The following is a 56,369-nucleotide window of genomic DNA, read 5'->3' as shown; positions in this document are numbered from 1 at the left end:
TGCTGCTGACGGCGGTGGTGCAGGGCGGGGTGGCCTGGCCGTGGCTGTCGGGTCCGTCGCTCGCCCTGTTCGGTGCGGGACTGGCGCTGGTGGCGGTCGTGGTGGTCGTGGAGCGCCGGGCGGCCGAGCCGATCATCCCGGGCTGGGTGTGGCGGCGCCGGACGATCGCGGCGGTGAACCTGGCGCTGGGCGCACTGGGCTTGCTGATGGTGGCGCCGACGGTGTTCCTGCCGACGTACGCCCAGTCGGTCCTCGGACTGGCCCCGATGACGGCCGGGTTCGTGCTGTCGGTGTGGACGTTGAGCTGGCCGCTGTCGGCGGCGTGCAGCCAGCACGTCTACCGCAGGATCGGCTTCCGCAACACGGCGATGCTGGGCATCGGGACGGCGTCGCTGATCCTGCTCGCCTTCCCCTTCCTGCCCTACCCCGGGCAGGCGTGGCAGCCGACCCTGCTGATGCTGCTGCTGGGGGCGGCCCTCGGGCTGTTCCAACTGCCGCTGATCGTGGGCGTGCAGTCAACGGTCGGCTGGTCGGAGCGGGGCACGACGACCGCGTCGGTGCTGTTCTGCCGGCAGACGGGCCAGACGCTGGGCGCGGCGCTCTTCGGCGCCGTCGCGAACGGCGTACTCGCCTCCCGGCTCGGCGGCGCGGGCGACCTGGACTCGGTGACCCGCGCCCTGGACTCCGGCGGCACGGCACCGGAGGCCACCAGACGCGCCATCGCCGACGCGGTGCACGCCGTCTACCTGGGCGCGTCCTGCGCGGCGGCACTGGCCTTCCTGGTCCTGTTGCTGCTGGCGCCGAGGCGGTTCCCGGTACTTGAGGAGAACTGATCCCACCGCTTGTACGGTGGCCCGAACTCCCGCTGTCCCGAAGGAGATTCCGCGATGCCCAGGCTCACGCGCACACTCGCGGCCACGGCCCTGACGGTCGCGGTCGCCGGGTACGTGGCGACCGAGTACCTCAACGCGAGCACCCCCTCCGCCGGCCCCTCCAGCCCCTACGCCCCGGAGCCGTCGTCGACCCGCGAGCCGCTGTCCCCGGAATGCACCCCGGCGTCACCGGCCACCGCGCTTCCCACGACGCTCCCCACAGCGCCGCCGACCGCTCCGGTCGAGGACCACCTGTGCGTCGGATGGCACGCCACGGTCGAGAAGCGGTGAAGGCGGCTTCCGGACCGCCCGCTCGGCCGGCGCTACCGCAGCGTGACGCGCGCGGCGACCGGCAGATGGTCGCTGCCGGTCGCGGGCAGCGTGCGGATGTGACCGACCGTCGCCGAGCGGGCCATGACCTGGTCGATCCGGGCCAGGGGCAGTCCGGCCGGGAAGCTGAAGGCGAAGCCCCGCTCCGCCACGTTCATCCGTGAGGTCAGCGGCGCGAGTCCACGGTCGTCGACCGTGCCGTTGAGGTCGCCCAGCAGGATCACCGTCCGCTGCGGTTCGGCGGCGATGGCCGCGCCCAGCAGGCCGGCGCTCTCGTCCCGCCGGGCCGACGCGAGCCCGCTCGCCCGGACGCGGACCGAGGGCAGGTGCGCGACGTACGCCGCGACGTCGCCGTGCGGCGTGCGCACCAGGGTCCGCAGCCCGCGGCTCCAGTCCTCGGCGATCCCACGGGGTCTGATGTCCACCGTCCGGACAGCGCCGAGCGGATGCCTCGACCAGAGCCCGACGGTGCCCCGCACGGCGTGATACGGGAAGTCCTCGCCGAGCGCCTTCTCATACGCCGGGAGCGCCCCGGGCACCAGTTCCTCCAGCGCGACGAGGTCCGGCTCGACGTCGGCCAGGGCGCGGGCGGTGCCCGTCGGGTCGGCGTTCTGGTCGCTGACGTTGTGCTGCACCACGACCAGCTCGCGGGCGCCGGGCTGTGGGGCGGGCAGCAGCAGCCCGCCGAAGAGGTACGTCCAGGCCGCCACCGGCAGCAGCAGCGCCAGCAGCGCGACGGCGGAGCGGCGCAGCAGGGCGAGACCGAGCAACGGCACGACCACCGCGCCGAGCCAGGGGAGGAAGGCCTCCAGCAGACTCCCCGCGCGTCCCAGCGAATTGGGCACGGCCCGGTGGAACGCCAGCAACAAGCCCGTCAGCACGGCGCACGCGGTGAGCACACGCCCGCGGACCGCCCACCGCGCCCCCCACCGGCTCGCCGCCGCCCGCACCGTCGCTGTCACGCCTGCCAAGACGATCCGCCGGGCCGATCAGTTTCGCCGGCCGTCACCTGTGCTCAAAAGTCTGAGTTAACGCCGGTAACACACCAGGTCAGACACGGTTTGATGGAGAAAGCGCATACCGACCACTCAGTTTGGTGAAACCCTCGCCTATCTCGGTACCGCCGAGTAACGTGCGTTGCTCGCCCGCCCCCCACCTCCCTGCGGTCCGCCGCAACCGGACCCGAGCCACGCAAGGAGCCACGGGATGTCCCCGTCCTTCGACCCGTCACCGCCGTACCAGTACGGCCCGGGCGACACGTCACCGTCGTACGGCACGTCACCGTCGTACGGCACGTCACCGTCGTACGACACCTACCCCTGGCAGACCCCCACCCCGCCGGGGCCGCCACCCCCACGGCACCGAACCCCCGACCACCCACCCCTCGGACACCACAGCGACCTGCGGATCCTGCGCACGGCCTACCGCTGGCAGCGGCGCGTGGCGACGCTCACCGCGCTCGGCTACTTCACCCTGTTCCTGATCCTGTCCGCCGCCGCGCCCGGGTTCATGTCGAGCACGGTCACCGACGGACTGCCCGCCGGGCTGCTGCTCGCCCTGATCCAACTGCCCGTCACCTGGCTGGCGATAGGCCTGTACGAGCACACCGCCCGTCGTTACGTCGACCCGCTCGCGGACCGCATCCGCAAGTTGGCCGAAGTAGACGCCAAGCGGGAGACGGGGAACCGGGGGCTGCGGCGATGACCGACTTCAGCGGAGACGCACAGGCGATGTCCCTGGTCGCCTTCTGTGCCGTGGCCACCATCACGCTGCTGCTGTGCGTGATGACCGGCCCGGACCGGGACGACCTCGACGAGTTCTACACGGGCTACAGCTCCCTGTCCCCGATGCGCAACGGCCTCGCCATCGCGGGCGACTACATCAGCGCCGCGACCGTACTGGGCACCACCGGCGTCGTCGCCCTGTGCGGTTACGACGGTGTCGTGCTGGCGCTGAGCACGGCCCTGTCGCTGATGCTGCTGATGTTCCTGCTGGCCGAACCCCTGCGCAACGCGGGCCGGTTCACCATGGGCGACGCGCTGGCGCGCCGTATGCCCGGGCGGGGCGTGCGGATCGCGGCGTGCGCGGTGACGCTGGCCGCGCTGGTGCCGCTGATGCTGGTGCAGCTGGCCGGCACCGGACAACTGCTGGCCTTCATCCTCGGGTTCTCCAGCGACAGCCTCAAGACGGGGTGCATCATCGGCCTCGGCGTCCTGATGATCAGCTACGCCGCGATCGGCGGGATGAAGGGCACCGCGCTCATCCAGATCCTGAAGATGGTGATGCTGCTCGGCTCGGGCGCCGTGGTCGCCCTGCTGGTGCTGGCGCGGTTCGACTGGGACCCGGGCGCGCTGTTCGCCGCCGCGGCCCGGCAGAGCGGGGTCGGCTCGGCGTTCCTGGAGTCGGGTCTGCAGTTCGCGGGCGGCCCGCATCCGCGCCTCGACATGATCAGCTCCCAGCTCGCCGTCGTCCTCGGCGGTGCGGTGCTGCCGCACATCACCATGCGCATGTACACGGCGGCCGGCGCCCGTCAGGTCCGGCGCTCGATGTCCTGGGCGGTTTCGAGCGTGGCCCTGTTCGTGCTGGTCATCACGGTCGTCGGCTTCGGCGCGACGGCACTGATCGGGCGGGCGGTGATCGCCGGGGCGGACCCGCAGGGCAACACCGCGTATCTGCTGGGCTCCCGGGCGGCGTTCGGCGCCGAGGTCTCCACCGCGGAGACCCTGCTCTTCACCGCGGTCACCACGGCCATCTTCCTCACGGTGCTCGCCTCGGTCGCCGGCATGATCCTGGCCTGCGCGAACTCCCTCGCCCACGACGTGTTCGCCACGCGGCTGCGGGAGTTGTCGGGCCGCCGCGAGATGACGGTGGCACGGCTGTCGGCGCTGGCGGTGGGGGTTCCGGCGATCGTGCTGGCGACGATGGTCCAGCACCGCAGTCTCCAGCCGCTGGTGACCCTGTCCTTCACGTTGGGCGCCTCGGCCATCGCCCCGGCCCTCGTCTACAGCCTCTTCTGGCGCCGGTACACCCGGTCGGGCCTGCTGTGGACGCTGATCGGCGGTTCGGTGGTGGTGCTGGTGCTGATGCCGGGGACGAATCTGGTCTCCGGGTCACCGGTCTCGGCGTTCCCCGAAGCCGACTTCAACTGGTTCCCGTTCACGACCCCCGGCCTGGTGTCGGTACCGGCCGGCTTCGCCTTCGGATGGCTGGGGACGGTCCTGTCGGGGCGGGGTGAGTCGGAGGAACAGCGACGGCAGTACGAGGCCGTCGAGGGGTGGATTCTCGCGGGGGCGGTGCGCAGGGGGGACTGAGGCGCGCGCCTGGCGCCCGGAGTCGGGGGCGGGGTGGGTCGGAGGGCGGGGTGCTCGCCGGTCCGGCGGCCCTGCCCCGGTTCACTCCATCGCCGCCTGGCGCTCCAGGGTCGACAGACTGTTGCGCATCTGGTCCATCTGCAGGCGCACCTCGTCCCACATCTCCCCGTGCTCGCGCAGCACCCGCTCCGTCTCCCGGGAGATCCGCTCGGTCCGCTGCCGTGCCTGCTCCAGGAGCTCCGCCGCCCGCGCGGCCGCCTCCTCCTGCAACCGCTCGGCCGAGGCCCGCGCGTCGGCGAGCTCCTGCTGCGCCTCGGCCAGCGAGGCCTCGGCCCGCGCCGTCCGCTCCGCCTCCGCCTTCTCCAGCGCGGCCAGCCGCCGCTGGGCCTCCCGCTCGGCCTCCGCCGACCGCTCGGCGTGCTCCTTGGCCTGCCGCGCGACCAGGGCGGCGGTCTGCTGCCGCACCTGACGCAACGGGCCGAGCACCTCGCCGCGCTCCTCCTTCACATCGCGCCGGGCGGCGATACGGGTCTCGCCCGCCTCGGCGCGCGCCGCGAGCAGCCGCTGCCGGGCCCACTCCTCGGACGCGGCGGTCACGGCGTCGGCGTGCGACTGCGCCGCGTCCCGCAGCTCGTCCGCGTACGTCTGCGCCTCCTCCATCAGTCGCTGCGTCTCCTGCCGCGCCCCCTCCCGCACGGCCGCGGCCTCCTCCTCCGCCAGCTCGAACAGCCGCCGCGCCCGCTCCCCGAGCTCCTCGTACGTCTGCGGGGCGAGCCCCGCGACCACGTCCCGCAGCCGCCGCGCCTCGTCGTCCATCTCCCGGGCGAGCACGGTGAGCCGGGCGGCCCGCTCCCAGGCGGCGTCACGGTCCCGGAAGAGGGCGTCGATGTAGGCGTCGACCTGTTCGGGACGGTAGCCACGCCCTCGTACGACCACGAAGTCGTAGAGCGGGACCGGTGCGCTACTCATCCTGGAACCCCTCTCCGCCGAACGGATGCGAAATGATGATTTAGCGCACATCTTGATGTATCGGGCGGAAGCGTTCATAACGCGACACTCCGCGCAGCCGACACCGCACAGGGGCACGGAGGCACGCAGGCACGCCGAGCGGCGCACACGAAGACCAGCGGCGCACGGAAGGTCGATCGGCGCGCAAAACGGCCAAGAGCGCATACGAAAGGGCCGGCTCCCGGTAGTACCACCGGAAGCCGGCCCTCTCACGCCCGCACGCCGCACTCGGCGACAGCCCGCGGCAACCGGGTGACATCACCCGGTTGCCGTCATCTCACGACAAACAGCCGAACGGCCGTCACAGCAGCCCGTCCCACATCTGCTCCAGCAGCACCGACCACCAGCTCTCCGGCGACCCCAGCGCCGCCGGGTCGAGCGCGGCCAGCTGAGCCTGGAAGTCGACGGTCCAACGCCCCGCCTGCTCCTGGTTCAGACCGAAGCGAAGCCGCCACATCCGGCCCAGCAGCGCCAGACAGCGCTGGAACTCGGGCAGTCCGGTGTTCACGAACTGCGGCGGTACGGGCGCACCGCCCGGCCCCGCCTCCACCGGCACGGCGACGATGTGCGCCGTCCCGTACTGCACACACAGCGCCTTGCCGAAGTCGCTGCCCATGACGAGATACGAGCCCGCGTCCGACGCCGGCTGCACCCCGCGCTCCTGCGCCAGCTCCGCCAGTGTCGGCACCGGCCGCCCCGGCTGGGCCTGCGCCCAGAAGAAAGGGCCCATGTCCATCGGCAGGCCGCCCACCATCAGGCTGTGCGCCACGACCGGCGGCACACCCTGCCGGGACACGGCGGCCTGCTCGAACCGGAACAGCCCCGGCCCGAACGCCGCCGCCAGCTCCTGCGCCACACCCTCCGGCGGAATCGGCGGCACCGCCTGCACCTGCGGCAACGGCGCCCGCATCGGAGCCGGCCGGGCGGGCCCGTCGGCCACCTGGTGCAACTCGCCCTGGTGCGCGAGCAACTGCTGCATGCCCTGCTGCCGGCTCGCGTGATCCGTGCCGTACGGCGCGATCGACGTGATCCGCGCCTGCGGCCACTGCTCCCGGATCATCCGCGCGCAGTACGCGCCCGGCAGCTCGCACGACTCCAGCTCCGTGTGCAGCTCCAGCACCTGGTCCGGCGGCACGTTCATGCCCCGCAGCTCATGGAAGATCTGCCACTCCGGGTGCGGCGTACCCGGCGCCGAACGCCGGATCAGCTGCTGCTCCGACCCGTCCTGCGCGCGGTAGCGGAGCACGGCCTGGTAGCCGGGGCCGACGGTCGGCTGCCCGGTGGGCTGCTGGGGATAGCCGTACGCCGGTGGCTGACCGGGCTGACCGGGCTGACCGGGCGCGGGGTGGCCCGGCTGACCGGGCGGCGGGATCGCACCCGGGGGCATGGGGGGCTGGGGAGCGCCGGGACCGCCGGGACCGCCGGGGCCGCCGGGACCGCCGGGAGGAGTACCGGGGCCGCCCGGAGGCATTCCCGGAACCCCGGGCGGCTGGGGCGCACCGGGAGCGGGCGGCGGCGGAGGCACGCCGGGGCCGCCCACCGGGGGCCCCGCCAGCATGGTCTCCGCATGGTGAACGGCACCCCGGGCACCGCCCGAGGAACCCGGGCCACCGGGAGCACCCGGAGCGCCGGGCGTCCCGGGGGGACCCGGAGGCTGCGGCGCGCCAGGGCCACCGGCACTCTGCGCACCAGGAACGCCGGGAGGGCCCGGAGGCTGCGGCGCACCCGGCATGCCCGGAGCACCCGGGGTGCCGGGCGGGCTGGGGACACCGGGCGGATTCGGCACACCAGGGGCACCCGGCGCACCAGGAGGCCCGGGAGGCTGCGGCGCGCCCCCCATCTGGCTCGGGTCGGCCAGCACGGTCGCGGCATGGTGCACCCCACCCGGGGGCGTACCACCCGGCGTACCGGGCGGGTTGGGGGCGCCCGGAGGATTCGGCGCACCAGGCGCACCAGGCGCACCGGGAGCACCCGGAGCACCGGGCGGCGGCGGAACCCCCGGCCCCGCCACACCCTCGGGCCCCTCAGGCCCGAGCGCCGACACGAGCTGCGTCGGAACGTACCCGCCTCCCGGAGCGCCCGGCGTACCCGGAGCACCCGGAGCACCCGGCGCCGACGGCGGCGCAGGAGGCGCGGGAGTCGCACCCCCCGCCCCCGGAACCCCAGGAACCCCCGGCGGAGGCGGCGGCACCGCCCCGTTCCGCGGACGCGGCGGCGCCGCCTTGCTCGTCGCGGCGTCGGCGATGTCCTCGGCGTTGGGCGGGAGCGGCCGCCCCGGCGTCTCGGGGCCGCCCTGCGGATAGCCGTACGAAGGGGCGGGCGGCGGCGTGGCACCCGGCGGAGGCATGTCAGCCGCACCAGGAGCACCAGGAGCACCAGGAGCACCAGGAGCACCAGGAGCACCCTGCGGGTAGCCGTACGAAGGCGCCCCCGGAGGCACGGGGGGCGCGGGCGGCGTGTTCGGTTCGTCGAGCGCCGGCTCGATCGCCGTCGACGGAAGCTGGCTGCCACCCGACATCAGCGCGGTCTTGGCGTCCGGCGGAGCGGCGTCTTCGCCGCTCAACGGCGGCGCGAACACCGTCTCCGGCAGCGGCACGGAACGGTCCTCACCGGGGCCGGGGTTGGTGTCCGTACCGGCCCAAGGGGTCGCCCCGTCGGGCACCCCCGGCACACTCGGCACCGGCGGAGCAGCCGCCGAAGCCCCGGCCGCACCCTCATCGGCACCCTGCCCGGACCCGGACTCCGAGCCCGACCCTCCGTCCCTGCCCTGGATCCCCAGCTTGTCCGCCGCCTCCTGCAACCACTCCGGCGGCGTCAGCAGGAACGACGTCTGGTTCAGGTCCACCCGGGCCGGAGCGGCCGGCGCCGGCTCGGCGACCGCGTCCCCACGGCCGTACTCCTCCTCGTACCGGCGGATCACCTCACCCACCGGCAGCGACGGCCACAGCGTGGCCTCCCCGCTGTCGCGGGCGATCACCAACCGCTGCGCGCCGCCGTCCGAACGCGGCCCGTCCGCACGGTCCTCGGCCCACACCACGAACCCGAGGCCGAACTCCCGCACCCGCACCTCACGATGCTGGTACGACGGCACCTCGCCGTTGATCCACTCTTCCGCACGCTCCTGCGCCTGCGCGAACGTCACCATCGCGAAGCTCACTCCCCCACAGCCGCGGCGGTCACGGGCACCGCACGCGCGAACCCACCGTCCACCATCAGATTCGCCACCGTCTCCAACTCCGGCGGAGACCCCGCCAGCCGGGACAGAAACGCGTCGAAGTCCTCACCGCACGGCACCAGCAGCCGCTCCACCCGCTCCGCCGGCGGCCACGAGGGATCCACGTCCCGCGCGTCGTCGTACGCGCAGAACCACACCGAACCCAGCCGCTCGCCCTTCACCTTCACGGCCAGCAACCCGCCCTGCACGAACCCGACACCCAGGTAGTCCTTGGTCAGATGGTCCCGCAGGCACTTGTTGACGTACACCAGGTCGTTGACGGCCGCCTCGTCCCGCACCGTGAACAGCGGCTGGTCCACCAGCAGCCCCAACTCCGCGTCCAGCGCCGTCCCCACCGGGGCACAACCGCCCGCGGCCTTCAGGAACGACCGGTACGCGCCCGGCAGCCGGTACCCGAGATCCTCCTCGACTCCCAGCGCCTGCGCCTCCGTCACCGCCACACCCGACTTCGGCAGCCGGAAGTGAGCGGGCCGCGTCTCCTGCAACGGCCGCGTCCCTCGCTTGTCGTGCTCCACCGCCGACGTGGCGATGCCACCGTGATGCCGCAGCAGCGCCTTCACCTCGACCGGAACCAGCTCCAGCCGCCGGGAGCCCACCACGTGGTGCCACGTCCAGCCGTGCGGCGTCGCCACCGCCGGGATCGTGTCCCACAGCTCGTGCCCCGACGCGGCCAGCGCCGCGTTCGCCGACACGTAGTCCGTCAGCCGCAACTCGTCGACACCGAAACCCTCCGGCGGCTCCGCGATCTCCGCCGCCGCCCGCGCGTACGGCGAGAAATCGGGGTAACCCCGCCCGTCAACCCGTACCCCTCTCGGGTGACGGGTCGCCCGCACCGGATCCGGGAAATGCACGACCTGCCCGGCGTAGGCCGCGTTCGGCGGCGCGGCTTGCTGCCCGAGCCGACCTGTCGTCATGGCGGTTGCCCCCTGCGGCGTTCTGATACGCGCCACCATGACCACTCTCGGTCACAACGCCACGTATCGACTGTCTCGTCTGCGTCCACGCGTCACCGCATGGAAAGCGGTGCCGACAGCCTATGCGGTACGACGACACCGGTCACCGGCGCCGGTCGTCACCCCCTCCGCTTCCGTGACCAGCCGTCACCCCGCCGTGACAGCCCGCCCAAACCCGGGCGTGTCGCGACGCCCCAGCTTCCGCACCTGCCACGGCATTTGGCACTCTGTGACGTCCGAGAGCATGCCCGGGGGATGCTCGGGAGGGGATGATGAACGTGAACGCGACGCAGACAGGCGCCCACGCGCCCAGGTCCGGCGACCCCCGCATCGGCTGGAGCGCCACCGAAACCCCGCACGCGCCCGCCCTCCTGCACCGCCGCGACGGCATACTCCCCACCGTCGCCGCCGCCCTCTCGGTCCGCGGCGCCACCCTCACCGGCACCGCCGCCCGCGGCGACCAGCCCCCGCAGCTGCACCACCTCGTCCAGGACTTCCTCGACACCCTCACCAGCTCCGAGCGGGACCGCTTCACCGGCCGCTGCGCCGAGACGATCCTCATCTCGCGCCACATCGCCACCGCCGACGCCGCCCGCAGCAAACGCTCCGCGCGCAAACCCATGACCAACGGCGAGGCGCGCAAAGCCCTCAAGCAGGCCAAGCTCACCGCCCGCCGCATCCGCGAGGACGGCGACCCCCTGCACGGCAGCTTCGCCACGCCCTGCCGTGCCTGCACCGCCCTCAGCGCCCACTTCGGCGTCCGCATCGTCGACCCGACGACCACCGACGGCTAGCCCGTCCCTCTCACCTCACCCGGCACATCCGTAGGCACCGACGAACGAAGGGCAGATGCACACCGACCGCACCACCAGCACCCGCTTCCCCGTCCCCGTGGACGCCGCCCTGCGCGCCGCCGGCTGGCAACCCGGCCGCTGGGACATCAAGCAGGCCGAGATCTGGGCCGACACCCTGCGCGAACACACCTCACCGGCGGGTCACACCCACGCCGTCTTCCCCGCCGCCGTGGAGGCCTGGGCGGAGTTCGGCGGCCTGCACATCACCCCCGCCGGTCCCGGCCGCCAGGTCGCCCCCGCGGCCCTGCACTTCGACCCGCTCCACGGCCTGCACATGGCCCGCACCCTCGGCGACCTCGGCCGCGCCCTCGACACCGAGGTCTGCCCCCTGGGCGCCGAGACCGACACCCAGGCGCTCCTCGCCATCGACACCGAAGGCCGCGTCTACGCCCTCGACCACACCGGCGACTGGTACCTCGGCCCCGACATCGACCAGGCCCTCGCCGCCCTCGTCGCCGGCATAGAACCGGCACGCCTCACGGCCGGCTGAGCCTACGCCGCCGGAATCACCGCCGACACCCGGAAACCCCCCGCGTCCGTCGGCCCGGACACGAACACCCCGCCCAGCGCGGCCACGCGCTCCTTCATCCCCACCAGACCGTTGCCCCCCGACGGCAGCCGCGCCGACGACGCCGACGACGGCTCCGGCGGCGGCTCGTTCTCCACCTGCATCGCGATCTCCGACACCCGGTGCGCGAGCCGCACGTACGTCTTCGCCCCCGCCGCGTGCTTGTGGACGTTGGTCAACGCCTCCTGCACCACCCGGAACGCGGTCTGCTCGATCGCCGGCGCATACGACCGCGTCTCCCCCTCCACCGACAGGTCCACGGCCATCCCCGCGGCCGCCGACTGCCCGATCAACGCGTCCAGCTCCGAAAGGCAGGGCCCGTCGGCAGCCCCGTCGTCCCCGCCGTCCCGCTCCCGGTCCGCCGCCGCGGCCGCGGCGACCCCCACGGCGGCCAACGGCACCACGGCCCCCGGCGACCGGTCCGCCGCGCGCACGTCCCCACTGCGCAGCACCCCGAGCATCTCCCGCAACTCGGTCAACGCCTGCCGCCCCATGTCCCCGACCAGCGCGGCGTTCCGCACCGCCTTGTCGGGATCCTTACGGGCCACGGCCTGCAACGCGGCGGAGTGCACCACCATCAGACTCACCCGGTGCGCGACGACGTCGTGCATCTCCCGGGCGATACGGGTGCGCTCCTCGTTCCGCGCCCACTCGGCGCGCTCCTCGGCCCGCTCGGCCAGCAACTGAAGCTCCCGCTCCAGGCTGTCCGCCCGCTCCCGCAGACTCTCCATCAACCGCCGCCGGGCCCCGACATACAGCCCGAGCAGCAGAGGAGGCGCGGTCACCCCGAGAGCCGTCGTGATCGAGGCGAACGGCACCACCCAGTCCCCGACGGTCAGGCTCCCCCGCCCGACGTCCTGCCGCAGCCACACGAACGTCACGATCAACGCGCCGACGAACGACATCCCCGCCAGCGAGGCGATGATCCGCCGGGGCAGTTCGGACGCGGCGAGCGTGTACAGCCCGACGACGCCCATCAGGAAGCCCATCTGGGCCGGCATCACCGCGATCGACACCAGCACGACGGCGATCGGCCACCGGCGCCGCAACACCAGCACCGAGCCCGCCAGAACCCCGAACACCACCCCCGCGGCCTGCGGGATCCCCGCGTCCCCCGCGAACCGGACCCCCTCGAAACCGCACTCCACCGCGGACGCCACGCCCAGACTCACGTCCAGCACGGCACTGCGCACCCTGCCCCACCACCACGGCCCCGCTCTCGGTGGCGGCGCCTCTGCGTGGGCTTCCCCCGTCGTGGTCATGCCTCCAGCCTACGGGCGCCCGGTCCCCGTTTTCCGGTGACTTTCGTGGACCCGATCCCGTCTCCGGTAAGGTCTGACTCGCTGTCCCCCGTGGTGTAACTGGCAGCACACTGGTTTTTGGTACCAGCAGGACAAGGTTCGAATCCTTGCGGGGGAGCCACAGCACCCAAGACCTCGGAGCGGGCCCTGACAGCCAAGTCAGGGCCCGCTCTCATGTCCCCCACGAAACACCCCGGTATCCTGCGGATGTCACCCCACCCCCTCCACAGCCGAAGGGCATCCCGTGAGCGCCATTCGCCCGGCAGCCGTCGTCGTTCTCGCAGCGGGTGAGGGCACCCGTATGAAGTCGGCCACACCCAAGGTCCTGCACGAGCTCTGCGGACGCAGCCTCGTGGGTCATGTGCTGGCCGCCGCACGTGAGTTGCGGCCCGAGAACCTGGTCGTGGTCGTGGGGCACGCGCGGGAGAAGGTGTCCGCGCACCTCGGTGAGATCGACCCCGGCGTACGCACCGCCGTGCAGGCGGAGCAGAACGGTACGGGTCATGCCGTACGGATGGCTCTGGAGGAGCTCGGCGGGGCCGTGGACGGGACCGTCGTGGTCGTCTGTGGTGACACTCCCCTGCTCACCGGCGAGACCCTGACCCGCCTCGCCGCCACGCACTCCGCGGACGGCAACGCGGTGACCGTGCTGACGGCCGAGGTGCCGGACGCGACGGGGTACGGGCGGATCGTGCGGGACGGGGCGTCCGGCGCGGTGACGGCGATCGTCGAGCACAAGGACGCCTCCGAGTCGCAGCTTGCGATCCGTGAGATCAACTCCGGGGTCTTCGCCTTCGACGGACAACTGCTCGCCGACGCCCTGGGGAAGGTGCGGACGGACAACAGCCAGGGCGAGGAGTATCTGACCGACGTCCTCGGGATCCTGCGCGAGGCCGGTCATCGGGTCGGTGCCTCCGTCGCCGCCGACCACCGCGAGATCGCCGGCATCAACAACCGTGTGCAGCTCGCCGAGGCGCGTCGCATCCTGAACGACCGGCTGCTGACGGCCGCCATGCTGGCCGGCGTCACGGTGGTCGACCCGGCGACGACGTGGGTCGACGTGACCGTCACGTTCGACCAGGACGCCGTCGTCAACCCCGGGACCCAGCTCCAGGGCTCGACGCATCTCGGTGAGGGTGCGGAGGTCGGTCCGAACAGCCGGCTGAAGGACACCCGGGTCGGCGCCGGGGCGCGGGTCGACAACACCGTCGCGGACGGCGCCGTGGTCGGGGCCCAGGCGACCGTGGGGCCGTACGCCTACCTGCGGCCCGGTACCCGTCTCGGGGCGAAGGGCAAGATCGGGACGTACGTCGAGACGAAGAACGCCTCGATCGGCGAGGGGACGAAGGTGCCTCACCTCTCGTACGTCGGTGACGCGACGATCGGCGACTTCTCGAACATCGGCGCCGCGAGTGTCTTCGTGAACTACGACGGACAGGACAAACACCACACGACGGTCGGTTCTCACTGCCGTACCGGTTCGGACAACATGTTTGTGGCTCCTGTCACGATCGGGGACGGCGCGTACACCGCCGCGGGCTCGGTGATCACGAAGGACGTGCCGCCCGGTTCGCTGGCCGTGGCCCGCGGTCAGCAGCGGAATATCGAGGGTTGGGTGGCTCGCAAGCGTCCGGGCAGCGCGGCGGCGAAGGCGGCCGAGGCGGCGTCACGGCAGGTCGAGAGCGAGGACTGACCGGAAACGGGTGCGCCAAACACGGCGTACCGTGATAAGTGCACACCCTGTTGAGACACCTCTGAGGAGACAGCTGTGACCGGGATCAAGACGACCGGCGAGAAGAAGTTGATGTTCTTCTCCGGCCGCGCCCACCCCGAGCTTGCCGAGGAGGTCGCCCAGCAGTTGGGTGTCGGGGTCGTCCCGACCAAGGCCTTCGACTTCGCCAACGGCGAGATCTACGTCCGTTATCAGGAGTCGGCGCGCGGTGCGGACTGCTTCGTGATCCAGAGCCACACGGCTCCGATCAACCAGTGGATCATGGAGCAGCTGATCATGATCGACGCGCTGAAGCGTGCGTCGGCCCGCTCCATCACGGTGATCGTGCCGTTCTACGGTTACGCGCGGCAGGACAAGAAGCACCGTGGGCGTGAACCGATCTCGGCGCGTCTGATCGCGGACCTGATGAAGACCTCGGGCGCGGACCGGATCCTGACCGTGGATCTGCACACGGACCAGATCCAGGGCTTCTTCGACGGCCCGGTCGACCACCTCTTCGCGCTTCCGCTGCTCGCGGACTACGTGGGCCGCAAGGTCGAGCGGGAGAAGCTGACCGTGGTGTCTCCGGACGCCGGGCGGGTGCGGGTCGCGGACCGTTGGTGTGACCGGCTCGGTGCTCCCCTCGCCATCGTGCACAAGCGGCGGGACAAGGACGTCGCCAACCAGGTGACCGTCCACGAGGTCGTGGGTGAGGTCAAGGGCCGGGTGTGTGTCCTGGTCGACGACATGATCGACACGGGCGGGACCATCTGCGCGGCCGCCGACGCGCTGTTCGCGCACGGCGCGGAGGACGTCATCGTCACCGCGACGCATGGTGTGCTGTCGGGTCCCGCGGCGGACCGGCTGAAGAACTCCCGGGTGAGCGAGTTCGTGTTCACGAACACGCTGCCGACGCCGGGTGAGCTGAGTCGCGACCTGGACAAGCTGACGGTGCTGTCGATCGCGCCGACGGTCGCGAACGCGGTGCGCGAGGTGTTCGAGGACGGTTCGGTGACGAGCCTCTTCGACGAGCAGTAGGAATCCGCGGTAAAGATCCTTTTGGGTGCGGCCTCCCTGTCCGAGTAGACTGCTTCAGTTGCTCGGCGAGGGAGGCCGCACCTGTTGGTTCAGGTGTCGGCTGTCCGTTATCGACGCGCTCTTCGTAGCAGGCCGTTCGTGGCCGGGTGACCACGTCCGTCTCTAGTTTCTACGAGGAGTGATCCGTATGTCCGAGGTCAAGATCTCCGCTGAGACCCGTACCGAGTTCGGTAAGGGTGCCGCCCGTCGTATCCGTCGTGACAGCAAGGTTCCCGGTGTGCTGTACGGCCACGGCTCGGACCCGCTGCACCTCACGCTTCCCGGTCACGACCTGCTGCTGGCGCTGCGTACGCCGAACGTCCTGATCGCGCTGGACATCGACGGCAAGTCGAACGAGCTGGCGATCCCGAAGGCCGTGCAGCGTGACCCGCTGAAGGGCTTCCTGGAGCACGTGGACCTGCTGCTGGTCAAGCGCGGCGAGAAGGTCACGGTCGAGGTCCCGGTGCACACCGAGGGCGAGCTGGCGGCGGGTGGCAACCTGCTGGAGCACGTGCTGAACGCGCTGCCGGTCGAGGCCGAGGCCACGCACATCCCCGAGTCGGTCACGGTCTCCATCGAGGGCCTGGAGGCCGGCGCCTCCGTCCTGGCGAAGGACATCACGCTGCCGAAGGGCACCACGCTGGCCGTCGAGGAGGACGCCGTCGTCCTCCAGGTGCTGGCCGCGCAGGCCGAGGAGGCCCCGGAGGGCGAGGCCGCCGAGGGCGAGGAAGTCGCCGAGGCCTGATCCTCGCTGTCATCGGTTGGTCGGCCGCTGTTCCCGTGCGGGGCAGCGGCCGACGCCTGTCACTCAGGCTTGCCTCACAATGTTCGCGGCGGTCATCCCCGCGGACCGGCGTTTGTCCTGGGGGTCCGGGGGCCCGCGGCGGAGCCGCTGATGTCGCAGCTCCGGGAAAGCACAGCAAGGAGACGTGGACGTGACTACCGGCGCCAATGACCCGTGGCTGATCGTGGGCCTCGGCAATCCCGGGCCCGAGTACGCCATGAACCGGCACAACGTCGGGTTCATGGTGGCCGATCTGCTGGCCGACCGGGTCGGGGGGAGGTTCAAGCGGGCCGGCCGGGCTCAGGCGCAGGTGGTGGAGGGCCGTATCGGTCCGCCGGGGCCGTTGAACCGGCGGGTGATCCTCGCGAAGCCGATGTCGTACATGAACCTCTCGGGCGGGCCGGTGAACGCCCTGCGCGATTTCTACAAGGTGCCGCTCGCGAACATCGTCGCGATCCATGACGAGCTGGACATCGACTACGGCACTCTGCGGCTGAAGCTCGGCGGCGGCGACAACGGGCACAACGGCCTGAAGTCGATGACGAAAGCGATGAGCGCCGACTACCACCGGGTGCGGTTCGGCATCGGGCGCCCTCCCGGTCGTATGCAGGTCGCGGACTTCGTGCTGAAGGACTTCTCGGCCGCGGAGCGCAAGGAGTTGGACTACTTCGTGGACCGGGCCGCGGACGCGGTGGAGTGTCTGGTGATCGAGGGGTTGGAGCGGGCGCAAAGCACGTACAACTCGTGACTTGTCCGGCCGGTCGGCCGGACCGAGGTTGACCGGGCGCAGGGGCATGGCCAAGGATCGCGGCCATGCCTTCTGCCGTTGTCTCCAGTCAGGGCGCTTTCACGGCGCTGCGGTTCGGGCGGTTCGCGGCGATGGGCACGGTCGCGGTGCTGATCCTGATCGCGGGTGTGTGGGCGTCGTGGGGCAGTGCGCAGCACGTGATGCTCACGAAGGGCCGGGAGAGCGGCACGATCAAGGTGACGCGGTGTGGCGCGGACACGTGCAGTGGGCCGTACGCGCCGATTTCGGCGGGGTCGCGGGCGCGTGGGTCGGTGACCATCGACAAGACCGTGGCCGTGCGCGAGGGGCAGACGTACACGGTCGTGGTGAAGCCGGGCAGTGACGACGTCGTGCGGTCGGGGCCGGCGGGTGTGCTGTACGCGTGGGTTCCGCTGGGTGGTGCGCTGTTGCTGGCCGCGGTCGTCGTCGCAGGTGGGCTGCGGCGGACGCGGGCGGCGTGGGTGCTGGCGGGGTCGGGGATCGCGTTGCTGACCGCGGCGTTCGTGACGGTCTGAGGTGCTGGCCGTTCTCCATATCTGTGGAGGATCTGAGTGTTGTCTGTTCGTGATTGACCCGGGGTCAGTGCGGGCTGGATGCTGAGCCGCCCCCTCCACATCTTCCCGTTCCTTCTCGAAGATGGACTACTGCCTCATGCGTACCCTCAACCGCGTCGGCGCTCTGTCCGCCGTCGCCGCGGCCGCGTTGCTCTCCGCGCCGGCCGCCGCCCACGCCACCGCTCCCGGTGACAACGGCACCGTCAAGATCCACGACGCCACCACCGGCGAGGAACTGCGCAGGAACGAACCGCACGTGTGCGAGTTCTACCTGGACGCGTTCGGTTTCGACAGCGTGCAGCAGGTCTCCTGGCACATCGAGGCCTGGGCGCCCACGGCCGCCGTGAAGGGCGAGACCGTGAAGTCCGGTGCGATCACGCTGGACGGCGAGGGTCATGGCCGTACGGCGGACATGACGCTCCCCGACGGGCACTACAAGCTGTTCTGGAACTTCGAGGGCGAGAAGGGGTCCGCGAAGCACAAGGTGTTCTGGACGGACTGCGAGGACGAGGAGGAGGGCGGCGGTACGGCGACGCCGTCGGCTTCGGCTTCGCCTTCCGAGACGCCGGGTGGGTCCACCGAGGAGCCTTCCGCGAGCCCGTCGGCGCCGGGCGAGGCGGTCGCGTCGCCGTCGCCGCAGGGCGGTGGTGAGGGCGACCTCGCCGAGACCGGGAACGGCGCGCCGGTGGGCCTGCTGTCCGCGGCGGCCGCCGCGCTGCTCGGCGCGGGCGGCTACCTGGTGTTCCGGCGTCGTAGGGCCTGACCGCCGAGGTCGTGAGACGACCGGTGCCCCCGTGCTCGTACGAGCACGGGGGCACCGTCGTCGGGCCGGTGGGTCAGCCGGTGTTGCGCAGGCCGGCCGCCACGCCGTTCACGGTGAGCAGCAGGGCGCGGGAGAGCAGCGGGTCGGCTGTCTCTCCGGCGGCCACGGCGTCACGCTGGCGCTTGAGGAGGGCGACCTGGAGGTAGGAGATCGGGTCCAGGTAGGCGTCGCGGATGGCGAAGGTCTGCTTGAGGACCGGCTGGGCGTCGAGGAGTTCCCGCTCGCCGGTGACCTTGAGGACCTCGGCGACGGTCAGATCGTGTTCGGCGCGGATGGTGTCGAAGACGTGCTTCAGCTCGTCCGGCACCAGCGTGTCGACGTAGTGGGCGGCGATCCGCAGGTCGGTCTTGGCGAGCGTCATCTCGACGTTGGAGATGAAGTTGCGGAAGAAGTGCCACTGTTCGTGCATCTCGTCGAGCACGGTGTCGAGGCCGGCCTCGCGCAGCGCCTTCAGGCCCGAGCCGACGCCGAACCAGCCGGGGACGATCTGCCGGGACTGGGTCCAGCCGAAGACCCAGGGGATGGCGCGCAGTCCGTCGAGCGAGACGCCCGACCCGGGGCGGCGGGAGGGCCGCGAGCCCAGGTGCAGGTCGGCGAGCTGGTCGACCGGCGTGGAGGCGAGGAAGTACGTCGGCAGATCGGGGTCCTCGACGAGACGCCGATAGGCGGCGTGGGCGGCGTCGGAGACGACGTCCATCGCGGCGTCCCAGCGGGCGAGCGCCTCGCCCGACTGGCGCGGGGCGGTGTGCAGCGCGGAGGCCTGCAGCGTCGCCGCGACCGTCAGTTCCAGGTTCTCCCTGGCCAGCGACGGCACGAGGTACTTGTCGGAGATGACCTCGCCCTGCTCGGTGACCTTGATCTCGCCCTCCAGGGTGCCCCAGGGCTGGGCGAGGATCGCGTCGTGGGAGGGGCCGCCGCCGCGGCCGACGGTGCCGCCGCGGCCGTGGAAGAGGCGCAGCCGGACGCCGTAGCGGTGGGCGACGTCGCGCAGTCGGCGCTGGGCGCGGTGGATCTCCCACTGGCTGGTGGTGATGCCGCCGAACTTGGAGGAGTCGGAGTAGCCCAGCATGACCTCCTGGACGTCGCCCCGCAGCGCGACGAGGCGCCGGTAGGACGGGTCGGAGAGCATGTCCTCCAGGATGGTGTCGGCGGCCTTCAGCTCGTCCGTGGTCTCCAGGAGCGGGACGATGCCGATCTTGGCCCAGCCGGCGTGCAGGTCGATGAGGCCGGCCTCGCGGGCGAGGACGGCGGCGGCGAACACGTCGTCGGCGCCCTGGCACATGGAGATGATGTACGACTCGATGACCTCGGGTCCGAAGACGGCGAGGGCCCGCTTGACGGTCTGGAAGACGCCGAGGGTCTTCTCGCCGGCCGCGTCCACGGGCGCCGGGCTGGGCGCGAGGGGCCGGCGCGAGCGGAGCTCCTTGGCGAGCAGCTTGGAGCGGTAGTCGCGGGGCATGTCGGCGTAGCGCCAGGACTCCTCGCCGAGCCGGTCGAAGAGCTGGCCGAGGGCGTGGTGGTGGGCGTCGGCGTGCTCGCGGACGTCCATGGTGGCCAGCTGGAGGCCGAACGCGGACAGGGTGCGGATGATCCGGTCCATGCGGCCGTCGGCGAACAGCCCACCCCGGTGCTCGCGCAGGGACGTCTGGATCAGCGTGAGGTCCTGGAGCAGCTCGCCGGTGCCGAGGTAGTCGCGGCCGGCCTCGTGCGGGATGCCCTTGGCGAGGCGGAGCTTGGTGTTCTCCAGCTTCTGCCGGATGCAGGTGGCCTTGAGCCGGTAGGGCTCCTCGGCGTTGAGGCGCTTGTAGCGGGGGCTGATCTCGGGGAGGGCGTCGAGGTCGGCCTGGAGGGAGTCGAGGAGCTCCTGGGTGGCGCCGGTGTAGCGGATGGAGTTCGACAGGAAGCCGCGCAGCTCGTCGATCATCTCCAGGGCGTCGTTGATGCCGTGCTCGTGCTGGAGGATGAGGACGTCCCAGGTCACCTGGGGGGTGACGTTGGGGTTGCCGTCGCGGTCGCCGCCGATCCACGTGCCGAAGGTGAGGGGGCGGGTGGCGTCGGGCAGCTTGTAGCCGACGCGCTCGAGCTCCGCGGTCAGGTCCTCCAGGACGTCGCCGACGGCGCCGGCGTGCAGTTCGTCGAGGTAGTAGATGGCGTTGCGGGCCTCGTCGGCGGGCTCGGGGCGTACGACGCGGAGCTCGTCGGTCTGCCATACGAGGTCGATGTTCTCCGCCAGTCGGGTGTCATGGCGGCGGCGGTCGCCTTCGAGGACCGGAGTCTCCAGGAGGGCGGCGACACGCCGGAGCTTGTTGAGGACCGAACGGCGGGCGGCCTCGGTGGGGTGCGCGGTGAAGACGGGGCGCACGTTCAGGTGCTGGATCGTCTGGCGCAGGTGCTCGGGGTCGGCGTCCTTGAGGCGGTCGGCCGTACGGGCGAGGAGGCCGCCCTCGGCGGCGCGGCGGGCGCGCAGCTCACGGCCCCGGTGGACCTGTTCGGTGACGTTGGCCAGGTGGAAGTAGGTGGAGAAGGCGCGGACCAGCTTGGCCGCGGTGTCCAGCTCCGTGCCGCGCAGCAGCTCGGCGGCGGCTTCGCCGTCCTCTCGGGTGAGGCGGCGGACCTTCTCGACGAGCTCCAGCAGCTCGGGGCCCTCCTGGCGGACGAGGGTCTCACCGAGGAGGTCACCCAGTCGGCGGATGTCGGCGCGCAGTTCGCTGCTGGTCGTCGTGGTCTGGTCGTCGGCACTGCTCACAGGTGCGGCTCCTTGCAGTGTTGAAGCTCGTCCGGGAGGGAACCCGGCGCCTGGGGCCGCGCGGCTGGGCCGCATACGGCTCCTGACATCCGGGAAGAAATCAGAGCGGACCGCGCTGTCCGACCGACTCCAAGGATAGGTGTCCATGCGGACGCGCAGTCTCTCGGGCTCTTGCCGCAGGGCGACGCACTGCCATACTTACGACGCCGTAGGTTACGGAACCGTAGGGACCGATGTAACGGAACCTGGGAACAGTTCCCGCGACCCCGGCACCTGCCACAACCCTCGACCCCACAGGGGACGCCCATGACCACGAGCTCCGATGTGATCGAAGACGCCCCGAAGGCGAACGACGACACCCGACTTCCCTCAGCCACGCTCGGCGGCGAGAAGAAGGGGTCGCTCGAGCAGTTCGCGCTTCTCCTCTTCATCGTCGTGCCGTTCCTGGCGCTCGCCGCCGCGGTGCCGCTGGCGTGGGGCTGGGGCGTGAGCTGGCTGGACCTCGGTCTGCTGGTCTTCTTCTACTTCTTCGCCTGCCACGGCGTCACGATCGGCTACCACCGGTACTTCACCCACGGTTCCTTCAAGGCGAACCGTCCGCTGCGGATCGCGCTCGCCGTCGCGGGGTCGATGGCGGTGGAGGGCCCGCTGGTGCGCTGGGTCGCCGACCACCGCAAGCACCACAAGTTCTCCGACGCGGAGGGTGACCCGCATTCGCCGTGGCGTTACGGCGAGACCGTCCCGGCCCTGATGAAGGGCCTGTGGTGGGCGCACATCGGCTGGATGTTCGACGAGGAGCGCACCCCGCAGGACAAGTACGCGCCGGACCTGATCAAGGACCGGGCGATCCGCGGGATCTCCCGCCAGTTCATCTGGTGGACGGTGCTGTCGCTGGCCCTGCCGGCGCTGATCGGCGGTCTGGTGACGATGTCCTGGTGGGGCGCGTTCACCGGCTTCTTCTGGGGATCCCTGGTGCGGGTGGCGCTGCTGCACCACGTGACCTGGTCGATCAACTCGATCTGCCACGCGGTCGGCAAGCGGCCGTTCAAGTCGCGTGACCGCTCGGGCAACGTGTGGTGGCTGGCCGTGCTCTCCTGCGGCGAGTCCTGGCACAACCTGCACCACGCCGACCCCACCTCCGCGCGGCACGGTGTGGAGCGGGGCCAGATCGACTCCTCGGCCCGGTTCATCCGCTGGTTCGAGATGCTGGGCTGGGCGTACGACGTGCGCTGGCCGTCACGCTCGCGTATCGATTCGCGCCGGAACACCGGGGAAGGCGGCTCCCGGCGCCGGAAGGAGCCTGCCAAGGCGGCATGATTGACGCCGTGGCGACCGACTCCAGCAGTACCCCCAGCAACGACAAGCCCCGGCGGACGCGTCGTACCCGGATGACGGGGGCGGAGCGGCGCCAGCAGTTGCTGGAGATCGGTCGCACGCTGTTCGCCGCGAAGGGGTTCGAGGGCACGTCGGTGGAGGAGATCGCGGCGAAGGCCGGGGTGTCCAAGCCGGTGGTGTACGAGCACTTCGGCGGCAAGGAGGGGCTGTACGCGGTGGTGGTGGACCGCGAGATGCGGCGCCTGCTGGACATGGTGACGAGCAGCCTGACCGCCGGCCACCCCCGTGAGCTGTGCGAACAGGCGGCGTTCGCGCTCCTGGACTACATCGAGGAGTACACGGACGGTTTCCGCATCCTGGTCCGTGACTCGCCCATCCCCCAGTCGACGGGTTCCTTCGCCTCGCTGATCTCGGACATCGCGACCCAGGTGGAGGACATCCTGGGCCGCGAGTTCAAGAGCCGCGGCTTCGACCCCAAGCTCGCCCCGCTCTACGCCCAGGCCCTGGTCGGGATGGTCGCCCTGACCGGCCAGTGGTGGCTGGACGTCCGCCGTCCGAAGAAGGCGGAGGTGGCGGCGCATCTGGTGAACCTGGCCTGGCACGGGCTGGACGGGCTGGAGGCGAAGCCGCGCCTGATAGGGCACCGCAAGAGCTGACGCACCGGGCGCCGCCCGCTGTGCCCGTACCCCGCGGGGGCGCCCTCAGTGCCTGGCCCTCAGTGCTTGAAGGTGTCCTTCCCCTTCTCCTTCGCCTGCCGGGCGTCGCCCTTCATCTGGTCGGTCTTGCCCTCGGCGGTCATCCGCTCGTTGCCGGCCATCCGGCCCATGGCTTCCTTGGCCTTGCCCTTGACCTGTTCCTTCTTCGCGCGGGTCTTCTCTTCCTTCGCCACGTTCCTCACTCCTCGCGAGGTCGACGTCGGGGTCATCGATCGGGTGACCCTGCGCCGGGGCACTCAAACAGCGACCACGAGGGGGAACCCAGGTGATCGAGGATCTCGAACACGCGTTGGCGGTCGCCGACTACCGGCGACGCAAGGCCGAGGGCACGCTCGGAGAGGGCATCCCGCACGAGGAGGTCAGGCGCCTGCTGGGGCTGAGTCGCCCGAGCACGGCCTGTCAGCCGATGGGCTCCAGGAACTCCAGTCGGTTCCCCACGGGGTCGTAGGAGTAGAACCGCCGATGCCCCGGCAGGTGCTCGTCCCAGGTGACGACCGCTCCCCGGGCCGCCAGCCGGGCGGCGTACGTCTCGATCCCGGTGACGCGCAACCCGGGGTGGGCCTTCTTGGCAGGCCGGAAGTCCTTCTCGATGCCGAGGTGCAGTTGCACACGGCCCGCCTGGAACCAGCAGCCCCCGCGCGCGGCGAGCGCGGGCGGCTTGGGGATCTCCGTCATTCCGAGGACGCCCGCGTAGTACGCCCGCAGCCGCCCCTCCGTGCCGGGCGGGGCCGTGAGCTGGACGTGGTCGACGGCGGTGATCATCACGCTCCCCTGCGGGCCACGGCGAAGATGCGGCGGAACGGGAACGGCGTGCCGTGCGCCCCGGTCGGGTAGGCCGCGCGCAGGGCCGCCCGGTAGTCGTCGAGGAAGGCGTCCCGCGCCTCGGGTTCGTCGGCGAGGGCGGTGAGGACCGGTCGCAGGCCGGTGCCCTTCACCCAGTCCAGGACCGGGTCGTCGCCGGTCAGGAGGTGGACGTACGTCGTCTCCCAGACGTCCGCGACGCAGCCGAGGTCGGTGAGGCGGGCGAGGTAGTCCCGCGGGGCCAGGACGGCGTCGTCGTGGCGCAGGGTGTCGGTGAGGCCGTGGCGGTGGGCGAGGTCGCGCATCAGGCGGTGGCTGGGGGCGTCGAAGTTGCCGGGGACCTGGAAGGCGAAGGTGCCGCCTGGCCGCAGGCCGGCCACCCAGGCGCCGAAACGCTCCACATGGTCCGGCACCCACTGCAGCGTGGCATTGCTGACGATCAGGTCGTACGGCTCGTCGGGCGTCCAGGTCCGTACGTCGGCGTGGGCGAAGTCGAGGCGGCCGCCGCCCGGGGTGGGGCCCTCGTGCTCGACGTGGGCCTTGTCGAGCATCTCGGCGGAGTTGTCGTAGCCGGTGATGCGGGCGCCGGGCCAGCGTTCGGCGAGCAGGGCGGTGACGTTGCCGGGTCCGCAGCCGAGGTCGGCGACGCGGGGGTGGTCGCCGGGGAGGTCGGGGATCTGGGCGAGGAGGTCGACGAAGGGGCGGGCCCGGTGGCCGGCGTGACGCAGGTACTGGGCGGGGTCCCAGGTGGGGGCGGCGGCGGACATGGGGAGGCCTCCTGACGCTCGGTCGGTCGTTCTCCAGCCTGCCCTTCCAGATATCTTGACGTCAAGAGACTTCATGTCGACACAACCACTACACTGATCGTCATGGAGGACGAGGTCGATCGGCTGGTCGCAGCGTGGCGCCGGGAGCGCCCGGACCTCGACGTGGAACCGCTCGAGGTACTCAGCCGGGTCAGCAGACTGGCCCGGCATCTGGACCGCGCACGGCGGCTGGCCTTCTCCGAGCACAGCCTGGAGCCCTGGGAGTTCGACGTACTGACCGCGCTCCGCCGCGCGGGAACGCCGTACCAGCTCTCCCCCGGCCAGCTCCTCACCCAGACCCTGGTCACCTCGGGCACGATGACGAACCGCATCGACCGCCTGGCCAAGAAGGGCCTGGTGGAACGCCTCCCCGACCCCAGCGACCGACGCGGAGTCCTGGTCCGCCTCACCCCCGAGGGCCGCGACCGGGCGGATCAGGCGCTCGCGGGTCTGCTCGACCAGGAGCGCGCGATCCTCGCGGAACTCTCCCGGGCCCAGCGCGGCGAACTGGCGGGCCTGCTGCGGCAGCTGACGGCGCCGTTCGACAACATCCCCGGGTAGGGCGTCGGCAGGGGCCTCACCGAGTTCCGCCGTGCCGGCGTGGTGGCAGGTCCGGGCTGCCGGCGGACTGGCCGCCCTGCTGGGCCGCATCCGCCGGACAGGCCGAGCAGCGACGGGCCCCGGCGACCGCGGAGCGCGCACTCGGCCTCCGGGACACCTCCCCGCACCCCAGCGCCCGGCGCGATGCCGTCGCCCGTGTCCCAGCGGGGGCTTCACGCGAGACGCGTCATCGACCCGGCCGCAGTTCGCCTCGCGAACCGGCCGCACTGCCGGTCTCCGACAGGCTCTCCCGGCCCGGCTCGGCCCCTGCACGGCGCGCCGTGCTCCGGCCTCGCGGCCCCCGATGCGGCCTCGACGACACCGCCGAGGTCTTCGCCGACCTGCCGCGGCAGCCGGCCGACAACACCCCGGCGCGGCTGCTCGCCCCGCCCCCGAAGCCAGGTCCAGGTCCAGGTCCAGCCGCCCTACGCCAACTGACCGCCCCGTTCGACCACATCCCCGGTCAGATCCACCGGCCCCACCCCCGCCCGGCGCGCGAGCGCGACCGCGGCGAGGGTCGAGTGGACGCCCAGTTTGCCGAGGACGTTCTGCATGTGGGTGCGGACGGTGTGGGGGGAGAGGTAGAGGCGTTCGGCGACGGCCTTGCGGCCGAGGCCGGCGACCATGCAGCGCAGGACTTCGCGCTCGCGCGGGGTCAGCGACTCCACCAGCCGCTCGCTCTCGGTCCGGTGCTTGCGCGCGGCCGTCAGCTCGCGCAGGACGCCCGTGAGCAGGGCGGGCGGCAGATGGGTCTCGTCGCGCAGCACCCCGCGGATGACGGTGAGCAGCCGGGACAGCGAGCAGTCCTTGGCCACCCACCCGGAGGCCCCGGCCTGGAGGGCGAGCGCGGCCCGGCGCGGATCGTCCTTCTCGGCGAGGACGACGATCCGTACCGCGGGCTGCGCGGTACGGACCCCGGCGACGAGCGAGATGCCGTCGACGAGCCCGTCCTCGCCGACCTCCTGGACCGGCACGGCGGGGCGGATGCCCTGGACGTTGCCGCCCAGGTCGGCGTCGACGAGGAGCACGTCGAACCGACGCCCCTCGGCGGCCGCCCGCTCCAGGCTGCGCAGCGCCGCCGGACCGCTGCCGGCGGCGGAGACGTCGACGTCGGGCTCGGCCGCCAGCGCGGCGGCGAGCGACTCGGCGAAGATGCGATGGTCGTCGACGACCAGGACTCGGATGCGAACCACGAAACCCCCTTCCCCAAGCTCCCGAAGAGCAGGGGATACCCCATCGTCATGAGGACGACACCGGGAGACGAACACCGTCGCGGGCACGACGCCCGAAGCGCGGATGGCCGCACGACCGCCGCCGTGCGGAAACCGATACCCCCACTTCGGGCGTCGAACCCGACCTGTCTCGCCCCCTGATCAGCACCGGCCCCCACCGGTGCCGTTCATCAGAGTACGGCCGGGCGGCAGGAGCGGAAGGTAATTCGCAGAACTGGTTCGCCGACGCGTTTATGGTGAGCCGCATGTTTCGTCTGGAGACAGAAGTCGACAAATCACGGCACGATCTGCTCCGTCGGCGGCTGCGGGACACCAACACCGCGGCCTCCCCGATCCTGCGCGCCCTGCGCGGAACCCCAGGTGAACGCGAACGTCCGCTCCAGGTCTGGGCGCTGGACGACACCGGCGCCGTGGCGGGCGGGCTCGTCGGGCACACCTGGACCACCTGGCTCCATGTCACGTACCTCTGGGTCGACGAACGGCACCGCGGCGCCCGCCTCGGTTCGCGACTGCTCGCGCACGCCGAGCGCACGGCCCGCGACGAACGGGGCTGCACCGCCGTACGCCTGGAGACGTGGGACTTCCAGGCGCCGGAGTTCTACAAGAAGCAGGGGTACGACGTGGTGTGCGTGATCCCGGACTATCCGCCGGGGATCACGGAGTACACACTGACCAAACATCTGGGTCCCGGCTCCGGCGATGATCCGTCACCCTATGGACGGCCAGGTGGAGTTGGGATTTCATGACTGCATGACGAGCAGAGAGCGGTGGACCATGGCTCTCTGGCTGGCCGGGATCGCCGTGGCCGTCTGGGCGGTGATCCGGTTCGGACTGGAGCCAGTGACGGCGGCCCTGGGGATCGGCGGGACGCTGCTCATCGCCTCACCGGCCAGATCCCTCGTCCAGCGCACCTGGGCGTGGAACGCGGAGCGCAGCGAGGGTGCCCAGCTCGACGCCGCGGCGGCCGCGTTGAACCACGCTATCGAGCGGCACTGGACGACCGAGGCAGGCCGCCGCAAGCAGCATCTCGCCGTGGACCGCATCCCCGTGCTGTGGGACACCGTCCGCGAACCCCGCTCCCGCCCGCCCGCGGGCACGGCCGACGGCCCGGCGGCCCGCCAGGGCTCGCTCGACGCCCTGATCGACGACTACCTCGCCCACCCCTCCCGCCTGGTCGTCGTCGGTGACGCGGGCTCCGGCAAGACGGGCCTGTGTGTCGATCTGACCCTCGCGCTGTGCCGCCGGGGCGACCCGCGCCGCGTCCCCGTACTGCTCCAACTGTCCGCCTGGGACCCGGAGACGAGCTTCCAGGACTGGATCGTGAGCCGACTCACCGAGGACTACGGCTTCCTCGGCGACACCACGAAGTACGGCAGCGGCGCGGCCAGGGAACTCCTCGTCCACCGCCGGCTGCTGCCGCTCCTCGACGGCCTCGACGAACTGCCTCCCGAGGCGCGGGGCCAGGTGCTGCGCGCGCTGCGGGAGAACACCCACCTGCCCACGGACACCGTCCTGACCTGCCGTACCGAGGAGTTCCACGCGACGACGGCCGAGGAGCCGCTGCCGGACACCCGTGTCGTACGGCTGCTGCCGGTCGCGGCCGAGGACACCGTCACCTATCTGGAGTCCCACTTCCCCGACGACCTGGAGCGCTGGGAACCGGTCCTGACCAGCCTGCGCACCGATCCGACGGGACCGCTGGCCACGGCCCTGTCCCGGCCGTTGATGCTGTTCCTGACCCGCGCCACCTACCAGCCCCGCGGCAGCACCCCGGCGGACCTGCTGGACTCCGGACGGTTCGGCACGAGCGAGGCGGTCGAGGCGTATCTGCTCGACATGTTCGTCCCCGTCGTCTTCGAGTCACCGCCCGTCGGGGCGGACGACGGCAATCCGGGCCGGCCCGCCCGCTACTGGCCGGCGCCCGCGGCCCTCGGGTACCTCCGGTTTCTCGCGTCCCGGCTGGACTCCCGGCGCCGCGACGGCGAGCACGGTGCCGTGGACCTGAGCTGGTGGGAACTGCGCGGGCTGGCCGGGGTGCCCCGCTACCCGTTCGTCGTGGTCCCCGGTGTGATCGGCACGGTGAGCTGCTGTCTCCTCGGCCTGCTGCTGTTCGGCCTCTTCGGGCGGCCCGCGTTCGGCGCCCTCTTCGGCGCGGGCGTCGGCGTCGTCTTCAGCCCGCTGCTCGGTCTGCTGCGCACCGAGCCACCCCGGCGCTTCGTGCCCCGCCGCACCGCACAGCAGCCCCGTCTGGTGCTGCGCCCCCTGCTGCTCGACCTCGGCTTCGGCCTGATCGGGCTGGTCACCGGCGGGCTGATCGCCGGACTGCTGTACTCCGTGACGTACGGGATCGCGGCCGGGCTCGCCTTCGGTGTCGTCTTCGCGACCGCGCGCCGGTTCACCCGCCCCACCGAGCCGAAGCACGCGATCACCCCCCGAAGGTCACTGCGGGACGACCGTGACGCGGTGCTCTACGCGTGGCTGTTCGGCTCCCTGGCGGGCGCCGCCGTGGGCGGTTTCCTCGCCACGGCCGGGATCCACAAGGCGCGCTACGACCTGGTGTTCTCGGCGTCCCCCGCGACGACGGGCGTGGTCGGCGCCCTGGTCGGCGCGCTGCTCGCCGGGGCCGGGCTCGGCATGGTCGTGCTGTCGACCAGCGCCTGGGGCCACTTCAACACGGCCCGGTGGTGGCTGGCCTGGCACCGCCGTACGCCCTGGCACCTGGTCACCTTCCTCGACGACGCGTACCGGCTGGGCGTGCTGCGCTCCACGGGCGCGCACTACCAGTTCCGGCACGCCAGCCTCCAGCACCACCTGGCCGCGGCCCGTCCGGCGGGTTCCCCGGCGCCGCGGGGGTCAGCCGATCAGTCGGCCGCCGGCTGACGAGTCGGCCGGAGCGGCGGGCAACCCGTCCGGGGACGCCGTGTGGAGCAGGGGTTCGCCCAGGACCCAGAAGGTGGTGCGGCTCGGCCAGTACCCGCCCTTCCGGCCGGGCGGGGTCTCGGCGTGGTACGCGGCGGCGGGGAAGCGGACCTTGCCGAAGGGCAACTGCCGGGCGGCGACGACCAGTTCGACGTCCGTGAGGTCCGCGTGCGCCGCCGCCAGCGCCTCGTACTGCCGACCGGGCAGCGCGAACCGGAACTCGACGGTCACCTTCGACGACCGGCCCGACTTCCGCTCCGCCGCCTGCCGGGCGAGGAGTTCACGCACATGGTCGCGGGACGCCAGCTCGTAGCTCGACTCGCCCCAGCCGTCCTGCCCCGGCCCCTGCCGGTGCCGCACCGTGCAGCGCACGACCTCGAACCAGGTGTCCCGCAGGGTCGCGGTCTGTCCCGCGAGCCACCGCTGCTCGTACTGGCGCTGCCGCTTCTCGGTCCTGCCCAGCGCGAACACCCGGGCCAGCAGCCACAGCGTCAGTGCCGCGGCGGTCCACGTCAGGTAGGGCCGCGCCCCGGGTCCGACCGCGAACTGCGCGGCGGCCCAGAGCACCAGGATCAGGGCGAAACCCCGCCGCGTCGCCCGTTGCGCCTCGGCGAAGCCGGGCGTGCGCAGCCGTACGAGCAGTGCTCTGGCCAGGGCCGCCGGTCGTGAGCCCGGCGGATAAAGCGGCACTTGCAGGTCAGGCCGTGGCACGGCGCCCCGACGGCCGCCGGGCAGGCCTGACGGTTCGACTGCTCCTGGTGAAGTCTCCACATCCGACCGTCCATTCCGGACCGGTTGTTCCCCCGTTCAGACCGTACCCGAACGCCGCGCGACGTCACCCCCCTGTCGGACGCGCGAGGGGCGCACGGCGCGCATCCGGATGGACTACGCGCGCTGGGCCACGGTAAGGCTTCACGGCATGGGGGAGGCCAGGAGCGACACACGACGTGATGCGGTGGCGGTCCTGCGGTGTGCGGTCACGGCGCGGGGATGGGGTTCGCTCGTCCGGTTCCTGTGCGTCGACTCCCGGCAGTTGGGGCCCGCCTACGACCGCGCGGTGCTCCCGCTCGTCCACCGCACGGTGCCGGACGCCGAGGAGCGGAGCCGGATCCACGCGACGCTGCTCAGCACCGGCGTGAAGGTGGGCTTCGCCCTGTGGGGATACGCGTCCATGGCCCGCGTGCCCTTCGACGCCGAACTGGCCGTCCTGGGCAGCTCGTTCACCCGCCTCTACGACGACCTCGTCGACCACGGCGACCGCGAGGGCCTGGACCGGGACCTGGCGTCCCTGTTCGCGGGCCAGCCCTTCGCCCCGCACAGCCGCCTGGAGGAACTGCTGCTCCTGCTGCACGACGCCATCGCCGTACGCCTGCCCCATCCGCCCGACGACCCGGTCCATCCCCTCCTGCGGGAACTGCACACCTTCCAGCTGCGCTCCCGGGCCCAGCGCGACCCGCGTCTGCCCCTGCCGGAGGTCCTGGAGATCACCAGGGGAAAGGGCGGCCTCGGCATGGTCGCCCTGCTGTCCCTGCTCCGCCCCGGCATGTCAGCGGCGGAACGCGCCCTGCTCACCGAGCTGGGGTACGTCTTCCAACTCCTCGACGACCTGCACGACCTGCCCCTCGACCGCGCCGACGGCCTCACCACCAGCGCCGGCCTGCACGCCTTCTCCCTCAGCGACCTGGCCACCCGGATCCGGCACCTGCGCGCCCGCTTCCGCGCCCACTACGGAACGGCGGCCCCCCTGACCGCCCATCTGGCCCTGACCCTCGTCGGCGCCCTTCTGGCCCTCCACCGCCGCCCGGCCCGCCCCGACCGCCCCTACCGCCGCCCGAGGGCGGGTGCACTCCCCCTGCTCCTCTCCCGCGCGGGAAACATCCGCCCGGGCACGCGAACGGGGCCGCTCCCCTAGGAACGGCCCCGACCTTCACACCTCGCTCAGCCGACCCGCCGAGCCCCCGCCGCCGGTACCGCCTCGAAGACCCTCGGTGCCGTGAACCCGGCTGCCGCGAAAGCCTCTTCGACCGCCTTGGTGACGGTCTCGACGTCGGCCGCCTCGGCCAGCACGATCGCGGAGCCGCCGAAGCCGCCGCCGGTCATGCGGGCGCCCAGGGCGCCGGCCGTGTTCGCCGACTCCACGACGAGGTCCAGCTCGGGGCAGGAGACCTGGAAGTCGTCCCGCAGGGAGGCGTGGCCCTCGGTCAGGACCGGGCCGATCGCCCTGGTCTCGCCGGACTCCAGCAGGGCGACGACCCGCTCGACGCGCTCGTCCTCGGTGACGACGTGGCGCACCAGGCGGCGCACCTCCTCCTCGTCGCCGAGCCGCTCCAGCGCGGCGCCCAGGTCGTCGTAGGCGACGTCCCGCAGGGCGTCCACGCCGAGCAGCGCCGCGCCCTTCTCGCAGCCCGCGCGGCGCTTGCCGTACTCGCCCTCGCTGTGGGAGTGCTTGACCTGGGTGTCGACGACCAGCAGGCGCAGGCCCAGGGCCGCGAGGTCGAAGGGGATCTGCTTCTGGGAGAGGTCCCGGGTGTCGAGGAACAGGGCGTGGCCGGCCTCGCAGCACGCCGACGCCGTCTGGTCCATGATCCCGACCGGGGCGCCGACGTACACGTTCTCGGCGCGCTGGCACAGCCGGGCCAGCTGCCAGCCCTTCTGGCCGAGGTCGTACAGGTCGTTGAGCGCGAGCGCGACCACGACCTCCAGGGCCGCCGACGACGACAGGCCCGCGCCCGCCGGGACCGTCGAGGACAGATGGATGTCGGCGCCGGTCACCGCGTGCCCGGCCGCGCGCAGGGCCCAGACCACACCCGACGGGTACGCCGTCCAGTTCCGGTCCGACTCGGGTTCGAGCTCCTCGACGCGCAGCTCGACCACCCCGCCCTCGACGTCCGCCGAGTGCAGGCGCAGGACGCCGTCCTCGCGTCGTGAGACCGCCGCGAGCGCGGTGTGCGGCAGTGCGAACGGCATGACGAAGCCGTCGTTGTAGTCGGTGTGCTCGCCGATGAGGTTGACCCGGCCCGGCGCGGCCCACACCCCCTCCGGCTCGGCCCCGTACAGCTCCTTGAACCGCTCGGCGACCGCGGCTGCCGTGTCGACGCTCATCCCCTGACCCTGACCTTTCAGTACGTTCTACTTGCCGCGCCGCTGCGCGAACTCCCACGCGTCGGCGACGATCCCCGCGAGGTCCGCGCGGGACGGGTTCCAGCCGAGCCGCTCGCGGGCGGTGTCGGCGGAGGCGACCAGGACGGCGGGGTCGCCGCCGCGGCGCGGGGCCACGACCTCGGGGATCGGGTGCCCGGTGACCTGTCGGACGGTCTCGATGACCTGGCGGACGGAGAAGCCGTTGCCGTTGCCGAGGTTGCAGATGAGGTGCTCGCCGGGCCGGGCGGCCTTCAGCGCGAGCAGGTGGGCCTCGGCGAGGTCGGCGACGTGGATGTAGTCGCGCACGCAGGTGCCGTCGGGCGTCGGGTAGTCGTCGCCGTAGACGGAGATCGCGTCGCGCCTGCCCTGGGCGACCTGGAGGACGAGCGGGATGAGGTGCGACTCGGGGTCGTGGCGCTCACCGCAGTCGCCGTAGGCACCGGCGACGTTGAAGTAGCGGAGCGACACGGCGCCGAGCCCGTGGGCCGCCGCCTCGCCGGTGATCATGTGGTCGACGGCGAGCTTGGAGGCGCCGTACGGGTTCGTGGGCCGCGTCGGGGCCGACTCGACGATGGGCACCTCCTCGGGCTCGCCGTAGGTGGCGGCGGTGGAGGAGAAGACGAGCTTGCGCACGCCGGCGTCCCGCATCGCGCCGAGCAGCGCCATGGTGCCGCCGACGTTGTTGTCCCAGTACTTCTCGGGCTTCACGACCGACTCGCCGACCTGCGAGAACGCGGCGAAGTGCAGCACGGCGTCGAAGGAGGGGTCGAGCCACTTGGCGGCGTCGCGGATGTCGCCCTCGATGAAGGAAGCCCCGGCCGGCACGCCCTCGCGGAAGCCGGTGGAGAGGTTGTCGAGCACGACGACCTCGTCACCCGCCTCCAGCAGATGCCGGGCGACCACGCTGCCCACATAGCCGGCGCCACCGGTGACCAGGTACTTCCCACTCATGAACTCGCTACCTCTCGCAGTCGCTCGGCCGCGCGCTCCGGCGGCACGTCGTTGATGAACACGTTCATGCCGGACTCGGAACCCGCGAGAAACTTCAGCTTGCCGGAAGTGCGGCGAATAGTGAAAAGCTCGAGGTGAAGCGCGAAATCCTCCCGCACGACGCCCTCGAAGTCCTCCAGCTGCCCGAACGGCGCCTGGTGCCAGGCGGCGATGTACGGCGTCGGAGGCTCGCCTTCCCCGAAGATCCGGTCGAAGCGCCTCAAGAGTTCCAGATAAACCTTGGGGAACTCTGAGCGCGCCTCCTCGTCGAGCGCGAGCAGATCGGGCACCCGGTTCCTCGGGTACAGGTGCACCTCGTACGGCCAGTGCGCGGCGTACGGCACGAAGGCCACCCAGTGTTCACTCTCCAGGACGACCCGCTCGCCGGCGAGCTCACGCTCCAGCACGGCGTCGAAGAGGTTCTCCCCGCCGGTGGCGTCCTTGTGCGCGGCGACGGAGCGCAGCATCAGGGCGGTGCGCGGCGTGGTGAACGGGTAGGCGTAGATCTGCCCGTGCGGATGCCCCAGGGTCACCCCGATCTCGGCACCGCGGTTCTCGAAGCAGAACACCTGCTCCACGGAGGGCAGAGATGACAGCTCGGAGGTCCGGTCGGTCCACGCGTCGAGCACGAGCCGCGCCTGTTCCTCGGTCAGGTCGGCGAAGGACGCGTTGTGGTCGGAGGTGAAGCAGACGACCTCGCAGCGCCCGGAGTCACCGGCGAGCGAGGGAAAGCGGTTCTGGAAGACGACGACGTCGTACGACGAGTCCGGGATCTCGCTCAGCCGCTCCCCGTCGGAGGGGCACAGCGGGCACTCGTCGGCCGGGGGGTGGTAGGTCCGCCCCTGCCGGTGCGAGGCGATGGCGACACAGTCGCCGAGCAACTCGTCCCGGCGGACCTCGGACGTCGTGACGGTCCGGTCCAGCGGACGACGGTCGACGGCGTCCCGCACCGTGTCGTCGCGCAGGTCGTAGTAGACGAGCTCACGACCGTCGGCCAGCTGGGTCGAGGTCTTCTTCACGGCGGACTCCATTCGAGCCACTCAGATCTTTGCGAGACTCCTCCGAGCCTCCATCAAACATAACCAAACACAGAAAAACACAACCCACCACGATCGTCAACATCACAATCAAACAAAGGGCGCCACTCGACATGTTCAATTACTGAACGCAACAGCGTAGGTTCCGCTCTGTATCGGTTCGCGCAACGAAGCGAGTACTTATGCAAACCCCCACACAAACCCCCACCCACCTCGCCGCCGAGCTACGGCTCCCCACGAACTGGCTCGACTACACGCTGCTGGGCATCTACTTCGTCGTGGTCCTCGGCATCGGCTTCGCCGCCCGCCGCTCGGTGAAGACCAGCCTCGACTTCTTCCTCTCCGGCCGCTCCCTGCCCGCCTGGGTCACGGGCCTCGCCTTCATCTCCGCCAACCTGGCGGCGACCGAGATCCTCGGCATGGCGGCGAACAGCGCGCAGTACGGCGCGTACACGGTGCACTGGTACTGGATCGGCGCCATCCCGGCCATGGTCTTCCTGGGCCTGGTGATGATGCCCTTCTACTACGGCAGCAAGGTCCGCTCGGTACCGGAGTTCCTGCTCCTCCGCTTCGACAAATCGGCACACCTGCTCAGTTCGATCCTGTTCGCCTTCGCGGCGATCCTGATCGCGGGTGTGAACCTCTACGCCCTCGCGATCGTCGTCGAGGCCCTGCTGGGCTGGCCCCAGTGGGTGGCGATCGTCGTGGCGGGCTTCTTCGTCCTGGCGTACATCACCCTCGGCGGCCTGTCCTCGGCGATCTACAACGAGGTCCTGCAGTTCTTCGTGATCCTGGCGGCCCTGATCCCGATCACCATCCTGGCCCTGAAGAAGGTCGGCGGCTGGGACGGCCTGACGGACAAGCTGACGCAGTCCCACGGCGACGACTTCGTCACCGCGTGGGGCGGCACCGGCATCGGCGAGGCGAACCCGCTCGGCGCGAACTGGCTGACCATCGTCCTCGGCCTCGGCTTCGTCCTCTCCTTCGGCTACTGGACGACGAACTTCGCGGAGGTCCAGCGCGCCCTGTCCGCGAAGAACCTCTCAGCGGCCCAGCGCACCCCGCTGATCGCGGCGTTCCCCAAGATCTTCATCGTGTTCCTGGTGATGATCCCCGGCCTCGCCGCCGCCGCCCTGGTCCCCGGCTTCGGCACCGAGGAGTCCGGCTACCAGTACAACGACGCCATCCCCTACCTCATGGAGGGCCTGCTCCCCAACGGCGTCCTCGGTATCGCGGTGACCGGTCTCCTGGCGGCCTTCATGGCCGGCATGGCGGCGAACGTCTCGTCCTTCAACACCGTGTTCACCACGGACATCTGGGCGAAGTACGTGGTGACGGACCGCGAGGACGCCTACTACGTCCGCTTCGGCCGCCTGATCACCGCGATCGGAGTCCTGGCGTCCATCGGCACGGCGTTCCTCGCCTCCTCCTTCTCCAACATCATGAGCTACCTCCAGACTCTGTTCTCCTTCTTCAACGTGCCGATGTTCGTGGTCTTCATCGTCGGCATGTTCTGGAAGCGGGCGTCGATGAAGTCGGGCTTCTGGGGCCTCCTGGCAGGCACAACGGCAGCGATGATCAACTACTTCGTCTTCTACAAACAAGACATCATCAGCATCCCCTCCGACCAGGGCGCGAACTTCGTCTCGGCCATCGCGGGCTTCGTGGCCGGCGCGGTCGTCATGGTGGCCGTGTCCCTCTTCACGGCGCCCAAGCCGACGGAGGACCTCCAGGGGCTGGTCTACGGCACCCGCTCTCCCGGCATGGCCGAGCCGCCCGCCGAGGGTGACGACGCGTGGTACCGCAAGCCGGCGCTGCTGGGCTGGGGCGCGGTCGTGCTGGCGGCCGCCTGCTACATCCCGTTCTCGTTCTCGCTCTGACGATCGGAGGTCGACAGACCATGACGGACCACTCCGACCACCCCCGCCGCCCCGGGTACTCCGAGAAGGACGTCCAGCGCGAGGTCACCGAACTGGAGGGCAAGTCCGAGACCGCCGCCCGGCTCTTCGACATCCGGCGGATCATCGGCGGGCTCTTCGTGATCTACGGCGTCATCGTCACGATCGCCGGACTCACGGACGACGACGCGGCGATCGACAAGGCCGAGGGAGTCAACATCAACCTCTGGACCGGGCTGGGCATGCTGGCCCTCGGGGTCTTCTTCCTGCTGTGGCTGACGTTGCGGCCCACGGCACATCCGACGCCGCAGCTGCCGCCGCAGGAGGACAGGCCTTCCGAATAACCGACCGGGACTCGGCCCGGGGTGTGTCGAACGGGCTCAGCCCCCGGGCCGTGCCGCGGTCAGCCCAGCGGGGACGACTCGGCGCGCCGAATGTCCCGTTCCACGAGCTCGGGGAGGACTCGGGAGACGGTGGTGAAATCGTTGTCCGCGTGCAGCAGGGTGAGACCGTGGTGCACGGCGGTGGCGCACAGCACCAGATCAACCGGCCCGGGACCGCGGTGCTGCCCCTTCTGAGTGAGCTTGTACTGGGCGTTCTCGGCCCAGCGCCACGCGTCCTTGGGTACGGCGACTCGCGCGAAGAGGGTTGCCAGCTCTGCCTCCATCTCGTCCCGGCCGGCGGGGCTCTCCGCCGAGTACAGATACTCGAGACAGGTCGGGGCACAGACCTTGAGCAGCCCTGCCTCGATGGGCCCGATCCACCGGGACTGGACGTCCCTGTCACGAAGGATCTGCCAGATCCCTGAGGTGTCGATCAGATAGGAACCGATCACGCGCCGCTCCGCTGCGCGCTCTTGCGGGCCTCGTACGCGTGAATGGCGGGATCGAGTTCACCTCGTGCGGCACGCGCTGTCATCTGCTCAAGCGCCTCCAACCTCCGCAGACGCTGGACGACCTCCCGCAGTGCCGTATTGACCGTGTCCTTCTTGGTCCTGGTCCCCAGCAGACGCATGGCATCGGCCAGCAGCTCGGGGTTGACCTCTATGTTCGTCGCGCTCATGCACCGGCCTTTCGCACATGATGTGCGCACATCTTGTGCGCTACCTCCAGAATAGCGCCGAGGACACGCACCGGCCGGAGCAGAAGACGGTGCGGGCTCATGAGCGTGGTCGTGGTCTGCCGTCGCTGATCTCGTCGTCCCGCACTGCCCCTTGGGGCGCGGTCACCCGCGACGGCATCCCCGGCCTCGGGCTCCGCGGCGACGATCAGCGGCTCCTGCTCGGTGCTGCGCTGACCGGGGGCCGCGCGGGTGATCAGCGCGGACAGCGAGTGAGGCGGGGCAGGAGTTGTCACGGCTCCCGCCCCACCTCCGTCTCCCCGGACGTGTGCGGGAGGGGGCCCGCCTGGTCCAGCAACCCCGTCCGCGCCGCCAACGCCGCCGCCTCGAGTCTCGACCCGACGCCCAGCTTCATCAGCACCCGTTGGACATGCGTACGCGCGGTCGACGGTGCGATGCCCATCCCCGCAGCGATCAGCCGGGTGTCCTCGCCGTCCGCGACCCGGACCAGGACCTCGACCTCGCGAGGCGTGAGCATCTGCAACAGCCGCTGCCCCTCGTCGTCCGGCTGGGCGGCCGGGTTGAGCAACTCGCTGAACGCGCCCTGCAGCAGAGAGGGCGCCACCGCGGCCTCCCCCGCCCGAGCCTTCATGATCGCCCGCTCGACGCCCTCTATGCGTTCGTCGTGCCGCACATAGCCGGACGCCCCCGCCGCGAACGCCGCCGCGATCCCCCGAGGACTCGGCACCGGCCCCAACACCAGCACAGCCACCTGCGGCCGCTCCCGCTTGATCTTCACCACCGGATCGAACATCCCCGGCTCCGCGGGCGAAGCGGTCCCCAGCAGACACACCTCGGGCGCCCGCGTGATCACCAGCTCCGCCGCCCCCGCGGCCGGCGCCGCCGCGGCCAGCACCCGATGCCCTCTCAGCTTCAACGCCGACGCCAACGCCTCCGCGAGCAACCGGTGGTCGTCGACCACCATGAGCCGCACTCCCATCGAGAAACCCCCCAGTCCCCCAAGACTCCGGTCCCCTCCGCACGGACGGACAGAGCCCCCCTCCCGACTCCCCCACCCTTCATGCCCCCGGAAGCTACACGCTTGTTCGACGTTGCGCTCCCCCTACCGGTGAGAAGTGCCCCGGAACGGCGGATTTTCCGGCGTTCCGCGCATTCGGCGAAGATGAGGCAGTATGCCAACGGTCCCTTCGTGTCACCGTTTGGCGAGCTCAGGGAAGCCCCAGGACTCGGCGATTGTGTCGCTGGGGCGGCGGCTGGAGGAGCGGGCGGGGATGGAGCCGGGGCGGGTGCCGGAGCCTGAGCCGGGGCGTGAGGGCGCGCCGCCCGCCCGGCCAGGTCGTGAGGCGAGGCGACCGGGCGAGGGGGCTCGGGTGGTGCGTTGCGGGTCAGGCGTCGGCGTTTTCAGAACGGCGAACGGCACCCTCCGCCTGGACAGCTTCGGGTGCCGTTCACCCCAACGGTGACCGGACAGGAGGCTGTCCGGGTCCGTCCAAGCCGGGTGTCTCAGGACGGTCGCGGCGGCTTCACGTGCGCCCCGGTGGTCAACCTCCCGTGCCCCGGCGCCTGGCCCGCAAGAGGTCGAACACGTCGGGCGGTGGCAGGAAGTGAGGCGCGCAGTCGCCGCACGCGTACACACTGAATCCGGGCCCGGAGTTCTGGTGCACCTCGGAGACGAGGACCGGAGTGTCGGTGACGCGGTCGCAGCGCACGCACATCCGCACGGGCAAGAAGGACGTCATTGTCGTTGGTCACTGGAAACGACGGAACTGGCAGCGAGCAGCCGCTCTATCCCGCCAGTTACCCCAGAGCAGTCGCGATGGGCGCGGTTAACAAAGCCGGGGAGATTTGGGCAAAGTCCAACTACGGCCCGAATACGTTGCTAACGGCTCCTGGCGTCAGCGTTGTCTCCACAGGCGGTTCCAACTCCGAGTACAACATTGGCGACGGCACCTCCGCCTCCACCGCCTACGTCTCCGCCGCCTGCGCCCTCCTCCGCGAGAGGTTCCCCGACCTCACCGCAGGCCAGATCGTCAACCGCCTCACCAAGACGGCCGGTCTCCCGGACGACGCCAAGGGCCTCAAGCTCCCCGACGAGAAGTACGGCTACGGCTACATCCAGCCGCTCGCCGCCCTCAAGCAGGACATCCCGGCCGGCCCCAAGAACGGCCCCCTGACCATGCCCGCCGCCGACTCCAGCAGCACCGGCAAAGACGACGCCTCCACACCCCCGGCTTCCACCAGCAGCTCGGACGACAGCAGCGGCCTGAGCACCACCACGATCCTCGCCCTCGCCGCAGGCGGAGTCCTCCTCGTCCTCATGATCGGCGCCCTCGCCGTCCGCAGCAAGAACCGCGCCCGCCGCGACAGCCCGCCGCCCGGCTTCACCACGCACGCCCAGCAGCAGCCGTACGGCAACCAGGCCGTGCCCCCGAATCTCTACCAGCAACACCCCACACCCCCAGCCACCCCACCGAACCAGCCCCCGCCAGGCGGCAACCCCTACCAGCGGTAGGAGCCGGGTCTGAACTGCAGGTTCGTCCGCCCTGCGGATCCCGCCGATCGATCAGGCAGGAGCGCGCCGCGTCAGCCGAAGTCGTTCGTGCCGGGCGTGGGGCGTATACCGATGGTCTCGTCGTACGTCGGCATATTGGTGCCGTACGAAGCGCGCGGGTCCAGCGGTGCATCGCCGGCCTGCTGGCCTCCCAGACTCCCTACCCGGTGCGACTCCCCGCCAGCCGGGCGCAGCGCCGGAGGCATCACGCCGGGAGTGGCCTGCGTTGCCGTGTCCGCTTCGGCCTTTTCGAAGTCCTGGGAAACTCGCTGGTCGTTCCATTCATGGCCGTTCGCAGACGATCTGAGGTTGTCGCCGCCGGCTTGGACGCGGGCATGCAAACCGTCAAGCGCGGGCTTCCAGCTGGTAGCGATCTCCGTCAGGGCCGACCCCATCGACCAACCCCTGAGTGAACTGCCCGCGGTGCCAGCCTCTTTGATGGCCTTGTCGGCCGGCCCCTTCATGGTGCGGGCGATGTCATCGCATGCGCCGGCGGAGGCGCGCAGCTCGGACGGGTCAGCTTTGGTGCTCTTGGACATGTCAGGTTCCTCTCAGGCGGTCAGAACTGCTGCTGCGTGGCTCCTGGAGGAAGGAAGCAAGGGGTGGAGACAGAGAGCCGGAGAGTGCCGGGTGGGTTAACCGAGTCCGCGATGAGCGAGTAGCCCTCACTGTCGCTCCTGGCGTACATGATTGCTTCAGGTGTTTCAGGGCGCTCGGTGTGGCTGGTAATGCGGATCCCGTGCTCCTCAAGCGCCTTACGAAGCTTACGGATGGCGGGGATGTGCTGCTTATCCGGGAGCTTTGCATAGCCAGTATAGGTGAGCGTATACCGCCCGTCTTCGGCCACTTCGTCGTTCTGACCTACGCAGGTGTCAAAACGCTTCCTCGGCGCAGGATCACCGGAGATCTCGACATCAGCATATCGTGCCATGGTCGAGGTGTAGTCCTTCGCCCATTGCAGCGATTCCTCCCTGCTCTTGCGAGGGAGGGGTTTGTTAATGTCGTCGGTTTGCTGGGACATGCAAGCTCCGGTGAAGAAGGTAATCGTGATTGCCAGGACAGCTATGAGCATGTTCTTGCGGAGCATCGTTCTCGCTTGTGGCTGGCGGAACATCGGAACAGTTGACGTTGATCACAGATGTCCGGGCGGTTGGGCCGGCATCGAGGGAGGAGGGTTGTATTCGCTCGGCTGACGGCCAGCAATGATCCGTCCTTGGTTTGCCAGGCTTTCGCTCATGCCATCCTTGTTCTCATCCCAGTAACCGCTGTGGCCGCTAGTGTCGGTTGCAAACCGATTCGCACCGAAGTAATCGGAAGTCACGTTATGCCCGACGCTCAGGTCTTGAGCATCTCTGACAAGGTCGTCTTCAGCCAGACCTACATAGACATGGCTTGGGTCAATATTGAGCTCTTCCGCTCGGTCCACGGTCATGCCGGGGCTGCCAACAACGGCAATATTGTCCGCATCCAAACCGTCGCCTCCGGCTGCTGCTGCGCCCACAGCGGTGGATCCGTAACTGTGGCCGAGCACAGTAAGGTTTGCCCTCTCACCTTCATGGGAGGCACGCAGGCCGTGCGTAAAGTCCCGCAAGTCTTGGGCACCATCCTCAGCCCGGCCGGGGCCAGCGACACTAAGGTTATTGGCCTCACTGATCGGAACTTCAGGAGCGTCGTAGCCCAGCCAGTACACCATGGCCGTTTCCGCAGTGGGATCTGCTTCCCCAGCCGAGTCCTGCAGCTTGCTGATGCGCCCCAACTGCCCTTCTGTGGAGTTCATTGTGGTACTGGTGCCCGGGACCTGGACACCGACATTGTCGGCCGTGTCCGGGTTGCCCATGGCGATGATGGCACGTCCATCTGCCTTGGAGTCGTAGCCGAGGAGGTACAGCTCCTTACCCTTGGGCGCACCGTCCCGGGCTTCGAGTTGCTCGTTGAGCACCTGCAGGTTGCTCAGGCGTTTGTTGACCGTTTCGTCACTCTCGCCCGGGAACCCTTCGTCCCAGCTACCCTCCTGGACCAGATTGAGTTCTTGGGCGAGGGCCGTGCGATTGGCGTCGTCGCGTACATTCGACGGCAGGCCGTCGGTCGCTCCGATCTGCTTCGGATAGAGAGTCGTGTAGGTCTGGCGCTCCTCGGGGCTGAGAGCCTTCCACCACTCCGCAGCGGCCTTTGGGTCGTCCTCGGGGATCTGTGGGGGCTGCTCGCCCAGCGCCTTCATCGCATTCTTGACGTCCTGGGCGGACTCCGCCGCCGCGTCGTGGCTGAGCGGGTCGGTGAGGATGTCGCCGTTCAGCTCCGCGAGGGCCTTCGTACCGTCATTGCTGGCTTTGTGCGCGTCGGCCAGAGCATCATCAATGGCTGCGCGGTGCTCCCCAAGCAGGGCACTGCGATCCGCGATGATTCTCTGTGCATCGGGATCTTGGCGTGGAAGATCCGTGGTCGTCGGGTCGCTGACCCAGCCGTCGTCGTCGACGTTGAAGCGGTCGTCCTCCGCACGCCGAACCGCATTGCGCAGGGCCGTCTGGGCCTGCTCCATCCAGAACCTGGTTGATTCCAGGACTGCGGAGATAGCCATGGCCTCCGTCTCCACCACGCCGATCCGCGACTCGACATCCTCCAGGTAGAAGAGGGCAGCGTTCGCGTCGTCCCCCTCCCAAGACTGGTGCAGCGGTCCCGTGACCTGCCGCCGATGGCGGTCGGTGAGGGAGTCCATGATCGTCGACAGCCCTCGCCACGACTTGGCCGCGGCCTCCAGGTCGGAGAAGTCCTGTTTCATCAGTCGGGAGAAGTCAGAAGCCACGCCGGCTCCCGCTCGGCCGACCCCAGGTATCTCCAGGACGTGGGAAGCCCACACAAGTAGGCATAAAGCAACCCCCGTTGCTTATAGGTCATCAGTTCGAGGCGTTCAGCCTAGCTGACGTCTCTCGCCCATGTGGGGCCGAACTCGCTGTTCAAGCCCAGAGCAACGCGGTGCCGGTGGCTGCCGTCAGCCCCCCGGAAGAAGCCTCCGTTCCCCACGTAACCGGAACGCATGTGTACAGCCCCGTCCACTCAAGGAGTTGAGTGAGTAGCCGGGGTCGAAAAACTATCGGCACTTCGCCGTGGTGGAAACGGCGGCGAGCAGCAGCCGTACGTGCGCGCCAACGACGCACCGACGACATCGCCCAGAACCCAACTCAGCCCTGCGCCCCGAACGCGATCACATGCACCTTCCGCGTGTCCGAACTCGTCAACTCGCTCGCGTACACGGCGGACATGTACAGCCGCCCCTGCGAGTAGATGATCTCGGAGTACTGCGGAGACAGCCGCGTCTCCACGTCCCGGACCGACCTCGACGCCGGGTTCTCCAGCAGCTCCGTCTCCTTGAACGTGCCGCCGTCGATGCTGACGATCTGCCCGCCCTTGTCGTACGGCGGCCGCTTGTACGCGATCACGTTGCCCCCGTCCATCCGCAACGGCGTCATCGTGTAGCGGTCACCCGCGTCGGCCCGCTGCCCGGTCTGCTTGCCGGTGGCGAGGTCGAAGGCGACGATCTCGTTGGTCATGCCGTAGGAGCCACGGCTGCCGTCGTGCTGCTTGGTCTCGACGTAGAGCCGGTCGTTGCCCACCACGACGCCCTTGCACTGCTCGATCGTGGTGACACCGGAGCAGCGGGCCTCGAACTGGTCGCTGGGCACGGAGATACGGATGCGCAGCTTGCCGGTCTTGTTGTCGATCGAGAAGACGTCCGAGAGGCCGATGGAGTCCGTGTCCCCGACCTCGGCGGCGACGACGAGCGGCTCGGTGGAGATGACGCTGGCGTACTCGACGCCCTCGGCCATCTTGTACTCGGAGATCACCGAGCCGGACTTCGGGTCGACCGTCAGGATGTGCAGCTGAGGCTGCTGGTAGGAGCCGCACTTGCGGATCGTGACCAGCTTCTCGCCCCCGGCGTACCCGAGGTCGTAGCAGCCGTCGTCGGCCTTCGGGACCCACAGCTGCTTGCCGGACTCGATGTCGAAGGCGGTGCCGCCGCTCGTGCCGCCGGCCGCGACGGTGTTGCCGCTGACGGTGATGTTGTCGAAGCGGATCGGTGACCCGTCCACCTCGGCGTGCTTCGTCCACAGCTTCTTGCCGGCGTCGAGGTCGATCGCCGCGACCTCGCTGCAGCCGTACGAGGGCCTGTCCTTGGTCGGCTTGCCGGGCTGGAACGCGACGGCGGTGAGGTTGTCGTCGTTGACGTGCTTGCTGGCCTGGCAGACCGGGCCGGGCAGCGGGATCGTCCAGAGCTTGGTGCCCTTCTCGGGGTCGTAGCCGACGATCTCCGAGACACCGCTCTTGACGTACGCCTTGTCGGTCAGCCAGGAGCCGGACACGACGACGCTGGTGTCGTCCTCGACCTTGGGTGCGGGGACCTGGAAGAGGACGGAGGAGTTGGTGTCGGAGGGCACCTTCTCGGTGCCGTCGGGGGTGTCGTCGCCCGCGCCGCCGCCCTCGCCGTCGGAGCCGCCGCTGGTGCCGCCGCTGGAGCTGGCGGTCTCGTCCTTGCCGGCGTCACCGGACTTGGCGTACCACACGCCGCCGCCGATGATCAGCGCGATCACCACGACGGCCGCGGCCACGATGACGGCCAGCTGCGAGCTGGACCTGCCACCGCCGCCGGGCCCGCCGGCCTGGTGGTGCAGCGGCACGGTCTGCTGCGGATAGCCGTAGCCGGGCGGCTGCGGCTGGCCGTACGGGGCCTGCTGCTGCCCGTAGGGGTTCTGCGGCTGACCGTACGGAGCGGGCGGCTGCTGGCCGGGGTGGCCGTACCCGCCCGGAGGGGTCTGCGGGGGCTGGGGCGGCTGCGGGTAGCCGTACCCGGACGGCGGCGGGCCCTGGGGCGGCGGCGGGGTCTGAGGCGCGCCGAAGCCGCCGCTCCCCGGCTGCTGGGGCGGCTGGTCCTGGGGCGGGCCGAACCCGCCCTGCGGGGGCTGGTTCGGCGGCGGAGGCGGCGGCTGGGTCATGGCGTGGGTACCTCAGGGGAGGGGGACGAAAGGGGCGGCGGCGAGGGGGTTGTCCGGCGCGCGCCTCACTTGCCGAAGGCGAGGATCAGCTTCTCCTTGGCGGCGTCGTTGCCGGTCAGCCGGGTGCTGGAGAGGTAGAAGCGCCCGTCGGCCCAGTCGAACGCCTTGGTGAAGAAGCCTCGTTCCACGTCCGAGGCGCTCGCCGGGTTCTTCAGCAGCGTCGTCGGCTTGGGGCTGCCGCCGGTGACCGGGATGGACACGACCTGGCCGCCCGCGTCGTACGACGGATCGACGTAGGCGATGAGCTTGCCGTCCTCGACCTTGATCGGCAGCATCGACTCCTCCGCCGGGGACTTCACACGCCACTTCTCCTTGCCGTTGGCGAGGTTGACCGCGACGATCTCGTTGGGGCCCGTGACTGCCTTGGTCGGCATGTAGAGCGTGTCGGCGTCGGCGGCCACGCCGGTGCAGCCCTGGAGGTCACGCTGGAGGATGGCCCAGCCGCACTGGGCGCCGATCTCCAGGGCGACGTCGACCTGCGAGCGGCGCTTGCCGTCGGGGCCGAAGGTGGAGATGTTCCACTGCTTCTTGTCCTCGTTGGTGCTGTAGATGACCAGCGGGTCCACGGAGAAGACGCGCGAGACCTTCCAGCCGTTGGCGAACTGCCAGGTCCACTTGGCCTTGCCGGTCGCCGGGTCCAGCTCCTGCACCTCGTCGTGCTCGTTGCTGCGGCTGGCGTTGCAGCCCGCCACGGCGATCAGCTTCTCGCCGCCCGCGAAGGAGTCCGGGAAGCAGGCGTCGCCGTACCGCTTCTTGTCCCACAGCTTCTCGCCGCTGTTGATGTCGTACGCGGTGCCGGACTGGGAGCGGGCCACCATCAGCGTCTTGCCGGTGATGGACAGTTCGACGTCGAGGGTGCTGTCGAACAGCGCGCCGTTCTCGACCGAGGCCTTCCAGCCCTTGGCTCCGGTGTTGAGGTCGATCTGCTGGAGCTGGTTGCACTTGGCGCGGTCGCTGCTGCCGCTCATGTACGCGACGACGACCTTGTCGTCGGCGGACTTCTGCGGGGTCACCGCGCAGATCTTCTCGGGGAAGGTGATCGGGTCCCAGGTGGCCTCGCCGTCACCGACGTTGTAGGCGAAGACCTGCTTGTACGCGGCCTTCACCGCGGCCTTGTCGGTGATCCACATGCCGGGGGCGTCGGCGCCGGAGCCGGGCGCGTCGGGCGCCGGCTTGTACCAGAGCACCTTCGAATCGCCGGCCTCACGGCCTCCGTTGAGGTTCTCCGGGTCGGCGCCGCCGCCACCGCCGTTGTCGGGGTCCTCGCTCGGGGACTCGGTGTTCTTCGCGTCGCCGCTCTCCTGGGCGACCGGCTTCTTCGGGTCGTCGTCCCCGCCGCGGGTCACCGCGAACACGGTGCCGCCGATGACGGCCAGCGCCGCGACCGCGGCACCGACGGCGAGGGCGGGCTTACCCTTGAAGGGGTTGCGCGAGCCGGGCTGCGGGGCACCGGGGTACTGCGGCTGGGGCGGGAAGCCGTAACCCTGTGCGGGCTGCTGGCCGTAGGGCCCTGGCTGCTGCGGATACCCGTACGGCCCCGGCTGCTGCGGTGGCTGACCGTACGGCCCCGGCTGCGGCTGCGGCGGCTGGCCGTACGGCCCGGGCTGCTGCGGGTAGCCGTAGCCGGGCTGCGGGGCGCCGGGCGGCGGGCCCTGCGGGGGCGGCGGCGTCTGGGGCGGACCCTGCGGCGGCGGGGGCGGCGACTGCGGGGCGTCCTGCGGAGGCTGCGGTGCGCCGAAGCCACCCTCCCGCGGGTCCTGCGGTGCGCCGAAACCGCCCTGGGGCGGCTGGTTGGGCGGCTGGCTCATGAACGGTTCCCCCTCGTGCCCGGTGTGGTGCCACGTCCTGCGCCATCGCGTTTCCGCCACACCGACGGTTCTCAGACTGTTCTCAGACGGCTCTTTCTATCACCCACCGCCGACACCCCACCGGGCCGTCTCGCCCGCTGTTCCCAAGGGAGGACCGGCTCGTGATGCCCCCGTTATCCGCCTTCACACCCCCTTCACCCAGGGCGCGCAGCGCCCGGGTTGAAGGGGCGCGGGGAACTACGCGACCAGCCACAACCGCGCCGCAGCCGACAACCGACACACAGCGGCACCCCCGTGTCGCTCCCTTACCGCTACGCGTCCTCCGCGAGTTCCAGCCACCGCATCTCAAGCTCATCCCGCTGCCCCGCCAAGTCCCGCAACTCCGCGTCGAGTTCGGCAACCTTCCCGAAGTCCGTGGCGTTCTCAGCGATCTGCGCGTGCAGCTTCGTCTCCTTCTCGGAGAGCTTGTCGAGCTGCCGCTCGATCCGCTGCAACTCCTTCTTCGCGGCCCGCGCATCGGCCGCACTCTTCTCCGGCACGACCTTCTCCGCCCCCGGCCCGGAGGTCGTGGCGGCGGCGGCCTGCGCCTCCATACGGTGCCGGCGCTCCAGGTACTCGTCGATGCCGCGCGGCAGCATCCGCAAGGTGGCGTCGCCGAGCAGGGCGAACACCCGGTCGGTGGTGCGCTCGATGAAGAACCGGTCGTGGGAGATGACGATCATCGAGCCGGGCCAGCCGTCGAGGACGTCCTCCAGCTGGGTGAGGGTCTCGATGTCGAGGTCGTTGGTGGGCTCGTCGAGGAAGAGGACGTTGGGCTCGTCCATGAGCAGACGCAGCAGCTGCAGCCGCCGCCGCTCACCGCCCGAGAGGTCCCCGACCGGCGTCCACTGCTTCTCCTTGCCGAACCCGAACGTCTCGCACAGCTGCCCGGCGGTCATCTCGCGCCCCTTGCCGAGGTCGACGCGCTCGCGCACCGCCTGGACGGCCTCCAGCACCCGCCAGTTCGGGTCGAGTTCGTCGACCTCCTGGGAGAGGTAGGCGAGCTTGACGGTCTTGCCGACGGCGATGCGGCCACCGGTGGGCTGGGTCTCGCCCTCCGTACGGGCAGCCTCGGCCATCGCCCGCAGCAGGGAGGTCTTCCCCGCGCCGTTGACACCGACGAGGCCGATGCGGTCGCCGGGGCCGAGCTGCCATGTCACGTGCTTGAGCAGGACCTTGGGGCCGGCCTGGACGGTGATGTCCTCCAGGTCGAAGACGGTCTTGCCGAGCCGGGACGAGGCGAACTTCATCAGCTCGCTGCTGTCCCGGGGCGGCGGCACGTCCTTGATGAGCTCGTTGGCGGCCTCGACGCGGAAGCGCGGCTTGGACGTCCGCGCGGGGGCGCCGCGTCGCAGCCAGGCCAGCTCCTTGCGGACGAGGTTCTGCCGCTTCACCTCTTCGGTGGCGGCGATGCGCTCGCGCTCGGCGCGCGCGAAGACGTAGTCGGAGTAGCCGCCCTCGTACTCGTAGACCGCGCCGCGCTGGACGTCCCACATGCGGGTGCAGACCTGGTCGAGGAACCAGCGGTCGTGGGTGACGCAGACGAGGCCGGAGCGCCGCTCGCGCAGGTGCTGGGCGAGCCAGGCGATGCCCTCGACGTCGAGGTGGTTGGTGGGCTCGTCGAGGACGATCAGGTCCTGCTCCTCGATGAGCAGCTTGGCGAGCGCGATCCGCCGCCGCTCGCCACCGGAGAGCGGGCCGATGACGGTGTCGAGGCCCTGCGGGAAGCCGGGCAGGTCGAGACCGCCGAAGAGGCCGGTGAGTACGTCCCTGACCTTCGCGTTCCCCGCCCACTCGTGGTCGGCCATGTCGCGGATGACCTCGTGCCGGACGGTGGCCTCGGGGTCGAGCGAGTCGTGCTGGGTGAGCACGCCGAGCCGCAGTCCGCCGGAGTGGGTGACCCGGCCGGTGTCGGCCTCCTCCAGCTTGGCCAGCATCCGGATCAGGGTCGTCTTGCCGTCGCCGTTGCGCCCGACGACGCCGATGCGGTCCCCCTCGGAGACGCCGAGCGACACACCGTCGAGCAGGGCACGGGTGCCGTACACCTTGCTGACGTTCTCGACATTGACCAGGTTGACGGCCATTTCTCTCCTGCCCAGGGGGACGATCGACCCTCCAGGGTAGTCGCGCACACCGACAGCCTGGCACCGCGGGGATTTCCGGGCACGGGTGCGCCCCGGGGATCCCCCGTGTCCCCGGGGCGCACCCGTGCCGAGCCGTGGCCGCGTCAGCGGCGGGCGGCTGCCGCGCGGACCTCGCCGAGGAGGTCGTACATGATCTGGCCGGGGCACTCGGTGGCGAGGTAGTCGCGGTGACCGCCGACCGTGTTGGTGTCCTTCTTGGTGCCGTTGACCGGGTTGGTGTAGGTGACCCGCGCCTGCGGGTCCAGGCCCTTGAACCGGGTGATCACCTTGATCAGGCGGATCAGGGAGGCCTTGGCCGCGTCCGTCGGGGCCTGGCCGTCGAGGTCGCCGATCAGGGCGATGCCGAGGGCGCCGGAGTTGTAGCCGGTGGTGTGGAAGCCGGTGACGAGGTCGCCGTCCTGGTTGAAGGCGGGGATGCCGTCGTCGCCGGAGTAGCGGCCCTCGTAGACGTTGCCCGCCTCGTCGATGAGGAAGTGGTAGCCGATGTCGCCCCAGTCGTTGGTGATCGCGTGGTACTCGTAGATCGCGCGTACCGTCGCGGCCGGGTCGGGGTCGGCGTTGGGCGTCGCGGTGTGGTGGACCGTGATGATCTGGAGCGGGTAGTACGTCTCGGGCGAGTTCACCGAGCCGTCCGGCTTGAACCGCTTGGACTCGTCGGCGCCCCAGGCGGCGCGCGAGAGGTAGCGGACGCCACGTACGCGCGTGGGCTCGCTCGGCACCCGGACGGTGCGGTTCGGGCCGTCGGTGGTGTCGATCGCGAGGGAGCGCACGCCGTCGATGCCGGTGGCGGCCCTCACCTCGTACGCCTTGGCGTTGTCGGCGGCGACCAGGGCCGTGCCACCGTCCTCGACGTGTGCGCAGCCGCTCGCCAGGTTCTGCCAGCCGCCGTCCGCGAGCCGGATGGCGGCGCCCGTCTCGGCGCCGGACCAGCGCACCCCGACGTAGGAGGCGGCGAAGGCGGTGGTGGCCGTGCCGGTGCCGGTGGCGGTCTCGGTCCGGGTGGTGGGGAACTTCTCCGGCGTCGTGCCGGAATCGCCGGAGCCGGACGCGGAGTTGTCGCTCTCGCCGGAGTCGGTGGCCGCGAACACCATCGGCGTGACGGCGGCTCCCGCGGCCACGGCACCGCCGGCGGCGATCATGCCGCGACGGGACAGTGAGCGCTTTCTGCGGTGAGACGGCTGGGCGGGGGTGGGGGATTCGGACACGGAAGTGTCCCCTTCCAGAAGTGCACTTGACGGTGGGGGCCGGACACGGGGCACACACGGGCCCGGCAGTTGAAACGTCAAGTGACCCTAACGGCCCCACCCGCCCCACCTGTACTGCGAACGCAGTACTTTCGTGTGGAGATCGGGCAAAGAACGCCTACTTGTGAGTACGGCGTCACGCTCCGGTGGTCCGCACGACGGTGGCGCCCGGCGCGGGCCCCGACGCGGCGCGCACCGCGCGGCAGGTGCCGGACGCCCGCAGGGTCTCGGCCACCTTCGCCGCCGACTCGGGGTCGCGGGCGAGGAACGCCGTCGTCGGGCCCGAGCCGGAGACCAGCGCGGTGAGCGCACCCGCGGCGCGGCCGGCGTCGAGGGTGTCGGCGAGTTCCGGGAAGAGGGAGAGGGCGGCGGGCTGCAGGTCGTTGGAGACGGCGGCGGCCAGCGCGTCGGGGTCGCCCTTCGCGAGGGCGTCGAGCAGCGGCTGGGAGGCGACGGGCTCGGGGATGACGGTGCCCTCGCCGAGCCGGTCGAACTCCCGGAACACGGCGGGCGTGGACAGCCCCCGGCCTGCCATCGCGAACACCCAGTGGAAGGCGCCGCCCACGTCGAGCACGCGCAGCTTCTCGCCCCGCCCGGTACCGAGGGCCGCCCCGCCGACCAGGCTGAACGGCACGTCGCTGCCCAACTCGGCGCAGATGTCGAGGAGTTCCTCACGGGAGGCGCCCGTGCCCCACAGCGCGTCGCAGGCCAGCAGCGCGCCCGCGCCGTCCGCGCTGCCGCCCGCCATGCCGCCGGCGACCGGGATGTCCTTGGCGATGTGGACATGGACGGCCGGTTCGAGACCACGGCGCTCGGCGAGGGCGATCGCCGCCCGCGCGGCCAGGTTCGTACGGTCGAGGGGGACCTGGTCGGCGTCCGGCCCCTCGCAGGTGATCCGGAGTTCGTCGGCCGGGGTCACGGTGACCTCGTCGTACAGGCCGACGGCCAGGAAGACGTTGGCCAGGTCGTGGAAGCCGTCGGGGCGGGCGGCGCCGACCGCGAGCTGGACGTTGACCTTGGCGGGGACGCGGACGGCGACGCTCGCGCTCACTTACTCGGACTCCTCGTGCTGGGCGGCGGCTTCCTTGTGCTCCGCGATGGCCGCGAACTCCTCGACCGTCAGGGCCTCGCCGCGGGCCTGCGGGGAGACGCCGGCCGCGACGAGGGCGGCCTCGGCGGCGGCGGCCGAACCGGCCCATCCGGCGAGCGCGGCGCGCAGTGTCTTGCGGCGCTGGGCGAAGGCGGCGTCCACGACGGCGAAGACCTCGCGCCTGGCGGCGGTGGTCCTGACCGGCTCGGTGCGCCGGGTCAGGGCGACGAGGCCGCTGTCGACGTTCGGGGCGGGCCAGAAGACATTGCGCCCGATGGCTCCGGCCCGCTTGACCTCGGCGTACCAGTTCGCCTTCACGGACGGCACGCCGTACACCTTCGAGCCGGGGGCGGCGGCGAGGCGGTCGGCGACCTCGGACTGCACCATGACGAGGGTGCGTTCGATGCTCGGGAAGGTGGCGAGCATGTGGAGGAGGACCGGGACGGCCACGTTGTAGGGGAGGTTCGCGACCAGCGCGGTGGGCGGCGGGCCGGGCAGTTCCGTGACGTGCATCGCGTCGGAGTGCACCAGCGCGAAACGGTCGGCGAGCTCGGGCATGCGGGCCGCGATGGTGGCGGGCAGCGCCGCGGCCAGGACGTCGTCGATCTCGACGGCGGTGACGCGGTCGGCCACCTCCAGCAGGGCGAGCGTGAGGGAGCCGAGTCCCGGGCCGACCTCCACCACCACGTCGTCGGGGCGGACCTCCGCGGTGCGCACGATACGGCGGACCGTGTTCGCGTCGATCACGAAGTTCTGGCCACGCTGCTTGGTGGGGCGCACACCGAGGGCGGCCGCCAGTTCACGGACGTCGGCGGGGCCCAGGAGGGCGTCGGAGGTGGGGCTGCTGCTCACGGCCACAAGGGTACGGGGCGGTACGCTCCGCTGTTGCACGGTGATCAGCCACGGGCCGGTGGGGGCTGGTCGCGCCCACGCGGCGGAGCCGCATATGTCACAGCCCCGCGCCCCTTTGGGGGCGCGCCCCCGCTGCCTTGGTACCGCTCACCCGTGCAACCGCTCCCCGCAGTGCGGCCATGGGCTCGCCCCCTGCCGCACGTACAGCTTCTTCGCCCGCATCGTCTGTTCCTCCGCCGGGGCGTCCTGCGGGCGGCCCTCGCCGCCGAGGTTGTGCCAGGTCTGGGTGTCGAACTGGTACAGCCCGCCGTACGTCCCCGAGGAGTCGACCGCGTCCGGGCGTCCCCCGGACTCGCAGGCCGCCAGCCCCTGCCAGTCCAGGCCCCCGGCGGCGCGCACGGACGTCGGCAGCGGCTTGGTCCCGACCTTCACCACCTGGGTCTGCGGCTCGCGCACCACCTCGGACCTGATCCGCCGGGGCTTCTGCTTGACGCCGTTGACGGTGCGCAGGGAGTACGTGACCCGGCGCAGGCCCACCCGGCCCGCCCGCTCGACGACCTCCGTGCCCTTGAACACCGAGGGGTCCTCGACCCGCTGCACGGCGAACTGGATCGCCTCGTCGTGGATCTCCTTGCGGCCGGTGATCCGCAGCACCGTGACCGCCTGCCCGTCGCGCGGGAAGCTGTCCAGGGGGACGGAGGTGGTGTCCTGGCCGCGCAGCGTGATGCCCGCCTGACGCACGACCTCGCCCACGGTCGCGGCGTTGGTGCGGATGGTGCGTGCCCGGCCGTCGGCCATGACCGTCACGCCGCGTTCGGTCCGCACGTCCAGCGTGAGCCCCTCCCGCCCGATGCGCCGGGAACGCGACGTGGAGACGTACGCCCCTTCCGCGCGCACCCCGATCTGCCGCAGCGCCGCCTCCACCGTCCGCTCCGTCGTCCACACCTCGCGCCGCTGCCCGTCGAGGGTCAGCCGCACGGGCCGCCCGTAGCGCACCGCGATCTCGTCACCGCTGGTGAGGGCCGCGTCGACGGCGGGTGCCACGGCGTCGCGCGCGCCCACGTCGACGCCCTCCTCCTCGAGGAGTTCGGTGACGTCGTCGGCGAAGGTGTGCAGGGTGCGCGGCTTGCCGTCGACGTTGAGCTCGATCGCCTTGTCCTTGGCGACGAAGGCGCTCGTGCCGCCCGCGAGGAAGGCCACGACCAGGGCCTGCGGGACGAGCCGGCGCATGGGTCCGTCGCCCCGCTCGGCGAGCCGCGTCCTGCGCCGGTGCGCGGCGCGCCGGCCGCTGCGGGGGCGCACGAGGGGCTCGTACTCCGTTTCGGGCTCCTCGTAGGCGGGCCGGTAGGTGTCGTCGTACGCGCCGCCGTACAGGTCACGCCCCTCGTATCCCTCGTATCCCTCGTACCCGCCGTATCCCTCGTACGAGGGGGCCGTCCCCACGCCGTACGCCAGCGTCTGGACGCTGTGCGGGTCGAAGCCGCCGTACCCCGGGGGCCGGTGGGCCGGGCTCGGGCCATACGTCTCGTACTGCACGTTGCTCACGACGACACGCTCCAGCGGAGGGGTCCGTTTCAGGGCCCCCAGAACCTAGCGGAGCGGTGAAAACTCTCCAAAGCGACGCGACTGCCCATAGTCGCGACAAGTCGGAGGTGTACCCCTGCGAGCGTTATGCGGCGGTTATCCGTCAGTAGCCGAAGGCATGTGCCGTGTTCGCCCCGAGGGCCGTCGCCAGCGCGTCCTCGTCGATCCCCCGGACGGCGGCCATGGCGCGCACCGTGATCGGAATGAGATACGGCGCGTTGGGCCGTCCGCGGTACGGCGCCGGTGTGAGGAAGGGCGCGTCGGTCTCCACGAGGAGCAGTTCCAGCGGGGCCACCGCCACCGCGTCCCGCAGGTTCTGGGCGTTCTTGAAGGTGACGTTGCCCGCGAAGGACATGTAGTAGCCGGCGCGGGCGCACACCTCGGCCATCTCGGCGTCCCCGGAGTAGCAGTGGAAGACGGTCCGCTCGGGCGCGCCCTCCTCCTTCAGCACCCGCAGCACGTCCGCGTGGGCCTCGCGGTCATGGATGACCAGGGCCTTGCCGTGCCGCTTGGCGATCTCGATGTGGGCGCGGAAGGACGCCTCCTGCGCCTCCTTGCCCTCGGGGCCGGTGCGGAAGTAGTCGAGGCCGGTCTCGCCGACGCCCTTCACCTGCGGGAGCGCGGCGAGGCGGTCGATCTCCGCGAGTGCCTCGTCGAGCGCCCGCGCACCACCCGGCTCGCGCGCCCCCTGCCGGGACCAGCCGTCGGGGTCCCCGTGCACGATGCGCGGCGCCTCGTTCGGGTGCAGGGCGACCGTCGCGTGCACGGCGTCGTACCGCGCCGCCGTCTCGGCCGCCCACTGGGAGCCGCGTACGTCGCAGCCCACCTGCACGACCGTGGTCACCCCGACCGACGCCGCCTTGGCCAGACCCTCGTCCACCGTGCCGGACTGCATGTCGAGGTGGGTGTGCGAGTCGGCGACCGGCACCCGGAGCGGCTCCGGGAGCGGCGGGGCGGCGTGCTTGTCGGAGGTGTTCGAAGGCATGCCCCGATCCTACGAAAGGAGCATGCCGTCGAACCGGTCGGCCTTTCGGCCGGCGCCGGGCTCAGCTCGCCTTGCGGTGGAAGACGTGCAGCAGGTCGGAGAGGTGCCAGTGGTGGTCCTCCTTGGGCGCCGTGGCGTCCGACGGCACGCCCGGCACCTCCACGGGACCGGCCGACGGCACCCGGCGCTGCTGGTGCACCGCGTTGCGCACCGAGGAGACCCGCCCCGGACGCATGATGCGCACGAGGTGGTTGTCGCAGTTGGGGCACGTGGGCCGGCTCAGCGGCGACGGCACGACCTGGCCGTCGGCCACGTACATCACGAACTCACGGCCTTCGCCGTCTATGTGGTGCTCTATCTCGTACGACTGCTCCCAGCCGTGCCCGCAGCGCATGCAGGCGAAGGAGTACGACTCGTTGACGACGGCGGTCGCACCGTTGCGAAGGCCAGTGTGTCCGGTGATCTCGCTCATGCCAGCTCCTGTGGTCCGCTGGTGGGACGGGTTGCGTCCCACCACCCAGTGGACTCCTCCGCAGGAGCGAACGCACGCCATCTGTCCACTGTTGGGGGCGACTTGGACGTTCCTTGCCGAAAGGCCCGGCTCCCTTTACCCCCGCATGGGGCGCACGCTCATGCGATATACGCCCTGCTCACACGGCGTTTCACGCCCCGGCGTTCTTGGCCGCCACCACGGCGTCGAAGACCTCCCGCTTGGGCAGCCCGGCCTCCGCCGCCACCGCCGCGATGGCCTCCTTGCGCCGCTCCCCCGCCTCTTCGCGCACGCGAACACGCCGGACCAGCTCGGCGGCGTCGACCTCCTCGGCGCCCTTGTCCGGCGCCCCCTCGACGACCACGGTGATCTCCCCGCGCACCCCCTCGGCCGCCCACGCCGCGAGCTCCCCCAGCCCACCGCGCTTGACCTCCTCGTACGTCTTGGTCAGCTCCCGGCACACCGCGGCCCGCCGCTCGGCTCCGAACACCTCGGCCATCGCGGCGAGTGTGTCGTCGAGCCGGTGCGGGGCCTCGAAGTAGACGAGCGTCCGCCGCTCCTGGGCCACCTCCCTGAGCCGCGACAGCCGCTCGCCCGCCTTGCGCGGCAGGAACCCCTCGAAGCAGAACCGGTCGACGGGCAGCCCGGACAGGGCGAGCGCGGTCAGCACGGCGGACGGCCCCGGCACCGCCGTGACCCTGACGTCCTTCTCCACCGCGGCCGCGACCAGCCGGTACCCGGGGTCGGACACCGACGGCATCCCGGCGTCCGTCACCAGCAGCACCCGCGAGCCCGCCAGCAGCGCCTCGACCAGCTCGGGTGTCCGCGCGGCCTCGTTGCCCTCGAAGTACGACACGACCCGCCCCGTCGGCTGCACGTCCAGCGCCTGGGTGAGGCGCTTGAGCCGGCGCGTGTCCTCGGCGGCGATCAGGTCCGCGCCGGCGAGCTCCTCGACCAGCCGGGGCGGGGCGTCCTTGACGTCGCCGATGGGGGTGCCTGCCAAAACAAGGGTTCCTGTCACGTTTCCATCCTCGCAGGGCGCATCCGCGCGACTGTCACAGACGTGTT

51 protein-coding genes and 1 tRNA gene (1 of these 52 running past the window's edge) are annotated in these 56,369 nt (G+C 71.0%); 22 read left to right on the top strand and 30 right to left on the bottom strand.

Annotated elements, in window-relative coordinates; translation table 11 throughout:
- Positions 1 to 833, top strand: the 3' portion of a protein-coding gene (locus ACFZBP_RS23925; RefSeq protein ID WP_391415931.1) for an MFS transporter. Its footprint begins 682 nt before the window's first position; the window shows 833 of its 1,515 coding nt (coding positions 683-1,515); its start codon lies off the left edge, out of view; it ends in the stop codon at positions 831 to 833.
- Positions 834 to 887: 54 nt separating this feature from the next.
- Positions 888 to 1,163, top strand: coding sequence for a hypothetical protein (locus ACFZBP_RS23920; protein ID WP_391415929.1), 276 nt, complete (start codon positions 888 to 890; stop codon positions 1,161 to 1,163).
- Positions 1,164 to 1,195: 32 nt separating this feature from the next.
- Here ACFZBP_RS23920 and ACFZBP_RS23915 read toward each other — a convergent pair whose 3' ends face one another.
- Complete coding sequence (locus ACFZBP_RS23915) at positions 1,196 to 2,101, bottom strand: endonuclease/exonuclease/phosphatase family protein (protein WP_391416102.1); 906 nt, start codon at positions 2,099 to 2,101, stop codon at positions 1,196 to 1,198.
- A 307-nt stretch (positions 2,102 to 2,408) separates the two neighbouring features.
- On the opposite strand from ACFZBP_RS23915, the gene ACFZBP_RS23910 reads away from it, so the two are divergent.
- Together ACFZBP_RS23910 and ACFZBP_RS23905 are read left to right on the top strand one after the other, a co-directional pair.
- Positions 2,409 to 2,906, top strand: coding sequence for a DUF485 domain-containing protein (locus tag ACFZBP_RS23910; RefSeq protein ID WP_391415926.1), 498 nt, complete (start codon positions 2,409 to 2,411; stop codon positions 2,904 to 2,906).
- Positions 2,903 to 4,513, top strand: coding sequence for a cation acetate symporter (locus tag ACFZBP_RS23905; protein WP_383448171.1), 1,611 nt, complete (start codon positions 2,903 to 2,905; stop codon positions 4,511 to 4,513). The genes ACFZBP_RS23910 and ACFZBP_RS23905 overlap by 4 nt, the downstream gene beginning before the upstream one ends.
- An 81-nt stretch (positions 4,514 to 4,594) precedes the next feature.
- Here ACFZBP_RS23905 and ACFZBP_RS23900 read toward each other — a convergent pair whose 3' ends face one another.
- The 3 genes from ACFZBP_RS23900 to ACFZBP_RS23890 all read right to left on the bottom strand — a co-directional run bounded on the left by ACFZBP_RS23900 (position 4,595) and on the right by ACFZBP_RS23890 (position 9,670).
- The gene (locus ACFZBP_RS23900; protein WP_391415924.1) at positions 4,595 to 5,482 is read right to left on the bottom strand and encodes a cellulose-binding protein; all 888 of its coding nucleotides are present in this window, start codon (positions 5,480 to 5,482) and stop codon (positions 4,595 to 4,597) included.
- Between the two features lie 340 nt (positions 5,483 to 5,822).
- Positions 5,823 to 8,666 carry an SUKH-4 family immunity protein gene (locus tag ACFZBP_RS23895; protein ID WP_391415922.1) on the bottom strand — a complete coding sequence of 948 codons (2,844 nt, stop codon included), beginning with the start codon at positions 8,664 to 8,666 and terminating at the stop codon, positions 5,823 to 5,825.
- 8 nt (positions 8,667 to 8,674) lie between these two features.
- On the bottom strand, positions 8,675 to 9,670 hold the full coding sequence (locus ACFZBP_RS23890) for an HNH endonuclease (protein WP_391415920.1): 996 nt from the start codon (positions 9,668 to 9,670) through the stop codon (positions 8,675 to 8,677).
- 308 nt (positions 9,671 to 9,978) lie between these two features.
- On the opposite strand from ACFZBP_RS23890, the gene ACFZBP_RS23885 reads away from it, so the two are divergent.
- Entirely contained in the window at positions 9,979 to 10,503 is a 525-nt protein-coding gene (locus ACFZBP_RS23885) for a YwqJ-related putative deaminase (protein WP_391415918.1), read from the top strand.
- Positions 10,504 to 10,558: 55 nt separating this feature from the next.
- Entirely contained in the window at positions 10,559 to 11,053 is a 495-nt protein-coding gene (locus ACFZBP_RS23880) for an SUKH-3 domain-containing protein (RefSeq protein ID WP_391415916.1), read from the top strand.
- A 2-nt stretch (positions 11,054 to 11,055) separates the two neighbouring features.
- Here the strand turns inward: ACFZBP_RS23880 and ACFZBP_RS23875 are convergent, their stop codons facing one another.
- Entirely contained in the window at positions 11,056 to 12,393 is a 1,338-nt protein-coding gene (locus ACFZBP_RS23875; RefSeq protein ID WP_383448153.1) for a sensor histidine kinase, read from the bottom strand.
- Positions 12,394 to 12,477: 84 nt separating this feature from the next.
- Here ACFZBP_RS23875 and ACFZBP_RS23870 point away from each other — a divergent pair.
- From ACFZBP_RS23870 to ACFZBP_RS23840, 7 genes are all read left to right on the top strand, one after another.
- Positions 12,478 to 12,553, top strand: a tRNA-Gln gene (locus ACFZBP_RS23870).
- A gap of 123 nt (positions 12,554 to 12,676) precedes the next feature.
- On the top strand, positions 12,677 to 14,125 hold the full coding sequence (gene glmU, locus ACFZBP_RS23865; RefSeq protein ID WP_391415914.1) for a bifunctional UDP-N-acetylglucosamine diphosphorylase/glucosamine-1-phosphate N-acetyltransferase GlmU: 1,449 nt from the start codon (positions 12,677 to 12,679) through the stop codon (positions 14,123 to 14,125).
- Between the two features lie 75 nt (positions 14,126 to 14,200).
- The gene (locus ACFZBP_RS23860; protein WP_062722190.1) at positions 14,201 to 15,181 is read left to right on the top strand and encodes a ribose-phosphate diphosphokinase; all 981 of its coding nucleotides are present in this window, start codon (positions 14,201 to 14,203) and stop codon (positions 15,179 to 15,181) included.
- A 187-nt stretch (positions 15,182 to 15,368) separates the two neighbouring features.
- Positions 15,369 to 15,965: a 50S ribosomal protein L25/general stress protein Ctc gene (locus ACFZBP_RS23855; protein WP_391415912.1), complete on the top strand. Its 597-nt coding sequence runs from the start codon at positions 15,369 to 15,371 to the stop codon at positions 15,963 to 15,965.
- 184 nt (positions 15,966 to 16,149) lie between these two features.
- Positions 16,150 to 16,752, top strand: coding sequence for an aminoacyl-tRNA hydrolase (gene pth / locus ACFZBP_RS23850; protein WP_383448144.1), 603 nt, complete (start codon positions 16,150 to 16,152; stop codon positions 16,750 to 16,752).
- Between the two features lie 65 nt (positions 16,753 to 16,817).
- Positions 16,818 to 17,306, top strand: coding sequence for a hypothetical protein (locus ACFZBP_RS23845; protein WP_383448142.1), 489 nt, complete (start codon positions 16,818 to 16,820; stop codon positions 17,304 to 17,306).
- A gap of 136 nt (positions 17,307 to 17,442) precedes the next feature.
- Positions 17,443 to 18,108 carry an LPXTG cell wall anchor domain-containing protein gene (locus ACFZBP_RS23840; protein WP_383448139.1) on the top strand — a complete coding sequence of 222 codons (666 nt, stop codon included), beginning with the start codon at positions 17,443 to 17,445 and terminating at the stop codon, positions 18,106 to 18,108.
- A 73-nt stretch (positions 18,109 to 18,181) separates the two neighbouring features.
- On the opposite strand, the gene ppc is transcribed toward ACFZBP_RS23840, so the two are convergent.
- Positions 18,182 to 20,914 carry a phosphoenolpyruvate carboxylase gene (gene ppc, locus ACFZBP_RS23835; protein ID WP_383448136.1) on the bottom strand — a complete coding sequence of 911 codons (2,733 nt, stop codon included), beginning with the start codon at positions 20,912 to 20,914 and terminating at the stop codon, positions 18,182 to 18,184.
- A 306-nt stretch (positions 20,915 to 21,220) separates the two neighbouring features.
- On the opposite strand from ppc, the gene ACFZBP_RS23830 reads away from it, so the two are divergent.
- Together ACFZBP_RS23830 and ACFZBP_RS23825 are read left to right on the top strand one after the other, a co-directional pair.
- Positions 21,221 to 22,231, top strand: coding sequence for an acyl-CoA desaturase (locus tag ACFZBP_RS23830; RefSeq protein ID WP_383448133.1), 1,011 nt, complete (start codon positions 21,221 to 21,223; stop codon positions 22,229 to 22,231).
- The gene (locus ACFZBP_RS23825; RefSeq protein WP_062722196.1) at positions 22,228 to 22,905 is read left to right on the top strand and encodes a TetR/AcrR family transcriptional regulator; all 678 of its coding nucleotides are present in this window, start codon (positions 22,228 to 22,230) and stop codon (positions 22,903 to 22,905) included. The genes ACFZBP_RS23830 and ACFZBP_RS23825 overlap by 4 nt, the downstream gene beginning before the upstream one ends.
- A 59-nt stretch (positions 22,906 to 22,964) precedes the next feature.
- Here ACFZBP_RS23825 and ACFZBP_RS23820 read toward each other — a convergent pair whose 3' ends face one another.
- From ACFZBP_RS23820 to ACFZBP_RS23810, 3 genes are all read right to left on the bottom strand, one after another.
- Positions 22,965 to 23,138, bottom strand: a complete 174-nt coding sequence (locus ACFZBP_RS23820) for a CsbD family protein (RefSeq protein WP_383448130.1) — start codon at positions 23,136 to 23,138, stop codon at positions 22,965 to 22,967.
- Positions 23,139 to 23,364: 226 nt separating this feature from the next.
- Positions 23,365 to 23,727 (bottom strand): VOC family protein, encoded by a 363-nt coding sequence (locus tag ACFZBP_RS23815; RefSeq protein ID WP_391415907.1) that lies wholly within the window; start codon positions 23,725 to 23,727, stop codon positions 23,365 to 23,367.
- Positions 23,727 to 24,533, bottom strand: coding sequence for a trans-aconitate 2-methyltransferase (locus tag ACFZBP_RS23810; RefSeq protein ID WP_391415905.1), 807 nt, complete (start codon positions 24,531 to 24,533; stop codon positions 23,727 to 23,729). The genes ACFZBP_RS23815 and ACFZBP_RS23810 overlap by 1 nt, the downstream gene beginning before the upstream one ends.
- Before the next feature lie 102 nt (positions 24,534 to 24,635).
- Between ACFZBP_RS23810 and tamR the strand changes: the two genes are divergently transcribed.
- Complete coding sequence (tamR, locus tag ACFZBP_RS23805; RefSeq protein ID WP_062722200.1) at positions 24,636 to 25,133, top strand: MarR family transcriptional regulator TamR; 498 nt, start codon at positions 24,636 to 24,638, stop codon at positions 25,131 to 25,133.
- Between the two features lie 464 nt (positions 25,134 to 25,597).
- Here the strand turns inward: tamR and ACFZBP_RS23800 are convergent, their stop codons facing one another.
- Complete coding sequence (locus tag ACFZBP_RS23800; protein ID WP_383448113.1) at positions 25,598 to 26,365, bottom strand: LuxR C-terminal-related transcriptional regulator; 768 nt, start codon at positions 26,363 to 26,365, stop codon at positions 25,598 to 25,600.
- Between the two features lie 272 nt (positions 26,366 to 26,637).
- Here ACFZBP_RS23800 and ACFZBP_RS23795 point away from each other — a divergent pair, with 272 nt between their 5' ends.
- A complete protein-coding gene (locus ACFZBP_RS23795; protein WP_391415902.1) occupies positions 26,638 to 27,150 on the top strand; it encodes a GNAT family N-acetyltransferase in 513 nt (170 codons plus the stop codon).
- 4 nt (positions 27,151 to 27,154) lie between these two features.
- Positions 27,155 to 29,284, top strand: coding sequence for an NACHT domain-containing protein (locus ACFZBP_RS23790; RefSeq protein WP_391415900.1), 2,130 nt, complete (start codon positions 27,155 to 27,157; stop codon positions 29,282 to 29,284).
- Here ACFZBP_RS23790 and ACFZBP_RS23785 read toward each other — a convergent pair.
- Positions 29,258 to 30,013 carry a hypothetical protein gene (locus ACFZBP_RS23785; RefSeq protein ID WP_391415898.1) on the bottom strand — a complete coding sequence of 252 codons (756 nt, stop codon included), beginning with the start codon at positions 30,011 to 30,013 and terminating at the stop codon, positions 29,258 to 29,260. The genes ACFZBP_RS23790 and ACFZBP_RS23785 overlap by 27 nt on opposite strands.
- A gap of 229 nt (positions 30,014 to 30,242) precedes the next feature.
- Here ACFZBP_RS23785 and ACFZBP_RS23780 point away from each other — a divergent pair, with 229 nt between their 5' ends.
- Entirely contained in the window at positions 30,243 to 31,235 is a 993-nt protein-coding gene (locus tag ACFZBP_RS23780; RefSeq protein WP_391415895.1) for a hypothetical protein, read from the top strand.
- 26 nt (positions 31,236 to 31,261) lie between these two features.
- Here ACFZBP_RS23780 and galK read toward each other — a convergent pair whose 3' ends face one another.
- The 3 genes from galK to galT are packed head-to-tail and all read right to left on the bottom strand — an operon-like array spanning position 31,262 to position 34,473.
- Positions 31,262 to 32,425: a galactokinase gene (gene galK / locus ACFZBP_RS23775; protein ID WP_391415892.1), complete on the bottom strand. Its 1,164-nt coding sequence runs from the start codon at positions 32,423 to 32,425 to the stop codon at positions 31,262 to 31,264.
- Between the two features lie 27 nt (positions 32,426 to 32,452).
- Positions 32,453 to 33,415, bottom strand: a complete 963-nt coding sequence (galE, locus tag ACFZBP_RS23770) for a UDP-glucose 4-epimerase GalE (protein WP_391415891.1) — start codon at positions 33,413 to 33,415, stop codon at positions 32,453 to 32,455.
- Positions 33,412 to 34,473 carry a galactose-1-phosphate uridylyltransferase gene (gene galT, locus ACFZBP_RS23765; protein ID WP_391415888.1) on the bottom strand — a complete coding sequence of 354 codons (1,062 nt, stop codon included), beginning with the start codon at positions 34,471 to 34,473 and terminating at the stop codon, positions 33,412 to 33,414. Before galT ends, galE begins: the two co-directional genes overlap by 4 nt.
- Before the next feature lie 200 nt (positions 34,474 to 34,673).
- On the opposite strand from galT, the gene ACFZBP_RS23760 reads away from it, so the two are divergent.
- Positions 34,674 to 36,371, top strand: coding sequence for a sodium/solute symporter (locus tag ACFZBP_RS23760; RefSeq protein ID WP_391415886.1), 1,698 nt, complete (start codon positions 34,674 to 34,676; stop codon positions 36,369 to 36,371).
- Between the two features lie 20 nt (positions 36,372 to 36,391).
- Positions 36,392 to 36,733, top strand: a complete 342-nt coding sequence (locus tag ACFZBP_RS23755) for a hypothetical protein (RefSeq protein ID WP_391415884.1) — start codon at positions 36,392 to 36,394, stop codon at positions 36,731 to 36,733.
- 59 nt (positions 36,734 to 36,792) lie between these two features.
- Here ACFZBP_RS23755 and ACFZBP_RS23750 read toward each other — a convergent pair whose 3' ends face one another.
- The 3 genes from ACFZBP_RS23750 to ACFZBP_RS23740 form a co-directional block, all read right to left on the bottom strand.
- Positions 36,793 to 37,221 (bottom strand): PIN domain-containing protein, encoded by a 429-nt coding sequence (locus ACFZBP_RS23750; protein WP_391416100.1) that lies wholly within the window; start codon positions 37,219 to 37,221, stop codon positions 36,793 to 36,795.
- Positions 37,221 to 37,451: a type II toxin-antitoxin system VapB family antitoxin gene (locus tag ACFZBP_RS23745; protein ID WP_356571488.1), complete on the bottom strand. Its 231-nt coding sequence runs from the start codon at positions 37,449 to 37,451 to the stop codon at positions 37,221 to 37,223. Before ACFZBP_RS23745 ends, ACFZBP_RS23750 begins: the two co-directional genes overlap by 1 nt.
- Positions 37,452 to 37,740: 289 nt before the next feature.
- Positions 37,741 to 38,448 (bottom strand): LuxR C-terminal-related transcriptional regulator, encoded by a 708-nt coding sequence (locus ACFZBP_RS23740; RefSeq protein ID WP_391415882.1) that lies wholly within the window; start codon positions 38,446 to 38,448, stop codon positions 37,741 to 37,743.
- Between the two features lie 759 nt (positions 38,449 to 39,207).
- Between ACFZBP_RS23740 and ACFZBP_RS23735 the strand changes: the two genes are divergently transcribed.
- The gene (locus ACFZBP_RS23735) at positions 39,208 to 39,981 is read left to right on the top strand and encodes a S8 family serine peptidase (RefSeq protein WP_391415880.1); all 774 of its coding nucleotides are present in this window, start codon (positions 39,208 to 39,210) and stop codon (positions 39,979 to 39,981) included.
- Positions 39,982 to 40,052: 71 nt separating this feature from the next.
- Here ACFZBP_RS23735 and ACFZBP_RS23730 read toward each other — a convergent pair whose 3' ends face one another.
- From ACFZBP_RS23730 to rsmI, 13 genes are all read right to left on the bottom strand, one after another.
- Complete coding sequence (locus ACFZBP_RS23730) at positions 40,053 to 40,559, bottom strand: hypothetical protein (protein WP_391415878.1); 507 nt, start codon at positions 40,557 to 40,559, stop codon at positions 40,053 to 40,055.
- Between the two features lie 20 nt (positions 40,560 to 40,579).
- Positions 40,580 to 41,107 carry a hypothetical protein gene (locus ACFZBP_RS23725; RefSeq protein WP_391415875.1) on the bottom strand — a complete coding sequence of 176 codons (528 nt, stop codon included), beginning with the start codon at positions 41,105 to 41,107 and terminating at the stop codon, positions 40,580 to 40,582.
- A 45-nt stretch (positions 41,108 to 41,152) separates the two neighbouring features.
- Positions 41,153 to 42,820, bottom strand: a complete 1,668-nt coding sequence (locus ACFZBP_RS23720) for an alpha/beta hydrolase (RefSeq protein ID WP_391415873.1) — start codon at positions 42,818 to 42,820, stop codon at positions 41,153 to 41,155.
- Between the two features lie 376 nt (positions 42,821 to 43,196).
- Positions 43,197 to 45,005, bottom strand: coding sequence for a PQQ-binding-like beta-propeller repeat protein (locus ACFZBP_RS23715; protein WP_391415871.1), 1,809 nt, complete (start codon positions 45,003 to 45,005; stop codon positions 43,197 to 43,199).
- A 65-nt stretch (positions 45,006 to 45,070) separates the two neighbouring features.
- Positions 45,071 to 46,873, bottom strand: coding sequence for a PQQ-binding-like beta-propeller repeat protein (locus tag ACFZBP_RS23710; protein ID WP_391415869.1), 1,803 nt, complete (start codon positions 46,871 to 46,873; stop codon positions 45,071 to 45,073).
- Positions 46,874 to 47,184: 311 nt separating this feature from the next.
- Positions 47,185 to 48,996: an ATP-binding cassette domain-containing protein gene (locus tag ACFZBP_RS23705; protein ID WP_391415867.1), complete on the bottom strand. Its 1,812-nt coding sequence runs from the start codon at positions 48,994 to 48,996 to the stop codon at positions 47,185 to 47,187.
- 143 nt (positions 48,997 to 49,139) lie between these two features.
- Positions 49,140 to 50,261, bottom strand: a complete 1,122-nt coding sequence (locus tag ACFZBP_RS23700; protein ID WP_391415865.1) for an N-acetylmuramoyl-L-alanine amidase — start codon at positions 50,259 to 50,261, stop codon at positions 49,140 to 49,142.
- Between the two features lie 175 nt (positions 50,262 to 50,436).
- Positions 50,437 to 51,351, bottom strand: a complete 915-nt coding sequence (locus ACFZBP_RS23695) for a 4-(cytidine 5'-diphospho)-2-C-methyl-D-erythritol kinase (RefSeq protein ID WP_391415863.1) — start codon at positions 51,349 to 51,351, stop codon at positions 50,437 to 50,439.
- Positions 51,352 to 52,242 carry a 16S rRNA (adenine(1518)-N(6)/adenine(1519)-N(6))-dimethyltransferase RsmA gene (rsmA, locus tag ACFZBP_RS23690; protein WP_391415861.1) on the bottom strand — a complete coding sequence of 297 codons (891 nt, stop codon included), beginning with the start codon at positions 52,240 to 52,242 and terminating at the stop codon, positions 51,352 to 51,354.
- 147 nt (positions 52,243 to 52,389) lie between these two features.
- A complete protein-coding gene (locus ACFZBP_RS23685; RefSeq protein WP_391415859.1) occupies positions 52,390 to 53,787 on the bottom strand; it encodes a ubiquitin-like domain-containing protein in 1,398 nt (465 codons plus the stop codon).
- A gap of 142 nt (positions 53,788 to 53,929) precedes the next feature.
- Positions 53,930 to 54,811 carry a TatD family hydrolase gene (locus tag ACFZBP_RS23680; protein ID WP_062722228.1) on the bottom strand — a complete coding sequence of 294 codons (882 nt, stop codon included), beginning with the start codon at positions 54,809 to 54,811 and terminating at the stop codon, positions 53,930 to 53,932.
- 61 nt (positions 54,812 to 54,872) lie between these two features.
- Positions 54,873 to 55,283, bottom strand: a complete 411-nt coding sequence (locus ACFZBP_RS23675; RefSeq protein WP_391415856.1) for a hypothetical protein — start codon at positions 55,281 to 55,283, stop codon at positions 54,873 to 54,875.
- Between the two features lie 190 nt (positions 55,284 to 55,473).
- A complete protein-coding gene (rsmI, locus tag ACFZBP_RS23670) occupies positions 55,474 to 56,322 on the bottom strand; it encodes a 16S rRNA (cytidine(1402)-2'-O)-methyltransferase (protein ID WP_391415854.1) in 849 nt (282 codons plus the stop codon).
- Between the last annotated feature and the right edge of the window lie 47 nt (positions 56,323 to 56,369).

Source organism: Streptomyces sp. NPDC008086 (assembly GCF_042957325.1).
Classification (GTDB): domain Bacteria; phylum Actinomycetota; class Actinomycetes; order Streptomycetales; family Streptomycetaceae; genus Streptomyces.
Note: the sequence above shows the minus strand (reverse complement) of the source record. Positions and strands in the feature narration are given on the sequence as shown.

What these genes read in the sequence shown, in the direction of transcription:
- ACFZBP_RS23920 (WP_391415929.1), top strand. Translation starts at nt 888, where the DNA reads ATGCCCAGGCTCACGCGCACACTCGCGGCCACGGCCCTGACGGTCGCG.
- ACFZBP_RS23910 (WP_391415926.1), top strand. Translation starts at nt 2,409, where the DNA reads ATGTCCCCGTCCTTCGACCCGTCACCGCCGTACCAGTACGGCCCGGGC.
- ACFZBP_RS23905 (WP_383448171.1), top strand. Translation starts at nt 2,903, where the DNA reads ATGACCGACTTCAGCGGAGACGCACAGGCGATGTCCCTGGTCGCCTTC.
- ACFZBP_RS23900 (WP_391415924.1), bottom strand. Translation starts at nt 5,482, where the DNA reads ATGAGTAGCGCACCGGTCCCGCTCTACGACTTCGTGGTCGTACGAGGG.
- ACFZBP_RS23895 (WP_391415922.1), bottom strand. Translation starts at nt 8,666, where the DNA reads ATGGTGACGTTCGCGCAGGCGCAGGAGCGTGCGGAAGAGTGGATCAAC.
- ACFZBP_RS23890 (WP_391415920.1), bottom strand. Translation starts at nt 9,670, where the DNA reads ATGACGACAGGTCGGCTCGGGCAGCAAGCCGCGCCGCCGAACGCGGCC.
- ACFZBP_RS23885 (WP_391415918.1), top strand. Translation starts at nt 9,979, where the DNA reads ATGATGAACGTGAACGCGACGCAGACAGGCGCCCACGCGCCCAGGTCC.
- ACFZBP_RS23880 (WP_391415916.1), top strand. Translation starts at nt 10,559, where the DNA reads ATGCACACCGACCGCACCACCAGCACCCGCTTCCCCGTCCCCGTGGAC.
- ACFZBP_RS23875 (WP_383448153.1), bottom strand. Translation starts at nt 12,393, where the DNA reads ATGACCACGACGGGGGAAGCCCACGCAGAGGCGCCGCCACCGAGAGCG.
- ACFZBP_RS23855 (WP_391415912.1), top strand. Translation starts at nt 15,369, where the DNA reads ATGTCCGAGGTCAAGATCTCCGCTGAGACCCGTACCGAGTTCGGTAAG.
- ACFZBP_RS23845 (WP_383448142.1), top strand. Translation starts at nt 16,818, where the DNA reads ATGCCTTCTGCCGTTGTCTCCAGTCAGGGCGCTTTCACGGCGCTGCGG.
- ACFZBP_RS23840 (WP_383448139.1), top strand. Translation starts at nt 17,443, where the DNA reads ATGCGTACCCTCAACCGCGTCGGCGCTCTGTCCGCCGTCGCCGCGGCC.
- ACFZBP_RS23830 (WP_383448133.1), top strand. Translation starts at nt 21,221, where the DNA reads ATGACCACGAGCTCCGATGTGATCGAAGACGCCCCGAAGGCGAACGAC.
- ACFZBP_RS23825 (WP_062722196.1), top strand. Translation starts at nt 22,228, where the DNA reads ATGATTGACGCCGTGGCGACCGACTCCAGCAGTACCCCCAGCAACGAC.
- ACFZBP_RS23815 (WP_391415907.1), bottom strand. Translation starts at nt 23,727, where the DNA reads ATGATCACCGCCGTCGACCACGTCCAGCTCACGGCCCCGCCCGGCACG.
- ACFZBP_RS23810 (WP_391415905.1), bottom strand. Translation starts at nt 24,533, where the DNA reads ATGTCCGCCGCCGCCCCCACCTGGGACCCCGCCCAGTACCTGCGTCAC.
- tamR (WP_062722200.1), top strand. Translation starts at nt 24,636, where the DNA reads ATGGAGGACGAGGTCGATCGGCTGGTCGCAGCGTGGCGCCGGGAGCGC.
- ACFZBP_RS23795 (WP_391415902.1), top strand. Translation starts at nt 26,638, where the DNA reads ATGGTGAGCCGCATGTTTCGTCTGGAGACAGAAGTCGACAAATCACGG.
- ACFZBP_RS23790 (WP_391415900.1), top strand. Translation starts at nt 27,155, where the DNA reads ATGACGAGCAGAGAGCGGTGGACCATGGCTCTCTGGCTGGCCGGGATC.
- ACFZBP_RS23780 (WP_391415895.1), top strand. Translation starts at nt 30,243, where the DNA reads ATGGGGGAGGCCAGGAGCGACACACGACGTGATGCGGTGGCGGTCCTG.
- galK (WP_391415892.1), bottom strand. Translation starts at nt 32,425, where the DNA reads ATGAGCGTCGACACGGCAGCCGCGGTCGCCGAGCGGTTCAAGGAGCTG.
- galE (WP_391415891.1), bottom strand. Translation starts at nt 33,415, where the DNA reads ATGAGTGGGAAGTACCTGGTCACCGGTGGCGCCGGCTATGTGGGCAGC.
- ACFZBP_RS23760 (WP_391415886.1), top strand. Translation starts at nt 34,674, where the DNA reads ATGCAAACCCCCACACAAACCCCCACCCACCTCGCCGCCGAGCTACGG.
- ACFZBP_RS23755 (WP_391415884.1), top strand. Translation starts at nt 36,392, where the DNA reads ATGACGGACCACTCCGACCACCCCCGCCGCCCCGGGTACTCCGAGAAG.
- ACFZBP_RS23745 (WP_356571488.1), bottom strand. Translation starts at nt 37,451, where the DNA reads ATGAGCGCGACGAACATAGAGGTCAACCCCGAGCTGCTGGCCGATGCC.
- ACFZBP_RS23740 (WP_391415882.1), bottom strand. Translation starts at nt 38,448, where the DNA reads ATGGGAGTGCGGCTCATGGTGGTCGACGACCACCGGTTGCTCGCGGAG.
- ACFZBP_RS23730 (WP_391415878.1), bottom strand. Translation starts at nt 40,559, where the DNA reads ATGTCCAAGAGCACCAAAGCTGACCCGTCCGAGCTGCGCGCCTCCGCC.
- ACFZBP_RS23725 (WP_391415875.1), bottom strand. Translation starts at nt 41,107, where the DNA reads ATGCTCCGCAAGAACATGCTCATAGCTGTCCTGGCAATCACGATTACC.
- ACFZBP_RS23715 (WP_391415871.1), bottom strand. Translation starts at nt 45,005, where the DNA reads ATGACCCAGCCGCCGCCTCCGCCGCCGAACCAGCCCCCGCAGGGCGGG.
- ACFZBP_RS23710 (WP_391415869.1), bottom strand. Translation starts at nt 46,873, where the DNA reads ATGAGCCAGCCGCCCAACCAGCCGCCCCAGGGCGGTTTCGGCGCACCG.
- ACFZBP_RS23705 (WP_391415867.1), bottom strand. Translation starts at nt 48,996, where the DNA reads ATGGCCGTCAACCTGGTCAATGTCGAGAACGTCAGCAAGGTGTACGGC.
- ACFZBP_RS23680 (WP_062722228.1), bottom strand. Translation starts at nt 54,811, where the DNA reads ATGCCTTCGAACACCTCCGACAAGCACGCCGCCCCGCCGCTCCCGGAG.
- ACFZBP_RS23675 (WP_391415856.1), bottom strand. Translation starts at nt 55,283, where the DNA reads ATGAGCGAGATCACCGGACACACTGGCCTTCGCAACGGTGCGACCGCC.